The sequence below is a fragment of the Oerskovia sp. Root22 genome, from assembly GCF_001429135.1.
GTDB classification, from domain to species: domain Bacteria; phylum Actinomycetota; class Actinomycetes; order Actinomycetales; family Cellulomonadaceae; genus Oerskovia; species Oerskovia enterophila.
Genome location: NZ_LMIL01000008.1, coordinates 114,133 through 170,833, shown reverse-complemented (window position 1 = coordinate 170,833; position 56,701 = coordinate 114,133). Strand labels below are relative to the sequence as shown.

Annotated in this window: 49 protein-coding genes and 1 tRNA gene (1 of these 50 cut by a window edge); 19 read left to right on the top strand and 31 right to left on the bottom strand. The window is 73.0% G+C overall.

Annotated features, from left to right (window positions below; all coding sequences use genetic code 11):
- The first annotated feature begins 98 nt into the window (after positions 1-98).
- From ASE15_RS09515 to ASE15_RS09495, 5 genes are all read left to right on the top strand, one after another.
- Positions 99-2,291 (top strand): heavy metal translocating P-type ATPase, encoded by a 2,193-nt coding sequence (locus tag ASE15_RS09515; RefSeq protein WP_056763029.1) that lies wholly within the window; start codon positions 99-101, stop codon positions 2,289-2,291.
- Between the two features lie 5 nt (positions 2,292-2,296).
- Positions 2,297-2,716, top strand: coding sequence for a DUF6153 family protein (locus ASE15_RS09510; protein WP_056763027.1), 420 nt, complete (start codon positions 2,297-2,299; stop codon positions 2,714-2,716).
- 81 nt (positions 2,717-2,797) lie between these two features.
- Positions 2,798-3,418 (top strand): DUF305 domain-containing protein, encoded by a 621-nt coding sequence (locus ASE15_RS09505; protein WP_056763026.1) that lies wholly within the window; start codon positions 2,798-2,800, stop codon positions 3,416-3,418.
- Between the two features lie 222 nt (positions 3,419-3,640).
- Positions 3,641-4,216: an alpha/beta family hydrolase gene (locus ASE15_RS09500; RefSeq protein ID WP_056763023.1), complete on the top strand. Its 576-nt coding sequence runs from the start codon at positions 3,641-3,643 to the stop codon at positions 4,214-4,216.
- Between the two features lie 352 nt (positions 4,217-4,568).
- A complete protein-coding gene (locus ASE15_RS09495; protein WP_056763021.1) occupies positions 4,569-5,342 on the top strand; it encodes a hypothetical protein in 774 nt (257 codons plus the stop codon).
- A 147-nt stretch (positions 5,343-5,489) separates the two neighbouring features.
- Here ASE15_RS09495 and def read toward each other — a convergent pair whose 3' ends face one another.
- On the bottom strand, positions 5,490-6,173 hold the full coding sequence (gene def / locus ASE15_RS09490) for a peptide deformylase (protein ID WP_056763018.1): 684 nt from the start codon (positions 6,171-6,173) through the stop codon (positions 5,490-5,492).
- Between the two features lie 185 nt (positions 6,174-6,358).
- On the opposite strand from def, the gene ASE15_RS09485 reads away from it, so the two are divergent.
- Positions 6,359-7,084, top strand: a complete 726-nt coding sequence (locus ASE15_RS09485) for a hypothetical protein (RefSeq protein WP_157277193.1) — start codon at positions 6,359-6,361, stop codon at positions 7,082-7,084.
- 63 nt (positions 7,085-7,147) lie between these two features.
- On the opposite strand, the gene ASE15_RS09480 is transcribed toward ASE15_RS09485, so the two are convergent.
- From ASE15_RS09480 to ASE15_RS09465, 4 genes are all read right to left on the bottom strand, one after another.
- Positions 7,148-7,220 (bottom strand) — tRNA-Thr (locus tag ASE15_RS09480).
- Positions 7,221-7,419: 199 nt separating this feature from the next.
- Positions 7,420-8,958, bottom strand: coding sequence for an alpha/beta hydrolase (locus tag ASE15_RS09475; protein WP_056763013.1), 1,539 nt, complete (start codon positions 8,956-8,958; stop codon positions 7,420-7,422).
- A 117-nt stretch (positions 8,959-9,075) separates the two neighbouring features.
- Positions 9,076-9,630: a hypothetical protein gene (locus ASE15_RS09470; protein WP_056763011.1), complete on the bottom strand. Its 555-nt coding sequence runs from the start codon at positions 9,628-9,630 to the stop codon at positions 9,076-9,078.
- A 168-nt stretch (positions 9,631-9,798) separates the two neighbouring features.
- Positions 9,799-10,767, bottom strand: a complete 969-nt coding sequence (locus ASE15_RS09465) for a LysR family transcriptional regulator (protein ID WP_082618343.1) — start codon at positions 10,765-10,767, stop codon at positions 9,799-9,801.
- Positions 10,768-10,838: 71 nt separating this feature from the next.
- On the opposite strand from ASE15_RS09465, the gene ASE15_RS09460 reads away from it, so the two are divergent.
- Entirely contained in the window at positions 10,839-12,065 is a 1,227-nt protein-coding gene (locus tag ASE15_RS09460; RefSeq protein ID WP_157277192.1) for an MFS transporter, read from the top strand.
- Between the two features lie 61 nt (positions 12,066-12,126).
- Here ASE15_RS09460 and ASE15_RS09455 read toward each other — a convergent pair whose 3' ends face one another.
- Together ASE15_RS09455 and ASE15_RS09450 are read right to left on the bottom strand one after the other, a co-directional pair.
- The gene (locus ASE15_RS09455; RefSeq protein WP_157277191.1) at positions 12,127-12,618 is read right to left on the bottom strand and encodes a hypothetical protein; all 492 of its coding nucleotides are present in this window, start codon (positions 12,616-12,618) and stop codon (positions 12,127-12,129) included.
- Between the two features lie 23 nt (positions 12,619-12,641).
- Positions 12,642-13,286, bottom strand: a complete 645-nt coding sequence (locus tag ASE15_RS09450) for a LysE family translocator (protein ID WP_056763005.1) — start codon at positions 13,284-13,286, stop codon at positions 12,642-12,644.
- 152 nt (positions 13,287-13,438) lie between these two features.
- On the opposite strand from ASE15_RS09450, the gene ASE15_RS09445 reads away from it, so the two are divergent.
- Complete coding sequence (locus ASE15_RS09445; RefSeq protein WP_056763002.1) at positions 13,439-13,810, top strand: nuclear transport factor 2 family protein; 372 nt, start codon at positions 13,439-13,441, stop codon at positions 13,808-13,810.
- Positions 13,811-13,850: 40 nt separating this feature from the next.
- Complete coding sequence (locus ASE15_RS09440; protein ID WP_056763000.1) at positions 13,851-15,095, top strand: low temperature requirement protein A; 1,245 nt, start codon at positions 13,851-13,853, stop codon at positions 15,093-15,095.
- Here ASE15_RS09440 and ASE15_RS09435 read toward each other — a convergent pair.
- Positions 15,010-15,777: a PAS and ANTAR domain-containing protein gene (locus ASE15_RS09435; RefSeq protein ID WP_082608779.1), complete on the bottom strand. Its 768-nt coding sequence runs from the start codon at positions 15,775-15,777 to the stop codon at positions 15,010-15,012. The two genes, ASE15_RS09440 and ASE15_RS09435, sit on opposite strands and share 86 nt — an antisense overlap.
- A 305-nt stretch (positions 15,778-16,082) precedes the next feature.
- On the opposite strand from ASE15_RS09435, the gene ASE15_RS09430 reads away from it, so the two are divergent.
- Complete coding sequence (locus ASE15_RS09430; protein ID WP_331709588.1) at positions 16,083-16,271, top strand: helix-turn-helix domain-containing protein; 189 nt, start codon at positions 16,083-16,085, stop codon at positions 16,269-16,271.
- Positions 16,272-16,313: 42 nt separating this feature from the next.
- On the opposite strand, the gene ASE15_RS09425 is transcribed toward ASE15_RS09430, so the two are convergent.
- From ASE15_RS09425 to ASE15_RS09415, 3 genes are all read right to left on the bottom strand, one after another.
- Positions 16,314-16,976 (bottom strand): histidine phosphatase family protein, encoded by a 663-nt coding sequence (locus ASE15_RS09425; RefSeq protein WP_056762998.1) that lies wholly within the window; start codon positions 16,974-16,976, stop codon positions 16,314-16,316.
- 127 nt (positions 16,977-17,103) lie between these two features.
- Positions 17,104-17,706, bottom strand: coding sequence for a hypothetical protein (locus ASE15_RS09420; protein WP_056762995.1), 603 nt, complete (start codon positions 17,704-17,706; stop codon positions 17,104-17,106).
- A gap of 80 nt (positions 17,707-17,786) precedes the next feature.
- Positions 17,787-18,698 (bottom strand): NAD-dependent epimerase/dehydratase family protein, encoded by a 912-nt coding sequence (locus ASE15_RS09415; RefSeq protein ID WP_056762991.1) that lies wholly within the window; start codon positions 18,696-18,698, stop codon positions 17,787-17,789.
- Between the two features lie 111 nt (positions 18,699-18,809).
- On the opposite strand from ASE15_RS09415, the gene ASE15_RS09410 reads away from it, so the two are divergent.
- Complete coding sequence (locus ASE15_RS09410) at positions 18,810-19,184, top strand: helix-turn-helix domain-containing protein (protein ID WP_056649391.1); 375 nt, start codon at positions 18,810-18,812, stop codon at positions 19,182-19,184.
- A 23-nt stretch (positions 19,185-19,207) separates the two neighbouring features.
- Here ASE15_RS09410 and ASE15_RS09405 read toward each other — a convergent pair whose 3' ends face one another.
- From ASE15_RS09405 to tmk, 3 genes are read right to left on the bottom strand one after another with little or no spacing between them, the layout of a single operon-like run.
- Entirely contained in the window at positions 19,208-19,942 is a 735-nt protein-coding gene (locus ASE15_RS09405; protein WP_056762988.1) for a hypothetical protein, read from the bottom strand.
- A 3-nt stretch (positions 19,943-19,945) separates the two neighbouring features.
- Positions 19,946-21,082 carry a DNA polymerase III subunit delta' gene (locus ASE15_RS09400; RefSeq protein ID WP_056762985.1) on the bottom strand — a complete coding sequence of 379 codons (1,137 nt, stop codon included), beginning with the start codon at positions 21,080-21,082 and terminating at the stop codon, positions 19,946-19,948.
- A complete protein-coding gene (gene tmk, locus ASE15_RS09395) occupies positions 21,079-21,864 on the bottom strand; it encodes a dTMP kinase (RefSeq protein ID WP_082608778.1) in 786 nt (261 codons plus the stop codon). The genes ASE15_RS09400 and tmk overlap by 4 nt, the downstream gene beginning before the upstream one ends.
- Before the next feature lie 66 nt (positions 21,865-21,930).
- Here tmk and ASE15_RS09390 point away from each other — a divergent pair, with 66 nt between their 5' ends.
- Entirely contained in the window at positions 21,931-22,662 is a 732-nt protein-coding gene (locus ASE15_RS09390; RefSeq protein WP_082618342.1) for an HAD-IA family hydrolase, read from the top strand.
- Between the two features lie 33 nt (positions 22,663-22,695).
- On the opposite strand, the gene ASE15_RS09385 is transcribed toward ASE15_RS09390, so the two are convergent.
- The gene (locus ASE15_RS09385) at positions 22,696-23,790 is read right to left on the bottom strand and encodes an aromatic acid exporter family protein (RefSeq protein WP_157257526.1); all 1,095 of its coding nucleotides are present in this window, start codon (positions 23,788-23,790) and stop codon (positions 22,696-22,698) included.
- Positions 23,791-23,877: 87 nt separating this feature from the next.
- The gene (locus tag ASE15_RS09380; RefSeq protein WP_056649379.1) at positions 23,878-24,372 is read right to left on the bottom strand and encodes a MarR family winged helix-turn-helix transcriptional regulator; all 495 of its coding nucleotides are present in this window, start codon (positions 24,370-24,372) and stop codon (positions 23,878-23,880) included.
- Positions 24,373-24,460: 88 nt separating this feature from the next.
- On the opposite strand from ASE15_RS09380, the gene ASE15_RS09375 reads away from it, so the two are divergent.
- Positions 24,461-24,685 carry a hypothetical protein gene (locus tag ASE15_RS09375; protein WP_056762982.1) on the top strand — a complete coding sequence of 75 codons (225 nt, stop codon included), beginning with the start codon at positions 24,461-24,463 and terminating at the stop codon, positions 24,683-24,685.
- A 108-nt stretch (positions 24,686-24,793) separates the two neighbouring features.
- On the opposite strand, the gene ASE15_RS09370 is transcribed toward ASE15_RS09375, so the two are convergent.
- Positions 24,794-25,888 (bottom strand): Gfo/Idh/MocA family protein, encoded by a 1,095-nt coding sequence (locus ASE15_RS09370; protein WP_082618341.1) that lies wholly within the window; start codon positions 25,886-25,888, stop codon positions 24,794-24,796.
- Positions 25,889-26,114: 226 nt separating this feature from the next.
- Positions 26,115-27,149 (bottom strand): Gfo/Idh/MocA family protein, encoded by a 1,035-nt coding sequence (locus ASE15_RS09365; RefSeq protein WP_056762979.1) that lies wholly within the window; start codon positions 27,147-27,149, stop codon positions 26,115-26,117.
- Positions 27,150-27,324: 175 nt separating this feature from the next.
- On the opposite strand from ASE15_RS09365, the gene ASE15_RS09360 reads away from it, so the two are divergent.
- Both ASE15_RS09360 and ASE15_RS09355 read left to right on the top strand, forming a co-directional pair.
- The gene (locus tag ASE15_RS09360) at positions 27,325-28,137 is read left to right on the top strand and encodes an ABC transporter ATP-binding protein (protein ID WP_235534312.1); all 813 of its coding nucleotides are present in this window, start codon (positions 27,325-27,327) and stop codon (positions 28,135-28,137) included.
- On the top strand, positions 28,137-30,719 hold the full coding sequence (locus tag ASE15_RS09355) for an ABC transporter permease (protein WP_056762977.1): 2,583 nt from the start codon (positions 28,137-28,139) through the stop codon (positions 30,717-30,719). Before ASE15_RS09360 ends, ASE15_RS09355 begins: the two co-directional genes overlap by 1 nt.
- A gap of 76 nt (positions 30,720-30,795) precedes the next feature.
- On the opposite strand, the gene ASE15_RS09350 is transcribed toward ASE15_RS09355, so the two are convergent.
- A complete protein-coding gene (locus ASE15_RS09350) occupies positions 30,796-32,148 on the bottom strand; it encodes an MFS transporter (protein WP_056762974.1) in 1,353 nt (450 codons plus the stop codon).
- A gap of 1 nt (position 32,149) precedes the next feature.
- Positions 32,150-32,677 (bottom strand): MarR family winged helix-turn-helix transcriptional regulator, encoded by a 528-nt coding sequence (locus ASE15_RS09345; RefSeq protein WP_056649361.1) that lies wholly within the window; start codon positions 32,675-32,677, stop codon positions 32,150-32,152.
- Between the two features lie 156 nt (positions 32,678-32,833).
- On the opposite strand from ASE15_RS09345, the gene ASE15_RS09340 reads away from it, so the two are divergent.
- The gene (locus ASE15_RS09340) at positions 32,834-33,979 is read left to right on the top strand and encodes a glycerol dehydrogenase (RefSeq protein WP_056649357.1); all 1,146 of its coding nucleotides are present in this window, start codon (positions 32,834-32,836) and stop codon (positions 33,977-33,979) included.
- Positions 33,980-34,226: 247 nt separating this feature from the next.
- Here ASE15_RS09340 and topA read toward each other — a convergent pair whose 3' ends face one another.
- The 8 genes from topA to ASE15_RS09300 all read right to left on the bottom strand — a co-directional run bounded on the left by topA (position 34,227) and on the right by ASE15_RS09300 (position 47,603).
- Positions 34,227-37,031: a type I DNA topoisomerase gene (topA, locus tag ASE15_RS09335; protein WP_056762971.1), complete on the bottom strand. Its 2,805-nt coding sequence runs from the start codon at positions 37,029-37,031 to the stop codon at positions 34,227-34,229.
- A gap of 216 nt (positions 37,032-37,247) precedes the next feature.
- Entirely contained in the window at positions 37,248-38,225 is a 978-nt protein-coding gene (locus tag ASE15_RS09330) for a phosphatase PAP2 family protein (protein WP_082618340.1), read from the bottom strand.
- Positions 38,226-38,432: 207 nt separating this feature from the next.
- Positions 38,433-39,521: an ABC transporter ATP-binding protein gene (locus ASE15_RS09325; protein ID WP_056762968.1), complete on the bottom strand. Its 1,089-nt coding sequence runs from the start codon at positions 39,519-39,521 to the stop codon at positions 38,433-38,435.
- Positions 39,518-40,801 carry an ABC transporter permease gene (locus ASE15_RS09320; protein WP_082608774.1) on the bottom strand — a complete coding sequence of 428 codons (1,284 nt, stop codon included), beginning with the start codon at positions 40,799-40,801 and terminating at the stop codon, positions 39,518-39,520. The genes ASE15_RS09325 and ASE15_RS09320 overlap by 4 nt, the downstream gene beginning before the upstream one ends.
- Positions 40,802-40,804: 3 nt before the next feature.
- Positions 40,805-41,785: an ABC transporter permease gene (locus ASE15_RS09315; RefSeq protein ID WP_056649350.1), complete on the bottom strand. Its 981-nt coding sequence runs from the start codon at positions 41,783-41,785 to the stop codon at positions 40,805-40,807.
- Positions 41,782-42,861 carry an ABC transporter ATP-binding protein gene (locus tag ASE15_RS09310; RefSeq protein ID WP_056762965.1) on the bottom strand — a complete coding sequence of 360 codons (1,080 nt, stop codon included), beginning with the start codon at positions 42,859-42,861 and terminating at the stop codon, positions 41,782-41,784. Before ASE15_RS09310 ends, ASE15_RS09315 begins: the two co-directional genes overlap by 4 nt.
- A gap of 170 nt (positions 42,862-43,031) precedes the next feature.
- Complete coding sequence (locus ASE15_RS09305) at positions 43,032-44,702, bottom strand: ABC transporter substrate-binding protein (RefSeq protein WP_056649344.1); 1,671 nt, start codon at positions 44,700-44,702, stop codon at positions 43,032-43,034.
- Between the two features lie 174 nt (positions 44,703-44,876).
- Positions 44,877-47,603 carry a beta-glucosidase gene (locus tag ASE15_RS09300; RefSeq protein WP_235534311.1) on the bottom strand — a complete coding sequence of 909 codons (2,727 nt, stop codon included), beginning with the start codon at positions 47,601-47,603 and terminating at the stop codon, positions 44,877-44,879.
- 98 nt (positions 47,604-47,701) lie between these two features.
- On the opposite strand from ASE15_RS09300, the gene ASE15_RS09295 reads away from it, so the two are divergent.
- From ASE15_RS09295 to ASE15_RS21485, 3 genes are all read left to right on the top strand, one after another.
- Complete coding sequence (locus tag ASE15_RS09295) at positions 47,702-48,382, top strand: TetR/AcrR family transcriptional regulator (protein WP_157257524.1); 681 nt, start codon at positions 47,702-47,704, stop codon at positions 48,380-48,382.
- 71 nt (positions 48,383-48,453) lie between these two features.
- Positions 48,454-49,311, top strand: coding sequence for a response regulator transcription factor (locus tag ASE15_RS09290; protein WP_082618339.1), 858 nt, complete (start codon positions 48,454-48,456; stop codon positions 49,309-49,311).
- Between the two features lie 3 nt (positions 49,312-49,314).
- On the top strand, positions 49,315-51,141 hold the full coding sequence (locus ASE15_RS21485) for a cell wall metabolism sensor histidine kinase WalK (protein WP_235534310.1): 1,827 nt from the start codon (positions 49,315-49,317) through the stop codon (positions 51,139-51,141).
- Between the two features lie 105 nt (positions 51,142-51,246).
- On the opposite strand, the gene ASE15_RS09280 is transcribed toward ASE15_RS21485, so the two are convergent.
- The 3 genes in view from ASE15_RS09280 to ASE15_RS09270 are tightly spaced (each overlapping or abutting the next) and all read right to left on the bottom strand, a layout consistent with a single transcriptional unit that may run on beyond the window.
- The gene (locus ASE15_RS09280; RefSeq protein WP_056762960.1) at positions 51,247-54,735 is read right to left on the bottom strand and encodes an ATP-binding protein; all 3,489 of its coding nucleotides are present in this window, start codon (positions 54,733-54,735) and stop codon (positions 51,247-51,249) included.
- On the bottom strand, positions 54,735-55,541 hold the full coding sequence (locus ASE15_RS09275) for a DUF4194 domain-containing protein (protein ID WP_082618338.1): 807 nt from the start codon (positions 55,539-55,541) through the stop codon (positions 54,735-54,737). The genes ASE15_RS09280 and ASE15_RS09275 overlap by 1 nt, the downstream gene beginning before the upstream one ends.
- Positions 55,538-56,701, bottom strand: the 3' portion of a protein-coding gene (locus tag ASE15_RS09270; RefSeq protein ID WP_056762958.1) for a DUF3375 domain-containing protein. 744 nt of this gene lie beyond the right edge of the window; the window shows 1,164 of its 1,908 coding nt (coding positions 745-1,908); its start codon lies beyond the right edge, outside the window; it ends in the stop codon at positions 55,538-55,540. Before ASE15_RS09270 ends, ASE15_RS09275 begins: the two co-directional genes overlap by 4 nt.

Sequence of the window (56,701 nt, the reverse complement as noted above, 5' to 3'; positions counted from 1 at the left end):
TCCTCTTGACGCGCTGGTCACGCTGGGGCATTATCGGAAGTCGGAGATACCCCTAGGGGGTATAACGCTCGAGGATCCCGACACAGGAGGGGACGACGATGGCGCCCACGGACCACGACGCGCACGAAGACCACAGACCCGGTGGTCACTCGCACGCGACCGACGGGCACGCGGGGCGCACGCACGACGCCTCGCCCGAGGCGCACGAACAGCACGCGGGTCACGCCGGCCACGACATGGCCGCGATGCCCGGCATGGACCACTCGGCCCACGCGGGACACGGCGGCCACTCGGGCCACGTCGCGATGTTCCGCCGCCTGTTCTGGATCATGCTGGCCCTCGCGGTCCCCACGGTCCTCGCGAGCGAGATGTTCGCGTCGATCATCGGCTACTCGCTGCCCGACGTCCCGGGCATCGCCTGGGTCTCGCCGGTCCTCGGCACGATCATGTTCGTCTGGGGCGGCCGACCGTTCCTCACGGGCGCAGTCGACGAGCTCAGGGCCCGCAAGCCCGGGATGATGCTGCTCATCGCGCTCGCGATCACGGTCGCGTTCGTGTCGTCGTGGGGCGCGAGCCTGGGGATCCTGTCGCACGAGCTCGACTTCTGGTGGGAGCTCGCGCTCCTGGTCGTCATCATGCTGCTGGGCCACTGGATCGAGATGCGCTCGCTCGCGCAGTCGTCCTCGGCCCTCGAGTCGCTCGCGGCCCTGCTGCCCGACGAGGCCGAGCGCGTGGGCGACGACGGCCAGGTGACCACGGTGTCCCCGACGGACCTCGTGGTGGGGGACGTCGTCGTCGTGCGCCCTGGCGGGCGCGTGCCCGCCGACGGCGTGGTCTCCGACGGCACCGCGGACGTGGACGAGTCCATGATCACGGGCGAGTCGCGCCCGGTGCGCCGCACGGTCGGCGACCACGTCGTGGCCGGGACGGTCGCGACCGACCAGGCGCTGCGCGTCACGGTCGACGCGGTCGGCGACGACACGGCCCTCGCGGGCATCCAGCGCCTCGTGGCCGAGGCTCAGGCCTCGTCGTCGCACGCCCAGCGCCTCGCCGACCGTGCCGCGGGCTGGCTCTTCTGGTTCGCGCTGGGCGCCGCGGTCCTGACCCTGGTCGCGTGGAGCATCTGGGGCACACCGGAGGACGCCCTGATCCGGACCATCACGGTCCTGGTCATCGCATGCCCCCACGCGCTGGGTCTCGCGATCCCGCTCGTCGTGTCGATCTCGACCGAGCGCGCGGCCAAGGCCGGCGTGCTCGTCAAGGACCGCATGGCGCTCGAGCAGATGCGCACGGTCGACGCCGTCCTGTTCGACAAGACCGGCACCCTGACCAAGGGCGAGCCTGTCGTGACGCACCTGACCGTGGCGTCGGGCACCGAGGACGAGCTCCTCGCGCTGGCCGCGGCCGTCGAGGCCGACTCGCAGCACCCGTTGGCGCGCGCGATCGTGGGCGCTGCCGCGGACAGGGGCGTGCGGGTCCCGCGCGCCGAGGACTTCCGGTCCTCGACGGCCGTGGGCGTCTCGGGTCTCGTGGACGGCCGCCGGGTCGCGGTGGGCGGCCCGTCGCTCCTGCGCGAGCACGGCGTGTCTCCCCTGCCCGACGCCGCCACGTGGGAGAGCGAGGGCGCGACGGTCCTGCACGCGCTCGCCCTCTCGGACGAGGCAGCCGGCGGGCCCGCGGGCAGCGCCGTGATCCTCGGCGCGTTCGCCCTGGCCGACGAGATCCGGCCCGAGTCCCGCGAGGCGATCGATGCCCTGCACCGTCGCGGCATCCGCGTCGTCATGATCACGGGTGACGCCCAGGCCGTGGCGCAGTCGGTCGCGGACGAGCTCGGCATCGACGAGGTCTTCGCCGGTGTGCGTCCGAGAGACAAGGGCGACAAAGTCTCCGAGCTCCAGGCCCGTGGGCACAAGGTCGCGATGGTCGGCGACGGCGTCAACGACGCCCCGGCCCTCGCCCAGGCGGACGTGGGCATCGCGATCGGCGCGGGCACCGACGTCGCCATCGCATCGGCCGGTGTCATCCTCGCGAGCGACGACCCGCGCTCGGTCCTGTCCGTGATCGAGCTGTCCCGGGCGAGCTACCGCAAGATGCAGCAGAACCTGTGGTGGGCCGCCGGGTACAACCTGGTGTCCGTGCCGCTCGCGGCGGGCGTCCTGGCCCCGGTCGGGTTCGTCATGCCCATGGCCGTGGGCGCGCTCCTCATGTCCCTGTCGACCGTGATCGTGGCCCTCAACGCGCAGCTCCTGCGCCGGCTGGACCTCGACCCGGCTCGCGTGGCGGCGTCCTGAGCCCCGTGCCCGGCCTGTCGTCCGCACTGCGGCCCCCGCGAACCTCCGGCCTCGTCCGGCGGTTCGCGGTGCTGCTCGGGATGCTGGTGCTGCTCGGCGGGTTCGTCGGGATGCACCAGATGTCGGGCAGCCCCGTGACGCACGGCACGACGCACACGGCCGCCGCAGGCACGACGAGCCCGGCGAGCCACACGGCGGGCGACGTCGACGCGGAGGAGGTGGCGCCGTCGGGCACGGGGCACGGCGAGCTCGAGGCGATGTGCCTCATGGTGCTCGTCGCGCTCGTGTCGCTCGCGGGCCCGGCGCTGTGGCGTCGCCTGCCCGACGGCGTCACGCACCTCGCGCGCATCGTCGCACCCTGGTCGCGGCCCGGGTGGGCGCTGCGTCCGCCGTCTCTCGTCGCGCTCGGGATCAGTCGGAGATAGGAGCTCGGCCCGGACGGGGCCGCAGCACGCCATCACCGCCGCGAGGGCTCGCGGCACACCGACACACCTGAAGGACCACTGATGAACAAGCACACCCTGACCAGGGCCACGATCGGTCTGACGCTCGGCTCGACGCTGCTCCTCGCGGGCTGCGCCGACGGGGGCGACGGCGCAACGGGAGACATGGAGGGCCACGACATGGGCGAGAACACCTCGCAGGGCACGCCGGACGCAGGAGCCGACGCCTCGGCGAACGACGCGGACGTGATGTTCGCGCAGATGATGATCCCGCACCACGAGCAGGCGCTCGTGATGTCACGGATCGTGCTCGACACCAACGGTGTCGACCCAGCGGTCGTCGACCTCGCAACCCGCATCGAGGGTGCACAGGCGCCGGAGATCGAGCGCATGAACGGGTTCCTCGAGGAGTGGGGAGCCGGGTCGACGGGCGACCACTCGGGGCACTCCATGGACGGGATGCTCACCGACGAGGAGATCCAGGCGCTCGAGGACGCGGACGCCACGACGGTCTCGCGACTGTTCCTCGAGGGCATGATCGCGCACCACCAGGGTGCCGTGGACATGGCCGAGGCCGAGCTCGCCGACGGCGAGAACCCCGAGGCGCGCGAGCTGGCGCAGGCCATCATCGACGCGCAGGAGGCCGAGATCGCGGAGATGCAGGAGCTGCTCGCGGGGCTCTAGGCGCTGGGTGCCGAGCACGAGGTTGCGGTCGATATGAGCACGTCCGCGACCGCAACCTCGTGCTCGACCGCACGGAACCTCGTGCTCGACGGCAGCCCCGCCCTTCTGGCCGAGCATGCGGTTGTCGTCCGGAATCCCCAGGAGACGGACGACAACCGCATGCTCGAGGAACGGCGACCGCATGCTCGGCACCGACCAGCCCGCCGCTGCAACACTGGACCCATGACGCGATCCCCAGCTCCAGCGGTCGGCGGGCTCCTCCTCACCCCGGGCGCCGGGGCCGGGCGCGACCACCCGACGCTCGTCGCGGTCGAGGAGGCCGTGGAGCCGCTGCCCGTGCGGCGGGTCGACTTCCCGTACCGGATCGCGGGCAGGCGTATGCCCGACCGTGCGCCGGTCGCCGTCGCGCACCTCGTCGAGGAGGCCGGGCGCTTCGCGGCCGAGGAGGGCTTCGCGCCGGACCGGCTCGTGCTCGGCGGACGGTCGTACGGCGGGCGCATGTGCTCGATCGCCGTGGCCGAGGGGCTGCCCGCAGCCGGGCTCGTGCTACTGAGCTACCCCCTGCACCCGCCGGGCAAGCCCGACAAGCTGCGCGTCGACCACTTCCCGCAGCTCGCGGTCCCCGTGCTGTTCGTGTCGGGCACGACCGACCCGTTCGGCTCGCCCGAGGAGTTCGACGAGCACGTCGCAGCGATCCCCGGCCCCGTCACGCAGGTTCGCCTGCCCGGGGCACACGACGTCCGGAACGACCACGCGGCGGTGAGCGACGCCGTCGTGCAGTGGTTGGCGACGCTCTGAGCCGTCCCGCTCGGGGGTGACCGGTCGGTCGCCGCGGCCTGACTGCCCGGAGCATCTGGAGCCCCTGCCCGACGACGCAGCGGAGGTTTCGCACGAGGCGCACCTCGGCCTGGGGGACCTCCGCACCGAGGGCCGAGAGGCCCGGAACCGGAAGGACTGCCAACAGTTTGGCAGCGCTTCCACATTCACCCGGGTAACGGTACGTTTAGCGCTCACATGTCCGGTTTGGGTGGTGGAGACAGGCATGTCGGGAGAGTACGGTGAACTGAACAACCGTCCAGTTCACTATCTGGCCAGCCCCGCTCGCACCCCTGAGCCGAGGGCACCCCTCCCCCCGGAAAGGTCCTCCTTGATGCGCGCAGTACCCGTCGCCCTCCTGACGACAGCGATCCTCGCGGCCACCCCCGCGATCGCGTTCGCCGGCGGCTCCGACGACCCGACCCCGTACACCGTGACCGCCGGGGGCGTGACCCTGCCGACGGGCACCGCCTACGTCGACGGCGGCCACGTGAACTACCGCGCGACCGCGCTCGACGGGACCGGGTCCCAGAGCTTCGGCACCCACTTCGAGTCGCTCAACAACCAGCCGTCCGGCAAGTACATCGGCACGAGCTTCTACGACTTCAGCGGTGCCGCTGCCGCGTTCCCCGACGGCTACTGCGTGACCTGGGTCCAGGTCGCCGAGTACAACGAGCACTTCGGCGAGGGCGGGCAGAAGCCCGTGTGCACGCCGACGACGCCGCCCGAGCCCCCGACCCCGCTGACCCCCGTGGTCCCGGGAGCCGAGCTCCCCACCGACGAGGAGACCCCCGCAGTCCCCGGGACTCCCCAGGGACCGGACGAGGTCACCACGCCTCCGGCAAGCGGCGACGACGCCGAGAACCCGACGACCGTGGTGCCCGATACGACGCCGACGACCACGGTCCCCGAGGGCGCCGAGAGTCCTGCGGGCACCGATCCCGTGACCGTCGACGGCGCTGTCCCCGTCTCGAACACCGTCGCCGCCGAGAAGGACGGCCTGGCCGCCACCGGCTCGAACGCGATGCTCATCGCCGCCGGGGCCGCAGCCCTGCTCGCCGCCGGCGTCGGCGCGGTGCTCGTCAGCCGTCGCGCGCAGCGCGGCTGACCTCGAACGTACGAAGGCCCCCGCCCGGGAGCCGTCCGCAGAGCACCTGCTGCGGCTCCCGGGCGGGGCTCTCGTGTGTTCGGGTCCAGGGCGGGGTGGGCCGGTCGGGCCGGGCCCGCTGTGCAGGGCCCACCCGGAGGACTGGTCTCAGCGCAGGGGCTCGGCCGGGTACTCGGCGGGCGCCTTGCCCAGCGCGTCGGACAGCTCGCGGCGCTCCTCCAGGATGCCGGGGCGTTCCTGGTGCATCTCGGCGATCACGGCCTCCTGGGCCGCGGGCGCCAGGTGGTCGAAGTAGAGGGTGCCGTCGAGGTGCTGGGCCTCGTGCTGGAGGGCACGGCCGAAGAAGTGCGTGCCCGTGAGCTCGACGGGGTTGCCGTGCTGGTCGAACCCGCGGACGGTCGCCTTCACGGGGCGAGCCAGCGGCGAGTAGGCGCCGGGGATCGAGAGGCAGCCCTCGTCGCTCTCCTCGATCTCGTCGCCCGGTCCGTCGAAGACCTCGAGCACGGGGTTGACGACGTGCCCGACGTGGCGGTCCTCGTTCTCGTCCTCGACGTCGTACACGAAGATCCGCAGGTCCACGCCGACCTGCGGCCCCGCGAGGCCCACGCCCTCCGCGACGAACATCGTGGTGAACATGTCGTCGACGAGCTGCGCGAGCTCGGGCGTGCCGAACTCGGTCACCTCACGGCACGGGGTGTGCAGGACCGGCTCGCCGATCTCTGTGATGCGCAGGATGTTGCCCCGCTCGACCTGGGGAGCGATCTCCGGGAAGCTCTTGACCGGCTGGCCCAGGACGTAGGTGACGGGGCGACGACGGCCGAAGGTGAACATGGGACAAGCCTAGGTGGTGGCTCACGGGGGTCGGTCCGGGACTCCGCTCCTACCGAGGATGCCGAGCACGACCACGGGAGCTGGAGCCCCTCGCGCTCCGCCCGAGGTTGCGTTCGTGCATCGTTCCGCTTCACGGCCGAGCGCTGCGCGTACGCTGAACGTGGAAGCGTCAAGGGTGGTACGACATGAGATTTCGCGGTCGAGCTCTCGTCAGCGCGGCGGTCGTTGCCCTGGCGCTCGCTGGTTGCGCGAGCCCCACCCCGGCAGAAGACCCCTCGTCGAGCGCCCCGTCCCAGAGCGCCACCACGCCGCGCGACGTGACCCCCACACCGTCCGCGGAAGCCCCGAAGAGCGCCGATCCCCCGTCGACCGAGGCACCCGCTGCCGAGCCACTTCCTGCGTTCGAGGACCTCATCATCAGCACCGCGGGCCTCGGCCCTCTCGCGATCGGGGTCCCTCCGGAGTCGAACCCCGGGGCTGCGATGATCCGGTGGTCGCCCGACGAGTGCGCGGACATGGGCGACGGAGACCCCGGCCGATGGGTCACGACCTACCCCGGGGCCGACGGCGGGTATCCGACGGCCGTCGAGGTCACCGATTCCGGGGTCGTCTGGATCGACGTCCTCCAGGCTGGACCGCGCACCGCCGAGGGCGTCGGCATCGGCACGGACCTGGCGACGCTGCAGGCCACCTACCCGAACCTGGTCGCGGGGAACCCTGGTCCGGTGTCGAACGTCTGGTGGCTCTCCGGCCCCGACGGCCACCTGGTCTTCGAGACCCAGGGCGACAAGGACGGGCTGCAGCCGGCCGGGACTCCCGAGCAGGTCATCCTCATGCGGGTCCTGTCCCCCACGGCCGACCCCGACTTCGCGACCGCGAACTCCGACTGGGTAGCGGGCGGCTGCCTGTAGTCCGGCAGGCCCCGGACAACGCAGAAGGCCCGGAACCGTCGAGGTTCCGGGCCTTCCTGTCTGAGCCGCCTAACAGAATCGAACTGTTGACCTTCTCATTACGAGTGAGACGCTCTACCGACTGAGCTAAGGCGGCGCGTACCGGACGTCTCGCCTTGCGGCGCTCCGTTTCAGCAAGCGTCGCTACTGTACCCAACGCGAGGGCGTCGAGACAAACCGACCTCCGCGACGGCGTCGGGCAAGCTCCTCACGGAGCCCGTCAGAGCCCGCCGGAGCCCGCCGCCCACCCGATCCACCCCGAGCCGGCCGCACCCGCCGCCGGACGCGGCCGGCGCTCAGCAGACCTTCCCGTCCTCGGGGACCTTCCCGTCGACCAGGTACGCGTCCACGGCGTCCTCGAGGCACGCGTTCGAGCGACCGTAGGCCGTGTGACCCTCGCCCTCCCACGTGAGCAGCACGCCCGAGTCGAGCGCCTTGGCCAGGCCCTCGGCCCAGACGTACGGAGTCGCGGGGTCGTTCGTGGTCCCGATCACGACGATGGGCGCGGCGCCCTCGGCGTGCAGGTCGAACTCCTGGTCCGCGACCGGGTAGGCCCAGTCGACGCACGCCATGCCGCCGTAGGTGAAGAACGAGCCCATGGTCGGGGCGGCCTCCTCGATCTGGGCGGCCTGCTCCTTCATGAACTCGGGGTCGGGGTTGCCGCGCGCGTCGAGGCAGTTGACGGCCCGGAAGGCCTCGGCCGAGTTGTCGCTGAAGGTCCCGTCGGCGTTGCGGCTGTTGTAGAGGTCCGCGAAGCTCAGCAGCATGGTGCCGTCGTTGCCGTTCATCGCGGCGTCGAGTGCCGCCGTCAGGGCGTACCAGTTCTCGTTGTTGTAGAGCGGCAGCGCGATCCCGTAGAACGCGAGCGTCTGCGTCAGGCGACGGTCGCTGCTCGTCCTGAGGGGCCGCTCGCCCACCTGGTCCAGGAACGCCCGGATCTGCGCCATGCCCTCGTCGACGGTCCCCGTGAGCGGGCAGTCCTTGCCGCCCTGGCAGTCCTCGACGTAGGCGCGCAGGGCGTTCTCGAAGCCGACGGCCTGCTGCGCCCCGATCTCGTCGGAGGAAAGCGTGGTGTCGATCGCGCCGTCGAGCACCATGCGCCCGACCTTCTCCGGGTACAGGCCCGCGTACGTGGCGCCGAGCTGGGTGCCGTAGGAGAAGCCGAGGTAGTTGAGCGTCGAGTCGCCCAGGACCGCGCGCAGCATGTCCATGTCGCGTGCGGCGCTCTGGGTGTCGACGTTGCCCAGGAGGTCCCCGGTGTTCTGGGCGCACGCATCGGCCCACGCCTCGAGGTCGGCGGCCATCGCCGCGCGCCCCTCGTCGCTGTCCTCGAACGAGCGCGAGAGCGACTCGTCCTTGGCCGCGTCGTCGAGGCAGACCACGGGGGTCGAGGAGCCGACGCCGCGCGGGTCGAACCCGATGAGGTCGTAGGCCTCGCGCACGGGCTCCCCGATCCCGGCGGCGGCGCTCGTGATGTACTCGACGCCCGACCCGCCCGGCCCTCCGGGGTTCGTCAGCAGGGAGCCGATCTTCTCGCCCTCGGCCGGAAGCCGCTTGAGCGCGAGCTCGATCGTGCCCTGCGCGGGGTCCTTCCAGCTCAGCGGTGCGATGGCGGTCGTGCACTCGAACCCGCCGCCGCAGTCCTCCCACTGGAGGGTCTGGCCGTAGAACTCGGCGAGCTCGGCCGGCACCTCCTCACCGGTTCCCGTCGAACCCGACGACGCAGTCTGCGCTGGGCTCTGCACCTTGGGCGAGGGGGCGCACGCGCCGAGCAGCAGGGCGAGGGCGAGCGTCGCAGCGGACAGCGCTGACGTGCGGCGGGAGGGCGTCTTCACCCGGCAACGGTAACGGGTCGGGCTGGGCCGGGACCTCGTTCGAGGTCTCCGGGCCCAGCCCTTTCACGCGAACTTCACGGGCGGCGCCCCGTGCCGCCGCCCAGCGCTGTCAGGAGGTCAGGACTGCTCGACCCACGCGGCCTCGCCGACCTGGCCCGCGGCCGCACGCGGGGTCAGGACGACCGAGCCCGCCTCGTCCAGCTTCACGGTCACGTCGGCCGACTCGTCGACGCCCTCGGGCGCCTTGACGACCGTGGTCCAGCCGCGCATGTCCATGGTGCAGGGCTTGTTGTCCTCGACCTTCTCGAAGGTCACGACGACGTCGCTCCCCTCGAGGGTCGCCTCACCCTCGGCGACGGTCGGGCACGTGCTCGACCCGAACGTCACGACGTACAGGTAGCCGTCCTCGGCGGTCCAGGCCGCCCCCGTGCCACCGTTCGAGGGCGGGTCGATCCCGTCGGGCAGGTCGATCCCGTTGGCCCCCGCCTCGATCGGCAGGTCGGCGGCGTTGAGCGGGGCCTCGGGCGTGTCCTCGGCCGGCGTGGTCTCCTCGGCGCTGCTGCTCTCCTCGGTGGGCGAGGCGCCGCCCGAGTCGGTGTCGGTGCCGCACGCGGTGAGCGCCAGGAGCGCGACGAGCGAGACGGCGGGGGCGAGGCGGCGCAGGGAAGTCATGAGCGGTACTCCTTCGAGGCATCGTCGCGGGCCCGCGGTGGCGTCACCCGTCACCCTCATCATGTCGCGCGGCCCGTCGTTCTTGCCCTGCGACACCGAGAGCGACGCGCATCACACCCGGCAGTTCACCCGGGCGCGGCCCTCGCGACCGATGACCGGGACGCAGGCTCAGCGGACGGACGCTCCGCCGTCGGGCACCCCACCGGCCCGCGCTCCCACGGCCTGCGCCCCCGCGACCGACGTCCCCGCACGGAGCATTACGACGAACGCGGCCAGCGTGGGCGACGTGTTCTGCGGGGACCACGCCGCGCCGATGTCGCGCGTCGTGACGGGCTCGTCGAGACGGAGCTCGACACCCTCGTGCACGGGGTGACGCGCGGGCGGCAGGACGCTCACGCCCAGGCCCGCGGCCACGAGCCCCCGGACGGTGTGCAGGTCCTCGCCCTCGAACCCGATGGTCGGGCGCACACCCGCCGCGGCGCACAGCGCGTCGACCGTCCCGCGCAGACCGTACCCGTGCTTGAGCGTGATGAAGGTCGAGCGCACCGCGTCGCGCAGCGTGGCGCCCGTCCTCCCCGCGAGCTCGTGCCCCGCCGGGACCATGAGGACCAGCGGCTCCTGGAAGAGCGTGAGGGTGTCGAGCCCGGCCGGGGCCGGCACGAGACGCGAGACCAGGGCGATGTCCGCCTCGCCCGCGGCGAGCGCGTCGAGGCACGTCCGGCGCGCGCCCTGCGTCATGGTGAAGCGGACTGCGGGGTGCCCCGCGAGGAACTCCTTGATGAGCGCAGGGACCACGGACTCGCCCAGGGACGTCTGGAACGCGACCGACAGGGTGCCGCGCGCGAGCGCCTCGGCCGAGCGGACCGCGTCGACGCCCGCGCCCAGCGCCGCGAGCGCCTGGCGAGCGTGGGGCAGCAGGGCGCGGCCCGCGTCGGTCAGGCGGATGCCGCGTCCGTGCCGTTCGACGACCGGGACGCCGAGCACCTCCCCGACCCGGGCGACGGCCCGGGACACGGTCGGTTGCGGGGCCCGCAGCATCGCGGCGGCGAGCGTCACCTGCTCGACCTCGGCGACCGCGACGAACGCGGGCAGCAGGGGCAGGAGGCGGCGGGTCTGCTCGTCGAGGGTGACATCCATGCGCCGAGCGTATGCGTCGACAGTCAAACATGCATTGGACGCAAGAGTCGGTGATTCCTAGCGTCGAGCGCATGACCACGACCCTGGTGCCCGCTCCCCTCCCACCCGCGGCGTGGACGGGCCACCGGCGCGGCTCCCGGGGATACCGCCGGACGGTCGTCGCGCTCGTGTGCGCAGGGGTCGCGACGTTCGCGCAGCTCTACTCACCTCAGGGGATCCTCCCGGTCGTCGCGGCCGACCTCGGGGTCTCGGCCCCGACCGCGTCCCTGACGGTCTCGGCCGCGACGCTCGGCCTCGCGCTCGCGGTCCTCCCCTGGTCCGTGGTCGCCGATCGCGTCGGGCGCGTGCGCGCCATGCGGGCCGCGCTCGTGGCCGCGAGCGCCCTGGGCGTCCTGGTGCCGTTCGCGCCCACGACCGAGCTGCTCGTCGCGGGCCGCTTCCTCGAGGGGGCCGCGCTCGGCGGGGTGCCGGCGCTCGCCGTCACGCTGCTGCACGAGGAGGTGCACGCCGCGCACACGGCCGTGGTCGCGGGGCTGTTCGTGGGCGGGGCGTCGGTGGGCGGGCTCGCGGGCCGGGTGCTCGCAGCGCCGGTCGCCGAGCTCGCGGGGTGGCGCGTGGGCCTCGCGACGGTGTCGGCGCTGTGCGCGGTCGCGACCCTGGCGTTCGTGCTGCTGGTTCCCCGCGCACGGGGCTTCTCTCCGGGCGGCGCGCGGCTGCGCGAGGTGGGCGCGCTGGTGACCGCCAACCTGCGCGACCGCGGCCTGCTCGTCCTGTACGCCAACGGCGCCCTGGTCATCGGCGGGTTCGTGACCATCTACAACTACCTGGGCTTTCGCCTCGAGGCCCCGCCCTACCTGCTGTCGCCCGCGGTCACGTCGCTCGTGTTCTTCGCCTACCTGGGCGGGACGGTCTCGTCGAGGCTCGCGGGCAGCCTCACGGTCCGGTGGGGGCGCCGCCGCGTCCTGGCGGCGGCGGGGGCCGCGATGAGCGCGGGGGCGCTCCTGACGCTCGCCCCGCAGCTGCCCGTGATCCTGCTGGGTCTTGTGGTCCTGACGGCGGCGTTCTTCGGGGCGCACGCGGTCGCGTCGGGGTGGGTGGGGCACCGGGCGGTCGTGGGTCGGGCGCAGGCGACGTCGCTCTACAACGTCTTCTACTACGCGGCGTCGAGCCTGCTCGGCTGGCTCGGGGGCGTCGCGTGGGTCCACGCGGGGTGGTCGGGCGTCGCTCTCTTCGTCGCCGGGGCGACGCTCGTGGCACCGCTGCTCGCGCTGGGGGCGCGGTCCCTGCGGACCGTGTGAGGAGGACCTCCTGCCCGACGGCGGAGCGCACCACCCGCACGTCGCCACTCCTCTCCCCTGGTCAGGACCCGGGTGAGGCCGACCCGTGCGGTGAGCGGCGCCGTCGGGCCTCGCGGCGGGCGGCACGACGACGCGCGTGCCACTCCGCGAGGGGGACCAACCGGTCCCTGCCGACGACCCGCTCGACCTGGGCGAGCCGCTCCCCGGTCGCCCGGACGCCCACCGACGTCGCCTCGTCGGCGAGCGAGACGACCGGCGCGCCGCCCTGCGGGCCGTAGAGGTCCGCGGAGTACGAGGACGGGGCGACGGCCAGGAGTGCGGCCCAGACCTCGTCGTCGACCGGCGCGCGGTCGAACGTCCAGTACCCCGGGTCCTCGACGGGACCTCCGGCCCGGTGACGCAAGAGTTTCGCAGCTTCCGCGAAGCCCGGCGGGATCGGCCCGTCCGGTGTCACGACGTCGAACGCCACCTCGGCCACGTCGGACGCGAACAGGGCGAGGACCTCGCGCGTCGTGCGGACCCGCTCCTCGTCGGAGAGACCGTCGGTATCCACGACCCACTCGTCGCGGCGCGTCCTCACGCCGCCGCCGGGGCCGGGGCGTCCATCGCGAGCTTGACCCCCACCGCGCCCAGCAGCGTGCCGGTCGCGCGCCGCTGCCAGCGCATCCACGTGGGGCGCGAGCGCAGGAACACCGCGATGCTGCCCGCGGCCAGCACGATCCCCGCGTTGACGAGCACGCTCACCCCGATCTGCACGCCGCCCAGCACGAACCCCTGCCCCATGACGCTGCCCGCGGTCGGGTCGATGAACTGCGGGATGAGCGCGAGGTACATGATCGCGGCCTTGGGGTTGAGCAGGTTGGTGAGCAGGCCCATGCGGAAGAGGGTCGCGCGCGAGTCGCGCGGGAGGTCCTGCGCCTCGAACGGGGAGCGCCCACCCGGTCGCAGCGTCCTCCACGCGAGATAGAGGAGGTAGCACGCGCCCGCGACCTTCAGGCCGACGTACAGCCACGGCACCACGACGAAGACCGCTGCGAGACCCACGTTCGCCAGGGTCATGTAGACCACGAACCCGGCCGCGGTCCCCGCGAGCGAGACCATGCCCGCCTGCCACCCCTGGCTGATGCTGCGCGAGACCAGGTAGACCATGTTGGGTCCGGGGGTCAGGACCATGCCCAGGGCGACCGCCGTCATGCCCAGGACCGCTGCCGTGCCGACCATGCCGGGCCTCCTTGTCGTCGGATGGCGTGCGCGTGTCGCGACGATCGTGCCCGCCGAGAGTCATTGTGCCGGGGGCGGAGCCCGCACGACCAGGCGAATGCGGGCGCGCGCGGCCCGGACTACGGTCGAGGGACCGACGAGCGGAGGCACGCATGGACCACGAGGCCGTCATGACCTGGGTCGCCGCGTACGAGGCGGCCTGGCGCGAGGAGGACCTGCGCGCCGTCGAGACCCTGTTCACCGAGGACGCCCGCTACGCCCGCTCGCCCTACGACGATCCCCTGCACGGCCACGGCGAGATCCGGGACTTCTGGCTCGTCGACTCCGGGGAGACGTTCACCCTGCGGGCCGCGCCCGTCGCGGTCGAGGGCACGACGGCCGTGGTGCGGCTCGAGGTCCGTTACGGCGGCCCCGAACCTCAGGAGTACCGGGACCTGTGGATCTTGCGCTTCGCGGACGACGGCCGCGTCGCGGACTTCGAGGAGTGGGCCTACTGGCCCGGCAAGGCGTTCACCGTGGAGTGAGCGCGCGCTGCCACCCACGCGGCGTGCGAGGATCGCGCCCATGAGCGCTCCCCCGACCGACCAGCCCGCGGCCCGCACGCCGGGCACGTGGGGCATGCGCACCGACGTCCTGCGCCACGGGCACGGGCACGACTCGGACAAGGTCGGCTACATCGAGCTGTTCTTCGACCTCGTGTTCGTGTTCGCGGTCACCCAGCTCTCGCACTCGCTCATCGCCCACCCCGACGGCACCACCCTGGTCCAGACGCTCATCCTGGGGGCCGCGGTCTGGTACCTGTGGATCGACACCACGTGGGTCACCAACTGGCTCGACCCCGAGCGCCTGCCCGTGCGGACCCTGCTCCTCGTGCTCATGCTGCTGGGCCTGCTCATGTCGAGCGCGATCCCCGAGGCGTTCGGTGAGAAGGCCCTGCTGTTCGCGGGGACGTTCGTCGCCATCCAGGTGGGGCGCTCGGCCTGGACCACGTACGCGCTCCACCGGCACTGGCCCGAGAACGGCACGAACTTCGTGCGCATCACGATCTGGCAGGTCACCTCGGGGATCTTCTGGGTCGCGGGCGCCCTGGTGCCCGACGACTCGTGGCGCCTGATCCTGTGGATCGTCGCGGTGCTCGTCGACTACGCCGGACCCCGAGCGCTCTTCCGGGTGCCCGTGCTGGGACCCACGGACCCCTCGACGTGGGTCGTGCGCGGCGAGCACATGGCCGAGCGCGTCGGCCTCTTCATCATCATCAGCCTGGGCGAGTCGATCATCGTCACGGGCACCGCGTTCGGCGACCTCGAGCTGAGCGCGACCGTGGTCCTCGCGTTCCTCGCGGCGTTCGCCTCGACCGTGCTCATGTGGCTGCTGTACTTCGACCGTTCCGAACGGCGCGCGACCGCGTACTTCGCCGGCTCGGCCTCGACGGGCATGATCGCCCAGACCGCCTACACGTACGTCCCATACCTGCTCGTGGTCGGGATCGTGCTCACGGCCGTGGCCGACGAGCTCGTGCTGCTGCACCCGCTCGGCCACGAGGGCTCAGGGCACGCCGACCCGTGGACCGCAGGGCTGATCTGCGGCGCGGGCATGGTCTACCTGGCGGGCAACACCCTGTTCCGTCGCGCGACCGGCGGATCCTGGTCGTTGCCCCACGTCGCTGGCGTCGGGGCCCTCGGGCTGCTCTACGCGACCTACCCGGTGCTGTCCCCGCTCGCGATCAACTGGATCTCGAACGGTGTCCTGCTCGCCGTGATCCTCGGTGACGTGGCGCGCTCCCGGCGAGCGGCGCCGTCGGGAGCCTGAGATCGGCAGGGAGCGTCGGGGTCGGCGGCGCGAAGAACGCGTCGAGGTCCTCCCGCGTCGCGGTGCTCCCCCCGAGATCCGTCATGCTCGCGATCAGTCGAGCAGCGATCGACCGCACGGGCTCGTTCGTGATGCTCGAGTGGTCGCGCAGCAGCGCGAACGCCTCGTCCTCGCTCAGGCCGTAGAGGACCATGACCGCGCCCTTGGCCTGCTCGATCGCGGCCCGGTGCGAGGCCGACGCCCTGATCTCCGCCGAGGCCTCCTCCCGGACGCGCGCGCCGTGCGTCTCCGTCAGGTCCATGAAGTACCCCGTGACCCGCGTAACGACCCCCGTCTCGTCGTCGAGGTCCCCCTGCCCCACCACACCCAGGGTCCTGGTGCGGCCGTGGGCGTCGATGATCCGGTGGGTGCAGCTGAACGGCGTCCCACGGCTGGTCACCTCGGCGAGCACCCCCTGCACGCGCGACAGGTCGTCGGGGTGCTTGTGCGCGAGCATGAGCTCGGTCGTCGGGACGACCTCGCCCGGGACGAACCCGTGCATCGCGAACAGCTCGTCCGACCACCACCACTTCCCCGTCGGGACGTCGAGCACGTAGCGACCGACGGGCTGTGGTCCGTCGCCGCGCAGGACGGCGTCGAGCACCGCCTCGAGATCTCCGTCGGTCTCGTTCCTTGTCGTCACAGCACCACTCCCCCAGTGCGTCGCGATGAGCCGAATACTCCAGGGTGCCACGAGGCGCTGGATCCGACCGACTGCGCGCGAGCACTTCACCCGGCTACTCAGGCCTTCGGCGGAGCCTGCTGAGCACCCCGTGATTCCGCCGTGGCCCTACTCACCCGAACGGACCCTGGCACGTGAGTGGACCCGTGGTGCACCAGCATCGGGGAGAAATGGGTCGCCGACCTGCGGCCCGACCGAGCGGGCACGCGACGCGCGCCAGGAACCTGGGAGACACGATGGACCGGCCGGAACGACCCCACCAGCTCATGACCCCCGCAGAGGTCGCGCTCGTCTTCCGTGTCGGCCCTCAGACCGTGAGCCGGTGGGAGTCGCGCGGGCGGCTCTCCGCGATCCGGACGCTGGGTGGGCAGCGCCGGTACTACCGCGCCGAGATCGAGGCGATCGTCGGCGGGCCGGTGGTCGTGCCGGACCCGACCCCGCCCGCAGCAGCCTGACGCGCCGTGACGCGCCGCGTGCCGGCCGGGCGGGCGCGGGCCTCAGGCCGAGACGGGTGCGGGCCGCGCCGCGACAGCGCCGTGCCCCGCGACGTCGACGCCCACGGCCACGACGCGCGCGACACCGTCCGTGACCTCGACGGTCGAGACCGAGGCGTTCGGCAGCGCCGCGAGCCCCGACGGGGCGATCGTCGCGAGGTAGGCACCGAGCGTCAGCCCGTGCCCGACGACGAGCACGTTCCGGTCGCGGCCCGCCCCCGGCCCCGAGGCGTCGTCGTGCGCGGCCACGATGCGCCCGAACACCCCGCGCACCCGGGCCATGAACTCGGCCCCCGGCTCGCCCCCGCCGACCCCGGGGTGCGTGCCCGCGAGCACCGCGGGCACGAGCACCGACCACGGCACGACCGCGTCGAGCTCGCGCTCGGGACGTCGCTCGAACGAACCGAACGACAGCTCGCGCAGGTCGGTGTCGACCGTGATGGGCAGGTCGGGGTGGTGGCGCAGGATCTCCATGGCTGTGAGGACCGCGCGGCCCTGGGGCGAGGAGTACGCGGTGCTGAAGTCGTGCCGCGCAAGGTGCTGCGCGGTCACGCGCACCCCGGCGCGACCCGTGCGGGTCAGCGGGGAGTCGCACGCCCCCTGGAGGTGGCGGCGCGCGTTGAGGACGGTCTGCCCGTGGCGGACGAGCGTGAGCGTGAGGGTCATCGTCGAAGTGCCCTTCCGGTGGTCCGGTGTCTTGTCGCTCGCGACGCTAGCGCCGCCGCGCCACGCGTCGACGACCGCTGCGGGCCGTCCGTCCGACGATCAGGTGAACGTCGAGTGCCACCAGCGCTCAGTCCCGACGCCGCCGCACCGCCCTCTGCAGGGCCGGTACCACGACGACGAGTCCGAGCCCTGCGACGATCCACCCCCAGCCGAGTTCCGGGTCGACGGGGGCGAGGACCTCCTCGAGCCCGGCGTCCGCGAGCCGAGCGAGGGATCCCTGCTGCTGGGCGAGCGCGGGCACGACGCCTACCGCGACCAGCACGATCCCGAGCCAGCGGGACGTCGACGAGCCGTCCAGGACGGCCTGCGCTCCGCGTGCCCCGCGGCGGGCCAGCAGGTACCCGAGGAAGCATGCCGTCCCGACGAGCGCGAAGAACAGGATCAGGTCGATCTTGTCGAGCGGGCGGTGGAGATAGACGTCCGTCCATGGCATCGAGGTGCCCTCGACCGCGCTCACGGACATGCTCTCGCGCTCCTGCGCGCCACCGGAAGGGGAGATCGACCGCACATCGATGATCCCGAGCGGCCGGGTGAAGCCGTTGACCAGATGGATCAGGGCGACGCCCCAGGCGATCACGGCGCCCGTCAGCGCAAGAGCGCCGCCCTTCTCGCCGTGACGCCGGTCGGCTCCCCGTCGGTCGGTCGTCCGGGTGGAACCGTTGTCGGCCATTGCTTCGCTCTCGTCGCGGGGCAGGTCGCCACATCCTCCCGGAAGGCCGGGGTGAAGTCCATCGCCCCGGCCGTCGGGTCTCAGTGCGCAGACACGGCAGGCGCGTAGCTCCCGGTCTCGAGCTCCTCGACGAGCGAGGGGCGGCGCGGGCTCCAGCCCAGGGCGCGCGCACGCGTCACGGGCGCGACCCGCTGGTCGAGGAGCAGCGCGTCGGCGAAGGGCGCGCCGAGGCGCTCGCGCGTCGCGCCCTCGTCCTCTGGCCCGACGGCGCCACCCAGCCCCGCGGCACGGCTCGCCGCACGCGTCAGGTCGATGACGGAAGCAGACCCGTCGGCCGTGCCGAGGAGGCGGCCGGTCAGGCCCTGCTCGACCGCGAGCACGTAGAGCTCGGCGAGGTCGTCGACGTGGACCGTCGCCCAGCGCTGGGTGCCGCTGCCCACGAGGGCGAGGGATGCGCCGTCGGGCCCCTCGCTGCGCGGCGCACCCGCGACGATCCCCGGGATGCCCGCACCATGGCCGTAGACGACGCCGGGGACCACGACCGACCCGGCCACGCGCCCCTGGGCTGTGGCCGCGAGGAGCCGCTCCTCGATCGGGAGGCGCCACGCGACGATCGCGGGCGGGTCCAGGGGCGAGTCCTCGTCGATCGCGTCCCCGTTCCCGTAGACCCAGATGCCGCTCGTGTGGACGAACGGCCGGGCCGTGCCGTCGAACGTCGCGAGGACCGCGTCGACGACCGAGGCGTCGATCGTGGGGCTCGAGCCGTCGCTCGCGGCTGCGGCGTGGACCGCGGCGTCGGCGTCCGCGAGGAGCGTGGCGACCGCCGTGGTGTCCGTGAGGTCGACGACGGCCGGTGTCGCTCCCGCGACCTCGACCGTGCGCGCAGACCCCTCGCTGCGGACCAGGGCCGTCACCTCGTGACCGCGAGCCACGAGCGCGGCGAGCACCGCGGACCCGATGTATCCCGTGCCGCCCGTCAGCAGAACCTTCATGTCAGCCTCCTCGTACCCGCCCCGACGGGGCGCCGACGACGCCCGGTGCGTCGCGATGGACCTGACGGTATCCAACGGGTACCAATGACTTCAACGTGCCATTATTACCTGATGGATACTGTTGGATCGGTCGACGAGGTCCCCGACGTCTTCTCCCCGACCTGCCCCTCGCGGCTCGTGGTCGAGCGTCTCGGGGACAAGTGGACGCTGCTCGTCCTCATGGCGCTGCGGACCGGCGTGCTGCGGTTCGGGGAGCTGCGCGAGAAGATCGGCGCCGTGACCCCCAAGGTCCTCACGCAGACGCTGCGCTCTCTCGAGCGCGACGGGATCGTGACGCGGACCGTCTACGCCGAGGTCCCCCCGCGCGTCGAGTACTCGCTCACGGGCCTGGGCCGCTCGCTCCTGGGCCCGGTCGACGCGATCCGCGCCTGGTCAGAGGCCAACGGCGAGCGGATCGTCGCCGCGCGCGAGGCATCGACGGTCTGAGCGGTGGGCTGAGCGGCTCGCGCTCAGCGGCGCGTGAGCCAGGCGTCGGACCCGAACAGGTCCGCAGGCGCCACCCACGGCGTCGCGGAGGGCGCCCACCCGGTCCGTTCCGTCAGGAACGCCAGCAACCCCGCCACGTCACGGACCGGGTCCGCGGCGTTCGCGCCGGCGACGGCCGAAAGGACCAGCATCACGCTCGAGACCGCTGGCTCGGGCGGTTCGGCCCCGGCGAAGCGCACGCGCGCGAGCACGTCGAGGAGCGCGAGGACGTCGATCTCGACGGCCGGGTCGTCCGCCTCGCTCGCTGCGACGCAGAGTGCGTGGAGCCGACCGAGCCCCACGCACAGATGCCGGCGCCCCTCGTCGTCGGGAGCGGGCGTGGCGCCGTCGGGCCACATCAGCAGATCCAGGGGTTCCTCGGCGAAGAGATGCGGGACCCCCTCTCGAGACGTCGCAGCGACCCCGACGGGGAAGAGCGTCGCCGGATCCTGGACGGCCTCGCCGACCGGGATCGGACGGGTCACAGCAGCTGTCGCCCGGTCCGAGGCATACCGGACGTCCAGGAGCGAGGCGAGGCCCGCCTGGACCAGGTCCACGACCAGGGCGCCCACGGCACGGGCCCGGCGGGGGTGCTCCTGATCACGCGGCCACGCTGCTGACACCAGCGGTGTGGGCACGCCGTCCACCGAGTACGGGCCGCCGACGAGAAGAGCGAGCGCGAGCCGATCGACCCCCTCGGTGGACGGCGGCCCGTTCATCGCTCAGCCCTGCGGGCGCAGGGCGATCGCCATGGCCTCGAGCGCGAGCAGCGGCGCCACGTTGCCGTCGAGGCGCTCCCGAGCCACCCCGATCGCGTCCATGCGGCGCACGGTCTGCTCGGGGGTCGAGTCCTCGGCAAGGGCCTGCACGCTCTCCGCGAGCTCGGTGTTCACGAGGTCCACGTGAGCCCCGAGCTGGACCACGAGCACGTCGCGGTAGAGCGAGAGCAGGTCCAGCATCGCGCGGTCCAGGACGTCGCGCTGGTGGCGGGTCGCACGGCGCTTCTGGTCCTTCTCGAGGTCTGTGAGCTGAGAGCGCAGCTTGGGCGGCATGACGCCCCCGGCCTCGACCCCCAGGGCGCGCAGGAGCTCGGCCTTCTCGACCGCGTCGCGCTCCTCGGTCGCGGCCTTGGCCTCGGCCTGGGCGACCTCGACCAGCTCGCCCGCGGCGACCACGGCATCCCCGACGCCACGGATGCGACGCGCGATCGACAGGACCGAGGAGCGGCGCTCGCGCGCCTTGCCGTCCCGGGCCAGCCGGCGCGCCAGGCCGATGTGGCTCTGGGCGGCGCGCGCAGCGGCCTCGGCCACGACGGGGTCCACGCCGTCACGGGCGACGAGCAGACGGGCGACGGCCTCGACCGGCGGCACCCGCAGCGCCACGCCGCGGCACCGTGAACGGATCGTCACCAGGACGTCCTGCGGGCTGGGCGCGCACAGGATCCAGACCGTGCGGGGCGGCGGCTCCTCGATGGCCTTGAGGAGGACGTTGGTGGTGCGCTCGGCCATGCGGTCGGCGTCCTCCACGATGATGACGCGCCAGCGCCCCTGCGAGGGTCGGCGGCTGGCGACGCCCACCAGGTCACGCACCTCGCTGATCGCGATGGTCACCTTCTCGGTCGCGACGATCGTCACGTCCGCGTGGGTGCCCGCGAGGGTCGTGGTGCACGCCTGGCACACCCCGCACCCGCCCTGCTCGCACTGCAGCGCGGCCGCGAAGGCCCGTGCGGCGTTCGACCGGCCCGAGCCGGGCGGTCCCGTCAGGAGCCAGCCGTGCGTCATGGCCGCGGGGTCGGTCGCCGCGGCCGAGAGCAGCTCGACCGCGTGCTCCTGCCCCACGACGTCGTCCCAGACGGTCACGGGGCGCTCGTCCGCTCGGCCGGCCCCGGGGCGGGGTGCGTCACGGGGGACGTGACCGGCAGGTCCGCGAGGTCCGGGGCGTAGCCGATCGCGGAGTCGGAGTCGTCGAACCCGTCGTCGGGCAGCGCCTCGACCGTGTCCTCGGCCTCCTCGACCACGGGCGTGAGCTCGAGCCGGACCGCGAGGTCCACCCGGATCTGGGCCTGGATGTCCTCGATCGAGGCGGTCGCGTCGATCACGACCCACCGCTCGGGGTCCGCGGCAGCGCGCGACAGGAACGCCTCGCGCGTGCGCCGGTGGAAGTCGAGACCGGCGCTCTCGAGACGGTCCGGCTTCCCCTGGAGACGCTCGGCCGCGACGGCCGGGTCCAGGTCCAGCAGGACGGTCACGTGGGGCATGAGCCCCTGGACGGCCCACAGCGAGATGAGCTCGACCTCGTCGACACCGAGCTCCCGCCCGCCCGCCTGGTAGGCGACCGACGAGTCGAGGTAGCGGTCCGTCACGACGACCGCGCCGCGCTCGAGCGCGGGGCGGACCAGGTGGGCGACGTGGTGCGCGCGGTCCGCGGCGTAGATGAGGGCCTCGGTGCGAGCGTCCATGTCCCGGCCGTGCAGCACGGCCTGGCGCAGCTCGACACCCAGCTCCGTGCCCCCGGGCTCGCGCGTCAGCACGACCTCGCGGCCGGTCAGCTCGCCCAGCCACTCCCCCAGGAGGCGGGACTGGGTGGACTTGCCGACGGCGTCGCCGCCCTCGAACGAGATGAAGTAACCGGGTGTGCTCACGCGCCCACGATAGTCGGGCCGCCTGACACCCGTCGGGCAGCCCGGCACGGCCGGTAGCCTCGGGGCATGTCCGTCCTCCCCGTACCCAGCCCCGACCTCCCTGAGCCTCCCCCGCTCCCGACGCCGGGCGCCGCGTTCGCCGGGCGCACGTTCGACGCGATCCTGTTCGACATGGACGGCACCCTGATCGACTCGGTGCCCGCGGTCGACCGGAACTGGCGCCGCTGGGCGCACGAGTACGGCCTGCCGGACGCCGACTCGTTCCAGATCGAGCACGGCACCCCCGCCCGCACCTTCATCGCGCGGCTCCTGCCGGCCGACCAGGTCGAGGAGGCGTACGAGCGGATCCACGACCTCGAGCTCAACGACAACGAGGGCGTGCGGATCCTGCCCGGCACGGTCGACGCGTTCGCGTCCCTGCCGGCCACGCGCCAGGCGATCGTCACGTCGTGCACGCGGCCGCTCGCCGCGGCGCGCATCGGGGCGTCCGGCCTCGTCCCGCCCGCGGTCGTCGTCACGGCCGACGACGTCACGCACGGCAAGCCCGACCCCGACCCGTTCCTGCTGGGCGCCGAGCGCCTGGGCGTCGACCCGTCGCGGTGCCTCGTGGTCGAGGACGCGCCCGCCGGGGTCGCGGCCGGACGGGCGGCCGGGTGCGCGGTGCTCGTCGTCGAGGGCACGCACTCGCTCGAGCAGCTCGTCGGCGCCGCCGTGGCCCCCGACGCGGGGGCGAGCGGGCTCGACCAGGTGCGCTTCGCCGTCGGGCAGGACGGGTCGATCAGCGTGACCGACGCCTGACGCTCGCTCACGGTGCGCCGGGCGACGAGCCCGCTACTCCTCGAGCGCCGCGACCCCGCGCCGGACCGCCAGCACGGTCGCCCCCGCGACGAAGTAGTCCTCGTCCGAGCCGCTGCGCACCTCGCGCACTGCCCGCCGCAGCCGCTCGGTCGCGTCCCGGACGCGGTCGAGGGCCTCCGGGTCCGCGAGCGCCCCGGCCGTGGACCGCACGGCTCCCGCGTACGCGCGCAGGGCGTCGCGCACGAGGGGCCTCAGGGACTGGCCGAACGCGAGGTCGTCGAGGTCCTGCCGCTCCCACCCGGTGACGAGCCGGGTCAGGTCCCCGACGACCGACGACGTCACCCCCAGCGCGCTCGCCTGGGAGCCTTGGGCTCGGGTCGCCTCCGCGTACCGGCGGGCGCGGCGGTTGATGCGTGCCGCCTCGCGCGCCTGCTCGGCCGACCGCTGCGACCGGTCGACCACGGGCCCGAGGAGCAGTCGCCGGTCGTCCCACTCCTCGGGGGAGGGTGCGACGTCGCTGTCGAGCCCGTCCGCGAGGTGGTCGAGCTGGTCTGCGAGCGCGCTCCTGAGACGGTCGAGCTCGACGTCGGAGGCCGCGAGCGGCAACGGCGGGAACAGCAGGTTGATCCCGATCCCGACCAGCGCACCGACCAGGACGAGCCCGATGTACGCCCCCATGTACCCCACCTTGTCCGCGTTCCCGATGATGAGGACGAACAGCGCCGAGGTCACGGCCCACGACCCCATGTCCCCCAGGAGCCCCCACCCCGCGACGAGGATCGAGACGGCGACGACGAGCGCGATCGACAGTGCGCTGGGCGCGAGCACGAGGTCCGCACCGCGGGCCACGAGCGCCCCGACGACGATCGCCCCGACCGCCTGGAAGGACTCCCGGACGGACCTGGCCACGGTGCTCGTGGTCGCGACGACGGCGCCGAGCGGCGCGTAGTACGGATAGTCGGAGAAGGGCTCGGGCAGCACGATCCCGACGACCCACGCGACCGCGGCGGCCACGGCGCCGCGCAGCGCCATGGCCCACCGGGGGTGCAGGTGCCACTGCCGGAGCGTGGCGGCAGCCAGTCCGCGCGCACGGGCCGTTCGCGGGTGGGAGGCGGTGGGAGTACTCATCGCGCCACCCTAGGCACGGCTGGGGCGCGTCTGCGTGCTTCGCGGTGATGTGGGCGGCCGCGGGCAAACGACCTGCGCAGCGCCGGGCTAGATCACACCCGCCCGCAGGGCCGCGGCCACGACCTTCGAGGCCGCCGCGTGGACCTCGACGAGCTCGTCGAGGGTCAGGCCCGTCGCGGCGGTGATCGCGGGCGGGACGTGCTCGGCCTGGTCGCGCAGCTCGCGACCGGCCGGGGTCAGCGTGACGTCGACGACCCGGCCGTCGTGCTCGTTGCGCGACCGGGTGAGGTACCCCGTGGTCTCCAGACGGCGGACGAGCGGCGAGAGCGTGCCGGGGTCCAGGTGGAGCCGGTCCGCGAGCGACGTGGCCGTGGTGCGCTCACCGGCCGCCGCGTCCTGCCACAGGGCCAGCATCACGAGGTACTGCGGGTGGGTCAGGCGCAAGGGCTCGAGCAGCGGCTTGTACATGGCGACCATGGCACGCGCCCCCGCGGACAGCGCGAAGCAGACCTGCGACTCGAGAGCGAGGGGGTCGTAGCCGCTGCGGGCGGGCGTTGCGGGGCTCTCGGTCGAGGTGGTCATGTCGCCATGGTAGCCAGATCTCGCCTATGCTTGGTACACCAATCATTGGTGCACCATGCAGTTGCACCGTTCTCGTGAGGAGAGGCGCATGGCCGACAAGCAGCGACGACGCCCCCTGGGCCTGCGCATGACCGAGACGTTCCTGCCGATCTTCGGCCCCGCCCAGGTCGGGAAGCAGGGCTCTCCCGGGCGTGGCGTCTCCGCGGCCGAGGCCGAGCGCGACCGCGAGCTCAAGACGCGCTTCGAGTACGTGACGGGTCCGGACGGCCGCAGCTACGTCGTCGAGCACACGGACGAGCCGACCGCGGGCTGAGCCCCGCGCCCGGCGAGTACGGGGTTGTGGTCGTCCTGCTCGTCAGGACGACCACGACCCCGTACTCGGCACCCCGGGCGAGCGCGGCACCCCTTCACGCGACCCGGCTCACTCGCCCGGGTAGACCACGCCCGTCTGGCGGCGGACCTCGTCCATGGTCCGCATGACGTCGAGCGTGTCCTGCCACGTCATGCGCGGGCTCTCGGTCAGGCCTGCCTCGACGCATCGCGCGACCTCGGCCGCCTGGTACTGCTTGCCCTCGCCCCGGAAGCCCTCGTAGCGCCACTCGGCGCCGTCGTGACGGACCACGCGGAACGACGTCGGGGCGTAGAACGTGCCCTCGACCTCGATGCGCCCCGCGGTCCCGGAGATCGACGCCACGTTGGGCGTCTGCGACCACAGGGTCGTCGACAGCGTGGCCATGGCCCGGCCGTACCCGAGCGTGATGCCGAGCTGGCCGTCGACCCCTGTCTCGGTCAGCGCACCGACCGCGGTGACCGACGACGGCGCCCCCAGCACGTCGTGCGCGAACGACACGGGGTACACGCCCAGGTCGAGCAGCGCACCGCCCGCGAGCTCGGGCGCGTAGAGCCGGTGCTCGGGGTCGAACGGGAAGAACTGGCCGTGGTCGGCGGTCACGTTGACGATCTCGCCGATCTCACCGCGCGCGATCACCCCGCGCAGCGCCGCGACGTGCGGCAGGAAGCGCGTCCACATGGCCTCCATGACGAACACGCCCGCGGCCCGGGCGGCGTCGAGGATCTCGCGCGCCTCGGCCTCGTTGCGCGTGAACGCCTTCTCGACCAGGACGTGCTTGCCCGCGGCGATGGCCAGCAGCGCGTGGTCCCTGTGGTGCGAGTGGGGCGTGGCGACGTACACGACGTCGACCTGAGGGTCCTCAACGAGCTCGGTGTAGTCGGCGTGGGTCGTGTGGATGCCGTGCTCGGTCGCGAAGCGCTCGGCCCGGACGCGGTCGCGCGAGCCCACGGCCACGACGCGCGCCCGGGTGTGGTCGCGCACGGCCTCGGCGAACGACCCGGCGATGTTCCCGGCCCCGAGGATCCCCCAGCGGACCGTGGGCGCGGTCCGGGGATCGGGCACGACGCCGGAGATCACCTCGGGGAGGTCGGCGGCGGTCGCAGCGAGGTGAGGCAGGGAGGTGGGCTGGTCGGTCGGTGCCGCGGTGCGGGCGTCGTTGCTCATGGGTTCACGCTAACCCCGTGAGAACGCTGCCACGGGTGATTGCCCGAGGTGTGGTCGTACAGCGCCCAGGCCGTCGCGGACGAGCACGAGGTTGCGTGCGGTCGAACCCAGCGATCGAGTTCGTCCTGGCCGTCAGGACGACCACGACCTCGTTCTCGGCACCGACGCCCGGCACCGACGCCCGGCACCCGGCACCCGGCACCCGGCACCCCAGGCCCGGCATCCCTTACTCCCCCGGGTACACGACCCCCAGCTGGGCGCGCGCCCGGTCCATGACCTGCAGGAGGTCGAGCGTGTCCTGCCACGTCATGCGCGGGCTCTCGGTGAGCCCCGCCGCGAGGCAGCGCGCGACCTCGGCCGCCTCGTACTGCTTGGCCCCCGGCGCGTACCCGTCGTAGTCGCGGCGCGCGCCGTCGGCCCAGACCACGCTGAAGGCCGTGGGCACCATGAAGCGGTCGACGACCTCGATCCGCCCGCCCGACCCCGCGATCACGAGCGACGTCGCCGACTGCGCCAGGACCGACGAGGCGAGCGTCGCCGTCGCGCGGTCCCCGTACCGCAGCACCACGGTCGACTGGGCGTCCACCCCGGTGGGAGCCGCGAGACCGACGGCCGTGACGTCGTCGGGCATGCCCAGGAGGTCCGTCGCGAACGCGAGCGGGTAGATCCCGATGTCGAGCAGCGCACCCCCCGCGAGCTCGGGCGCGAAGAGCCGGCCCGCCGGGTCGTACGCGGCGTTCGACCCGTAGCTGGCCGTGACCGACCGGACCTCGCCGATCTCACCCTGCGCGATCAGCGCGCGGATCGCGGCGACGTGCGGCAGGTGCCGCGTGAGCATGGCCTCCATGACGAACACGCCCGCGGCCCGCGCGGCGTCGAGCACCTCGCGACCCTCCGCCTCGTTGCGCGTGAACGCCTTCTCCATGAGCACGGGCTTGCCCGCCGCGATCGCGAGCAGCCCGTGGTCGCGGTGGTGCGAGTGCGGGGTCGCGACGTACACGACGTCCACGTCGGGGTCCGCGACGAGCGCCTCGTACGAGCCGTGGACGGTCGCCGAGGGCGCGTGCCGCTGCGCGAAGTCCCGTGCCCGGTGCTCGTCGCGCGAGCCCACGGCCGCCACGTGGCCCTGCGTGAACGTCCGCACCTCGTCGGCGAACGAGCCCGCGATGTTCCCCGCGCCGAGGATCCCCCAGCGCACGGGTGGGGCAGCGCCCGGGTCGGGGACGGCGTCGAGCACGTTGACCACTGCGTGGGAGACCATGCCTCCACGCTACTGCGGCCCCGGGGGCGACCGGTCGACGGACCGGACACCCCGTGGCCGCTGCCCCCAGGACGGGTTCCGGACGATCGGAGGACCAGACGCGAGAACCGCCGATGTGTCGCACGTCACCCCGGGTCGGGACACGATGGATCCACCCGAGCGAACGGAGACCCCGATGGCGCACCCGACTCCCCCGCAGTCCCCGGCGAGCCCCTCCCCGCGGGGCGCCGTGCCCGGCGCCTCCGGAAGCACCGCCGTGCCGGGGAGCGCCGCCAGTGCCCGCGGCCTGGTCAAGACCTACGGCCAGGGCGAGACGACGGTCCGCGCCCTCGACGGCGTCGACGTCGACTTCCGCGCGGCCGAGCTCACGGCCATCATGGGCCCCTCGGGCTCGGGCAAGTCGACGCTCATGCACTGCATGGCCGGCCTGGACACCCCGACGTCGGGCAGCGTCGTGATCGACGGGACCGAGGTCAGCCGCCTCTCGCAGCGGCGCCTGACGGCGCTGCGGCGGACCCGGATCGGGTTCGTGTTCCAGTCGTACAACCTGGTCCCGACGCTCACCGCCGCGGAGAACATCACGCTCCCGCTCGACATCGCGCGCGCCCCCGTGGATCGCGCGTGGTTCGACGAGGTCGTGGCCGCGGTGGGCCTGGGCGACCGGCTGCACCACCGGCCGTCCGAGCTCTCGGGCGGGCAGCAGCAGCGGGTCGCGTGCGCGCGGGCCCTGGTGTCGCGGCCGTCGGTGGTGTTCGCCGACGAGCCCACGGGCAACCTGGACTCGCGCTCGTCCGCGGAGGTGCTGGGCTTCCTGCGGCGGTCGGTCGACGAGCTGGGGCAGACGGTCGTCATGGTCACGCACGACCCGCGCGCGGCCTCGTACGCGCACCGGGTCCTGTTCCTGACCGACGGGCGGATCACGGCCGACCTCGCGGCCCCGACCCGCCGCGACATCCTCGACGCGCTCGGGCAGGCGGAGGAGGACTGATGCTGCGGGTCGCGCTGCGCGGGGTCCGGGCCCACCTGGTCCGCTTCCTGCTGTCGACGCTCGCCGTGATGCTCGGGGTCGCGTTCGTCGTGGGGACGTTCACGTTCCGCGCGATGCTGTCGTCGACGTTCGACGAGATCATCGCGACGACCCTCGTCGCCGACGTGTACGTGCGCGGCGCCGAGGAGATCGACGCCACGACGAGCGCGGGCAGCTCGTTCGGCACACCGCACGCGCCCGTCCCGGTCGCGCTCGCCGACACGGTCGCGGGGGTCGACGGCGTCGCGCGCGCCGTGCCCGACGCGTCGGGTCCGATCGTCCTGGTCGCGGCCGACGGCACGGCCGTCACGACGTCAGGGCCCCCGAGCATCGGGATCGCGGTAGGACCGGACGAGCCGACCGTGACCCTCGCGAGCGGCACCTGGCCCGTGGGCGGCACGCAGATCGCGCTCGAGGAGAGCGCGGCCTCGGCCGCAGGTCTCACCACGGGCGACGCGACGACCGTGGTCCTCGCAGGCGCCCCGCAGCCCGTCACGGTCACGGGGGTCTTCGCGATCGAGGCCGCCGCGGCGGGCACCATCCTGGTGGGGCTCGACCCCGCGACCGCGCTCGCGACCTACGCGCCCGACGGGACCGTCCCCACGATCTCCGTCTACGCCGCGGGCGACGTGTCCGAGCAGGTGCTCTCCGACCGCGTGGCCGAGGTCCTGCCCGAGGGGGCCGAGTCGCTCACGGGCGAGGCGATGCGCGACGAGGCCCGTAAGGGCGTCGAGCAGATCCTCGGCTTCATCGAGACGTTCCTGCTGGTCTTCGCGGCCATCGCGCTGTTCGTGGGGGCGTTCATCATCGCCAACACGTTCGCGATGTCGGTGCGCGAGCGCCAGCGCGAGTTCGCGCTGCTGCGCGCGCTCGGGGCCTCGCCCGCTCAGGTCTTCGCGTCGATCCTCGCGCAGGCGGTCGCGGTCGGGCTCCTGGGAGCGGCCGCGGGCGTGGTCCTGGGCCGGGTCCTGGTCAGCGGCTTGCGCGCCGCGTTCGGCTCGACCGGCATGGAGCTCTCGGGTCGCGTGCCGCTGAGCGTCACGTCGGTCGTGGTCGCGATCTCGCTGGGGGTCCTGGTGAGCGTGGTCGCGGCCGCGGTCCCGGGCCGCCACGCGGCCCTCACCCCTCCGGTCCAGGCCATGCACGACGACGTCGCACCGGACCGCGGGACCGGCACCCGCGCGGTGGTCGGGCTGGTGCTCACGCTGGTCGGTGCCGGGCTCCTGGTGCTCGCCTCGCGCCTCGGGAGCTCGGCGTCGGCCGACCCGACCGGGTGGGCGCTGGTCGACGACCTCAACCCGCGGGTCCTGCTCGCGGTGGGCGCGAGCGCGGCCCTCGTGGGCGTCCTGGTCCTGTCCCCCGCGATCGCCGGCGCCGTCATCACGGTGCTCGCCGTCCCGGCTGTGGCCGCGATCCGGCCGCTCGGTCGGCTGGCCCGCGGCAACGTCACGCGCAGCCCCCGCCGCACCTCGAACACGGCCGGCGCGCTCCTGATCGGGATGGCCCTCGTGAGCGCGACCGGAGTCATCGCGGCCTCGACGCAGGCCTCGGTCCGGTCGATCGTCGACGAGCAGGTGCGGGCCGACTACGTGGTCCAGGCCGCCGCCGCCACGGGTGCGCTCCCCCCGGGTGTCACCGACGCCATGACCGGGCTCCCCGCCGTCGGGCAGGCGCTCTCGCTGCGGCTCGGGACGCTCGACGTGGACGGCGAGCCCAGCGGCGCCACGGTCGTGCCGCCCGGGTTCTTCACCGAGGCGCTCGACGCCCCCGTGGTCGAGGGAGACCCCGACCGGGCGCTCGCCGACGGCGAGGCGGTGGTCAGCCGGACCGCGGCGCGGGACGACGCGTGGGCGGTCGGCGACACCCTGACCCTGACGAGCGACGACGGCGCCCGTACCCAGGACGTGCGCGTGGGGGCGATCATCGACACCCAGGTCATCTCGTCCGACGTGGTCCTCGCCGACGCGACCTACGCGAGCGTGGGCGCCCCCGAGATCCCGACCTACGCGGTGTACGTGACCGCGGCCCCCGGGACCACGACCGCGGAGCTGCGCGATGCGCTCACCGCGGCCGTCAAGCCTTTCCTCGTGGTCTCGGTCCTGGACCGCGAGGAGCTCGCCAGCGCGGCCGCGGCGCAGGTGGACCAGGTCCTCGTGATCCTCTACGCGCTGCTCGGGCTGTCGATCGTCATCGCGCTGCTGGGCATCGTCAACACGCTCGCGCTGTCGATCATCGAGCGCACGCGCGAGATCGGGCTGCTGCGCGCGGTGGGCCTCGGGCGCCTCCAGCTCGCGGGCATCATCACGATCGAGTCCGTCCTGACCGCGGTCTACGGGACCGTGCTGGGTGTGATCACGGGCATCGCGATCGCCGCGGCGCTGCCCGGGGTGCTCGCCGAGCAGGGGCTCACGAGCCTCGCGGTCCCCTGGGGGCAGGTGCTCGCGGTCCTGGGGCTCGCGGTCGTGATCGGGCTGGTCGCGAGCGTGTGGCCGGGCATCCGGGCCTCGCGCCTGCCGGTGCTGGAGGCCGTCACGGTCGACTGACTCGTCGTGTCGACGCCCTCCGTGCCGGCCTCACCGCACGCGTCGAGCCGTCGGCCGCCGAGGGAGGACGACGCACCTACGTCGTCTCGGCGGGCACCCCCCTCGCCGTCGCCGTCGTCGCGGCCGGGGTCCGGTAGCGACGCAGAGGCGCGTTGCGCCAGGCGACCAGCCCGACGACGGCGCTCGCTGCGAGCCCGCCCGCCACCAGGGCGACGGGGGCCGAGGTCAACGACGCGAGGACCCCGCCGCGGAAGTTGCCCACCTCCGGGCCCGCGACCCCCACGACGTGCTCGACCGACGACACGCGGCCCCGGAACTCGTCGGGCGTCTCGAGCTGGACGAGCGCTCCGCGCGTCACGACCGACACCGTGTCCGCCGCCCCCGCGACCGCGAGGCACGCGAGCGCGAGCCACAGCGGCCCGGCCAGCCCGAAGCCCGCGAGGGCGAGCCCCCACGTCGCCGCCGCGGCGAGCTGCAGCGCGCCCGACCGCGGCGCGCGCGTGACCGCGCCGGACAGCAGTCCCGCGCCGATCCCGCCCACCGCGACCGCCGAGAGGAACAGCCCGAGGGTGCGCGGGTCGCCGTCGAACCGGATCTCGTTGACGAGCGGGAACAAGGAGACGGGCATCGCGAGCACGGTCGCCGCGACGTCCGTCGCGAACGAGCCCCGCAGGGTCGGCCGCTTCCAGACGATCGACCAGCCGCCCGCCGCGGCCCGACGGCGCACGGGTCGTCCGTGGTCCGGCACCGGTCCACCGTCCGGCACCTGCACGGGCCCGGTCACGGGTGCGGGGCCGCCGTCCGAAGCCGGCACCACGGCAGGCGTCGGCACCGGCGGGAGCGGCGGCAGCCGCACCAGCCCGAGCAGGGCGACCACGGCCGCCGCCACCTGCACGCCGTAGGCGGCCGCGAGGTCCCAGCGCGCGACGACGAGGCCGGCGAGCACCGGCCCGACGAGCATCGCGACCTGGAACGCGAGGTTCTGCAGCGCGAGCCCGGCCGCGACCTGGTCGGCGGGCAGGAGGCGCGGCGGCACCGTCCGGCGCGCGGGCGAGCCCAGCGCGTTGCACGCCGCACCGAGGCTCACGAGACCGAGCAGCACCCACACGGACCGGTTGCCCGCGAGCGCCTGCGCGGCGAGGCCCACTGCGGAGATCACCTGGCCGGCCGACGCGAGGCGCATGATCGTGCGGCGGTCGTGCACGTCGGCGAGGTGCCCGCCGACGAGGCCGAGGGCGAGGAGGGGTACAGCGGTCGCGAGGCCGATCGCACCGGTCCACACAGGGCTGTGCGTGAGCTCCCACACCTGGAGCAGCACCGCGACCGTGGCCACCTGGAAGCCGAGGCCACCGACGGCCGAGCCTGCCCACAGGTCGCGATAGGCGGCACTGGTGCGCAGCGGGCGCAGGTCGAGGACGTTGTCCCGCACGTCAGGGCGTCTCGGGTGCGGGCGTGCCGGGCGTCTGCGCCGGGTGTCCCGCGGCGTCGAGCCGCTCGACGAGCCGGGAGCGCAGGGACCTGCTCGCGAGGACGCGTTCGAGGTCGGTGACGACGGCGCTCAGCGCGTACGGCAGCTCGTCGTCGATCTCGGCGATCGACTCCTCGGTCGCGCGCCACTCGGCCTCGAGGAGGGGGACGAGCGCGCGGGCCTTGTCGGTGAGCGCGACGCGGCGTGTGCGGGCGTCCTCGCCGGACTCGGTCTGCACGAGTCCTTCGCTGCGCATCGCGGTCACGGTCTGGCTCATGGCCGAGTGCGTGCGGCCGAGCGACGCGGCGAGCTGGCGGATGGTCAGCGGCCCGGTGTGGGCGAGACGGATGAGCGGGTAGACGAAGCGCGGTCGCACGCCGTCGACCCCGCGGTCGGTGTAGACGGTGCCGATCTCGTCGTCGAGCCGGCGCAGCAGGGTATGGAGGGAGTCCCAGCGTCCGGGGACGGCGGTCGGGTCGATGGATGTCACAGCACTGTTATAACAGCACTCATACAAGCGTGTCGAGCCAGTGCTCCGACAGGCGGTGGACCGCTCCCCGACATAGCGTCGAGGTGCCGGCGGTCCGCAGGAGCAATCCTCCACGTGCGGCCGCGCGGTTCCCTGTCCCCACCCGAGGAGGTCCACATGTCCGAGGTCCCGATCCGCACGCTCATCAGCCCGCTGCGGTACGTGCAGTCGCGCGGCGCGCTGTCGCGGCTCGGCGAGTTCGTCGCTCCGATCGGCACCAAGCCGTTGCTGGTCGCCGACGACGTCGTCTGGGAGATCGTCCAGGACACCGTCGCCGAGTCGTTCCAGGCCGCGAACCTGCCGCGCGAGCGCGAGGGCTTCGGCACGTACGCGACCGCCGCGGAGGTCGACCGGCTGGCCCGGCGCATCCGGGAGACCGGCTCGGACGTGATCGTGGGGATCGGTGGTGGCAGCACGATCGACGCCGTCAAGGCAGCCGGGCACCTCGAAGGGATCCGCTGGGTCTCGGTGCCGACCGTGGCCTCGACCGACGCCCCGTGCTCCGCGCTGTCCGTGATCTACACCGAGGAGGGGGCGTTCGAGGAGTACCGGTTCTTCCCGCACAACCCGGACCTGGTCCTGGTCGACACCCAGCTCGTGGCCAACGCCCCGGTGAAGTTCCTCGTCGCAGGCATCGGCGACGCGCTCGCGACGTGGATCGAGGCCCGTGCCGTGGCCAAGGCCAACGCGACGACCATGGCGGGCGGGCTGCCGCTCATCACCGGGACCGCGCTCGCCGAGCTCTCGTGGAAGATCCTGTGGGAGAACTCGCTCGCCGCGATCGAGGCCGTCAAGGAGCACCTCGTCACGCCCGCGGTCGACGCCGTGGTCGAGGCCAACACCCTGCTCTCGGGGCTCGGGTTCGAGTCGGGCGGCCTCGCGGCGGCCCACGCGATCCACAACGGGCTCACGGCCGCCCCGCAGACCCACGGGCTCACGCACGGGCAGAAGGTCAACATCGGCTCGCTCACCCAGCTCGTGCTGGAAGGAGCCCCGTCGCAGGAGATCCGCGACTTCGTCGAGTTCACGACACGCGTCGGGCTGCCCAACACGCTGACCGAGATCGGGCTCACGACGGCCGACGTGGGCGACCTGCGCCGCGTGGCCGAGGCCGCGACGGCACCGGGCGAGACCATCCACGCGATGCCGTTCGAGGTCCGCGTGCCCGAGCTGGTCGACGCGCTGCGCTCGATCGAGGGTCTGTCGCGCGCGATCCGTGCGGACGCGGGCCTGCCCGAGCCCGTGAGGTACACGGGGCACTGAGGTGATCGGCTGGCCGGCCACCCGCGGCCCTCCGGCCGGCCTCCAGCTGGCGAAGTATCCAACGAGGTAGAACGTGCTGTGCGAGGTAGTGCGCGCCGCGTTCTACCTCGCGCAGCACGTTCTACCTCGGCGGCCCGGCCCGCACGAACGAAGGCCCCGGCCCGCTCCCTCATGGGGGCAGGTCCGGGGCCTTCGTCGTGCGCGGAGCCGGCTCGGCGGCCGGCAGCCGCTCGCTGAGCCGGGACGCCTACTTCTTCTCGGCGGGCGCCTTCTTGGCCGGGGCCTTCTTCGCGGCCGGCTTCTTGGCGGGAGCCTTCTTGGCCGGCGCCTTCTTCTTGGCCGGGCCCGCCGCGCGCTTCTCGGCGAGGAGCTCGATGGCCCGCTCGGGCGTGATGGACTCGGGCGTCACGTCGCGCGGCAGCGTCCGGTTGGTCTCGCCGTCGGTCACGTAGGCGCCGAAGCGGCCGTCCTTGACCACGATCGGCTTGCCCGACGTCGGGTCGTCGCCGAGCTCGCGCAACGGCGGGGTGGCCGTGGCTCCGCGACCGCGCTTGGGCTGCTTGTAGAGCTCGAGCGCCTCCTCGAGCGTGACCGTGAACATGGCCTCCTCCGAGGGGAGGGTGCGCGAGTCCGTGCCCTTCTTGAGGTACGGGCCGTAGCGGCCGTTCTGCGCGGTGATCTCGACGCCCGTCTCCGGGTCCGTGCCCACGACGCGCGGCAGCGACAGCAGCCGGAGCGCGTCCTCGAGCGTCACGGTGTCGAGGCTCATGTCCTTGAGGAGCGACGCCGTGCGCGGCTTGGGCAGCGCGGCCTTGGCCTTCTTGAGCGCGGCCGCGGACAGGCCCTCGTCGAACGTGGGCTCGGGGAGCTGCTCGGTCACGTACGGCCCGTAGCGCCCTGCGCGCGCCACGATCGGGTTCCCGGACTGGGGGTCGGCACCGAGGATCCGGCCGTCGTCGGCGCCCGCGGCGAGAAGCTCGCGCGCCTTCTCGACCGTGAGCTCGTCGGGAGCCAGGTCGTCGGGCACCGAGGCGCGCGGCGGGGTCTGACCATCTGCGACAGGTCCGCTGAGATCTTCCACGTAGGGCCCGTACCGACCGACGCGCAGCTGGATGCCCTCGCCGATCGGGACCGAGTTGATGTCGCGGGCGTCGATCTCACCCAGGTCGTCGACGAGCTGACGCAGCCCCTCGCCCTCCTCGCGCCCCGTGCCGTCCCCGAAGTAGAAGCGGGTCAGCCACGCCACGCGGTCCTTGTCGCCGGCCGCGATCGCGTCGAGGTCGGCCTCCATCTCCGCGGTGAAGTCGTAGTCGATGAGCCACTCGAAGTGCTCCTCGAGCAGGCGGATCACGGCGAACGCGAGCCAGCTGGGCACCAGGGCCTGGCCGCGCGGCAGCACGTAGCCGCGGTCCTGGACCGTGGAGATGGTCGACGCGTACGTGGACGGTCGGCCGATGCCGCGCTCCTCGAGGGCCTTGATGAGGCTCGCCTCGGTGTACCGCGGGGGTGCGGACGTCGAGTGCCCGTCGGCCGTGAGGTCGCGCCCGTCGAGCCGGTCGCCCTCAGCCATCTGCGGCAGGCGCGCGTCCTCGTCGCCCCGGCGGCCGGACTTCGCCGCGGCGCCGTCGGCCGTCTCCCTGGCGTCGTCCGTGCCCTCCTCGTATGCCGCGAGGAAGCCGCGGAAGCTGATGACCGTGCCGGAGGCCGCGAACACGGCCTCCTTGCCGGCGACCTGGGCATCCGTGCCCGCGACGGGCGCGGCCAGTCGCACCGACGCCGTCGAGCCCTTGGCGTCGGCCATCTGCGAGGCGACCGTGCGCTTCCAGATGAGCTCGTACAGCTTGAACTGGTCGCCGCTGATCTCGCGCGCCACCTGCGCCGGGGTGCGGAACGAGTCACCGGCAGGGCGGATGGCCTCGTGGGCCTCCTGGGCCCCCTTGGCCTTCGACGCGTAGGCGCGCGGCGAGCCGGGCACGAACTCGGGGCCGTACAGCTCGGCGGCCTGACGGCGGGCCGCGTCGGTGGCCTCGGCCGACAGCGACGGGGAGTCCGTACGCATGTAGGTGATGTAGCCGTTCTCGTACAGCGCCTGCGCGGTGCGCATGGTCTGCCGCGAGTTGAAGCGGAGCTTGCGGCTCGCCTCCTGCTGGAGCGTCGAGGTCGTGAACGGCGCGGCCGGACGGCGCGTGTAGGGCTTGGTCTCGAGGCTGCGGACCGCGAAGTCTGCGTCCGCGAGCCCGCCGACCACGAGCGAGGCGGCCTGCTCGCCGAGCTGGACCACGCCGTCGCGTGCCGAGGCGGGCTTGAGCTGCCCGCGGTCGTCGAAGTCGCGGCCCGACGCGACGCGCGCGCCGCCGAGCTGCACCAGGCGCGCGTCGAAGTTCTTGTCCGCGTCTGCGGCGTCCTTGTCCGCGAGCGCGAAGGTCCCCGAGACGTCCCAGTACTCGGCCGCGACGAACGCCATGCGCTCGCGCTCGCGCTCGACGACCAGGCGCGTGGCCACGGACTGCACGCGGCCCGCGGACAGCCCCTGACGGACCTTGCGCCACAGGACCGGTGAGACCTCGTAGCCGTACAGGCGGTCGAGGATGCGGCGCGTCTCCTGCGCGTCGACGAGGTGCACGTCGAGGTCGCGCGTGTTCTCCAGCGCGCGCTCGATCGCCTCGCGGGTGATCTCGTGGAACACCATGCGGTGCACGGGCACCTTGGGCTTGAGCTCCTCGAGCAGGTGCCACGCGATGGCCTCGCCCTCGCGGTCCTCGTCGGTCGCGAGGTAGAGCTCGTCGGCGTTCTTGAGCGCCCGCTTGAGCTCCGCGACCTTCTTCTTCTTGTCCGCGTAGACCTCGTAGTACGGCTCGAACCCGTCGTCGACGTTGACCGCGAACTTGCCGAACGGCCCCTTCTTCATGTCGGCGGGCAGCTCGGAGGGCTGCGGGAGGTCGCGGATGTGCCCGACGCTCGACTCCACCTCGAAGTCGTCACCGAGGTAGCCCTGGATCTTGCGTGCCTTCGTGGGGGACTCCACGATGACGAGCTTGCGACCTGAGGACATCCGTTCCTGCTTTCCGTAGCTGCTGATCGAGGCCCACGCCTGGAGCGATCTCCAGGTGAGCCGACGTGCGGGGTGAGCGACGCAGTCCGGCACGTCTCGTGTGCCCGATCCGCTGCGCGGCTCCCACCCGGCAGCCTATGACGTTACGCCACCGGCGCCAGGCGGCACCTTATCGACTGTGGACCACCGTCGGGGCCACGTCCTGTGGACGGGCGCTCAGGGCCAGGCCGGGCGCGACGTCGCCTGCCGGAGCAGGAGGAGCACCGCGAAGGCACCCGCGGTGGCGGACACCACCCCGAACGCTCCCCCGACATAGGCCGTGGTCTCCGCGAGGTCCGTCATGTCCCAGCTCGCCGGGGCGACCTCGCGCAGGCACCAGGCCGCGGCGACGGCCGAGAACGCAGCCCCCACCAGCATGAGCACCGCCACCACGACCGACCCGGGGTAGGAGCTGCTGCGTCCCGGCGGCACGCGGTCGAGCGCGCTCGACGGGGTGAACGCGAGCGCGAGCGCCGTCCAGGCCGTCACGACGAGCACCGCCGCGACGACGTCGCTCGGGCGGTGCCAGTGGCCGATGAGGGTCGAGACCCCCGTCGCCGCCGTGTACGTCGCGCCGAGGATCGCGACCAGGGGCCGCGCCGCCCGGGGGACGACCAGGAGCAGCGCGACCGCGACAGAGGCCGCGACCGTGGTGTGCCCGCTCGGCAGCGTGTTGCCCACGCCCCAGCCGCCGATCAGGTTGGGTCGCTCGAGCAGCACCTTCTTGAGGAGCTGGGTGGAGATGTTGGCGCCGATCACGACGAACGCCACCTGGACGGCCAGTCCCCACCGCCGGCGCAGCAGCGCGATCCCCATGGCCGTACCGAGACCCAGCACCACGAAGCTCACCGAGACCACGTCGAGCACGGGCTCGCCGAGCGCCCAGAGACGCCCGCGACCGTAGTCCGAGCCCCGCAGGGCCGCCTGGTCGAGGTGCTGACCCGCGGCCGACAGGACGAAGTAGCGCCAGACCACGGCATAAGCGACGACCGCCGCGACCGCGACCAGACCTGCCGCAGCCCGCGCCCCGACGTTGGTCGCTCCCGACCGCGGCGCACGGGCGGGGTTCGGCGCGACGGCCCGCGACGGAGCGGGCCGCGGGGGGTACCTCGGGGCGGGGTGGGGCCGGGACGGCGTCGGGTAGGGGGAAGTCACCCGTCAACGGTAGGTCACCGGGTGTGGGGATCTGGCGAAGAGAAGGGGCAGGTCACGGCAGGTCGGGCCCGACGACGAGCGGAGCCGCAGCACGGTCCGCCCAGGACGACCGAGAGCCGGCCGGCACCCGCCGCGGGGTACCGACCGGCTCTGCTCACGGGGACGACTGGGCGCCCCGCGGCCAGGGGATCATCGACCCTGGCGGCTTCAGACCCGCAGCTCGGCGGGCAGCTCGCCCTGCCCCTCGTGCAGCAGGCAGGCGACCGAGCGGCCCGGCTCTCCGACACCGGGCAGCCCCAGCGACGTGGGGCCCAGGGAGGGGTGGACGTCGGCGCACGCGTCCATGGCGTGCGCGCAGCGGGGCCGGAAGGGGCACCCGCTCGGGAGCGCCTGGAGGTCGGGCGGCGACCCAGGGATCCCGACGAGCGGGCGCTTGGGGCCGTGCAGGGGCGGGAAGGAGTTGAGCAGCCCGTGCGTGTAGGGATGGCGCGGGCGCCGGTAGACGTCGCTCGCGGAGGCCTGCTCGACGATCTCGCCCGCGTACATGATCGCGATCCGGTCGGCGACCTCGATGAGCAGCGAGACGTCGTGCGTGATGAACACGACCGAGAAGCCCAGGCGGTCGCGCAGCTCGATGATCTGCTCGACGATCTGGCGCTGCATGACGACGTCGAGCGCCGTCGTGGGCTCGTCCATGATGAGCACCTTGGGCTCGAGCGCGAGCGCCATCGCGATCATGACGCGCTGGCGCATGCCGCCCGAGAGCTGGTGCGGGTACGCCGAGATGCGGTCCTTCGCGATCCCGACCATGGACAGCAGCTCGCCGGCCCGCTCGTTGCGGTCGTAGCGCGACATCCCGGGGCGGTGCGCCGCGATCGCGTCGGTGAGCTGCTTGCCGACCCGGTAGACCGGGTTGAGCGAGTTCATCGCGCCCTGGAACACGATGGCCGTGTCCTGCCAGCGTGAGCGCCGCAGCTCCTTGTCGCTCATGCGCAGGATGTCGACGGGCTCGTCGCCCGTGACCCCCGTGCCTCCGTGGAACAGCACCTCGCCGCCCGTGATGAGGCCGGGAGGGGGAAGGAGGCGGGTCGCGGCGTAGACGAGCGTCGACTTGCCGCAGCCCGACTCGCCCGCGATCCCGAGCACCTCGCCCTCGTGCAGCGTGAGGTCGACGCCGCGCAGGGCGCGCACGGGTTCGGGGCCGTAGCCGTAGGCGACGTGCAGGTCGCGGATCTCGAGCACGGGCTTGCCGGTCCCGGTGGGGGCGCCGGCGGGGGGAAGGGCGGTGACCGTCATCGGACGCTCTCCTTGCGTGTGGTCGTGCCGTCGTTGTCGCGGTCGTCGCGCGCGTCGCGTGCGGCCTCGCGACGCGACCCGGTCGGGCCCTCGGCCCGGTTCTCGCTCGAGCCGCCCGGGTCGCCCGGTCCAGCCGGACCGTCCGGGGTGCCGGGCGCGCCCTTCCCCGTGCCCTTCTCCGTGCCCGACGGCGTCGCACCGGTCGAGGCGGGCGACGCACCCGGGCGCGTGGCGCCGTCGGGCCTGCTGGTGGTCGTGGCGTTCGCTGCCGGCGCCCCCTCGCGGACCACGGCCGTGAAGCCGATGCGCGGCGAGATGCGGCGCTTGCGCAGGGCGCGCGGGCTCGCACCCGTCGAGCGCAGGCGCGGGTTGACGAACTCGTCGATGCCGAAGTTGATGAGGGTCAGCGCCATGCCGAGCATCGCGATGCACAGGCCCGCCGGGACGAACCACCACCACGCGCCGCGCGAGAGGGCCTGCTGCTGCTCGGCCCAGAAGAGGATCGTGCCCCAGTTCCAGTCGGAGATCGACGTCACGCCGATGAAGGCGAGCGTCGTCTGCATCAGGATCGCGAACGTCACGGTGCCCACGAAGCTCGACGCCATGATGGCCGTGAGGTTCGGCAGCGTCTCGAACCACACGATGCGCCACGTCGACTCGCCGTTGGCGCGCGCGGCCTCGACGAAGTCGCGTCGACGCAACGACAGGGTCTGCGCACGCAGGATGCGCGCGCCCCACGCCCAGCTCGTCGCCGCCAGGATGAGCGCGACCGTCAGGCCGCCCGCGTCGGGGAGCTGCCCCGCGACGATGATGATGAGGGGCAGCGCCGGGATGACCAGGAAGATGTTGGACAGCGACGAGAGCAGCTCGTCGCTCACGCCACCCAGGAAGCCTGCGCTCACGCCGACGAGGATCGACAGGAGCGTCGCGCCGATGCCCGCGATGAAGCCGACGATCATGACGCCGCGCGTGCCCACGAGGATCTGGGAGAACACGTCCTGGCCCACGTGCGTGGTGCCGAGCCAGTGCGCGCCGCTCGGCGGCTGGAGGATGTCCGAGGACATCGCGCTCGGGTCGTAGGGCGCGATCCACGGGCCGATCACCGCGAGGATCGCGAAGAAGCCCAGGATCGCGAGCCCCGTGAAGGACTTGCCGTTGCGCAGGAACAGGAGCTTCTGCTTCTTGGGAGAGCCCTTGCGGCGCTGGGGCACCTCGGGGGCGAGAGGCTCTGCCCCGTTGTCGAGCTGGGCGTGGTCCATCTGGACGGGGATGCCGGTCATCGGTCAGCCCTCCTGTCGGGTGCGCGGGTCGAGGACCACGTACGCGAGGTCGGCGAGGATGTTCGCCACGAGGACGGACAGCGTGATCATGAGGAAGATGCCCTGCATGAGGGGGTAGTCGTGCGCGCCGATCGCCTGCAGGAGCGTGAAGCCCACGCCCTGGTAGGAGAAGACCTTCTCCATGACGAGCGTGCCGGACACGATGAAGCCGAGCGACAGCGCGAAGCCCGAGACCTGCGGCAGGATCGCGTTCCGGGCCGCGTAGCCGAACATCACGCGGCGCTCCGACAGGCCCTTGGCCTGGGCGACCGTGACGTAGTCCTCCGAGGTGACCGTGACGGTCATGTTCCGCATGCCGAGGATCCAGCCCGCGACCGAGGACAGCACGATCGTGATCGCCGGCAGCGTGCCGTGCTCGATCACGGAGCTGATGAACTCCCAGTTCCACCCGGGCACCAGTCCCGGCTGGTAGGCGCCCGACGACGGGAAGACCGACCACGTCACCGAGAAGAGCATGATCGCTACCAGGCCCAGCCAGAAGTACGGCACCGACGAGAAGAAGGTCGTGATCGGGAGGAGGCCGTCGGCCCACGAGCCGCGACGCCAGCCGATGACGACGCCCAGGAACGAGCCGAGCAGGAAGCTGATGACCGTCGCGATGCCGACCAGACCGATGGTCCACGGCAGCGCCTGGGCGATGACCTCGCTCACGGTGCTCGGGAAGAGCATGATCGAGAGCCCCAGGTCGCCCGAGAACAGCATCTTCCAGTAGTCGACGTACTGCTCCCAGAGCGAGGCCCCGCTGTCGAGACCGAAGAGGACGTAGAGCGACTCGCGGGCCTCGGAGCTGATGCGGCCCTGGTTCTTGTTGATGAAGGACGACACCGGGTCGCCGTCCATCATGCGCGGGATGAAGAAGTTGATCGTGATGGCCGCCCACGCGGTGATCACGTAGAAGACGATGCGTCGCAGGAAGTACTTCATGCCGACACCCCCACTCGTGCGGAGCCGAGCGCGGGGATCAGGTCCCGCTCGGCAGGTTCGACGTCGGACGCTTCCACGTAGCCCCAGCAGGCGACCTTGCGGCCGTCGCCCACGTCCACGAGGTCCGGGACCTTGCTCCGGCACAGGTCCGTCGCGAACGGGCAGCGCGGGCTGAAGCGGCAGCCCTCGGGCGGGCGGACCATCGACGGGGGCTCGCCGTTCGCGCCCGTGCGGTCCTGCGCGGCGAGGTTCTCCGGGTCCGGGGCCGAGCGCACCAGGAGCTGGGTGTAGGGGTGGGCGGGCTCCTGCGTCACGAGCTCGCTCTCGCCGTGCTCGACGATGCGGCCCGCGTACATGACCCGGGTCTCGTCGGCGAAGTACCGGGCCGAGGCGATGTCGTGCGTGATGTAGAGGATCGCGATGCCGAGGCGGTCGCGCAGGTCCTTGAGCAGGTTGAGGATGCCGATGCGGATCGACACGTCGAGCATCGAGATGGGCTCGTCGGCGAGCAGGACCTCGGGGTCCGCGGCCAGGGCGCGGGCGATCGCGACACGCTGGCGCTGGCCGCCCGAGAGCTCGTGCGGGTACTTGTCGACGTACCGCTCGGGCTGGAGCTGCACCCTGTTGAGCAGCGCCGCCAGGGCGTCCTCGAGGGCCTGCCCGCGCAGCCGGGGCTGGTGGATCCGCAGCGAGCGCGTGAGCGTGTAGCGGATCGTGTGGACCGGGTTGAGCGACCCGAACGGGTCCTGGAAGATCATCTGCACGCGTCGGCAGTACCGGCGGAAGGCCCGGCCGCGGTGCGCGGTCACGGGCTCGCCGTGCAGCAGGATCTCGCCCGACGTCTGCGTGTACAGGCGGGCCAGGAGGCGGGCGATGGTCGACTTGCCGGACCCGGACTCCCCGACGAGCGCGACGACCTGGCCGCTGCGCAGCGAGACGTCCACGCCGTCGACTGCGTGCACCACGGCGTTCGAGCGCAGGCCCCGGACGGGGAAGTGCTTGGTGAGCCCGCGGGCCTCGAGGACGGGCGCGTCGGGCGGGGGCGCGGCCGGGGCGGTGTGCGTGTCGGAACTCATGGTGAACCTGACTGCTGGGGGGAACGGGGTGGAGTCAGCGCTGACCAGCTGCTCGTGAGGGGGCGGGGCCGCCGCCGGGCCGTGGTCGGGCCTGGCGGGAGGCCGAGGAACGAGGCCGGATGGTGGGTCCGGCGACGGCCCCGCCCCCTCACTCACGAGCAGCCACGCGATCAGGAAGCCGGCTTCAGCTTCGTGAGGATGAGCGACGCGTTGGCCGTCGTCGGCTGCGGGTTCGCGTACGGGTCCTCGTCCGAGGGCCAGCCCACGAAGTTCTTGGTCGAGTACTGGGCCGCGGCCGGGCGTCCGAGGAGCGCGATGGTCGGGACCTCGTCGACGAAGACCTGCTGGACGGTCTCGAGCGCGGCCGTGCGGGCTGCCTCGTCCGTGGCGTTGGCGTACGTGGCCAGGGCTGCGGTCGCCTCGTCGTTCTTGAAGCGGCCGAAGTTCCAGTTGGCACGCTCACCGAGCGGCATGTACTGGGCGCCGTCCATCTGGTTGGAGTACGTGTCCCAGGGGGTCGCGCCGCCGTCGGTCCAGTGCATCGAGGCCTGGAAGTCGCCCTCGGCGATCGCGGTGAACCAGGCGTCGGCGTTCTGGCCCTCGACCGTGGCCGTGATGCCCAGGGGCTTGACGGCGTCGGCGACCATCTGGAGCTCGGTCAGGTAGTCCGACCAGCCCGTGGGGTTGGTCAGGGTGAACGTCACGGCGTTGCCCTCGGGGTCCTTGAGCGTCGTGCCGTCGAGGGTGTAGCCCGCGTCGGCGAGGACCTTCTTGGCGCCCGCCTCGTCGACCGTGTACTCCTTGCCCTGGAAGGGCGCGGTGATGAAGTCCGTGCCCGCGGGCTCGGGGAGCCCGGTCACGTTGGTCAGGGGCGGGAAGACGCCCGAGGACGCGAGCTCGGAGATCTGCTTGCGGTCGAGCACGAGCTGCACGGCCTTGCGGACGGCGACGTCGTCGAACGGCGCGGTCTCGGTGTTGAGGAACAGCGCGTCGACGCCCAGGCCCGTGGGGGCCCACTGGTTGTTCACGTCGGGGTTGGCGTCGATGTAGACCTTCTCGTAGTCGGGGATGAAGGTCCATCCCCACTGCGCCTCGCCCGAGACCAGGGCGTTGGTGAGCGCGTTGTTGTCGTTGTAGGAGCTGTAGCGCAGCTCCTTGACGCCGAGCTCGCCGCCCCAGTAGTCGTCACGGGCCGTGAGGGTCGCGGCCTGCGCGGTCCAGGACTTGAGGGTGTACGGCCCCGTGCCGACAGGCTCCTCGTTGGTCCAGGTCGTGGGGTCCTCGACGTCCTTCCAGACGTGCTCGGGCACCACGAAGAGCTGGAGGATCTGGCCCTGCTTGACGAACTGGCCCGAGGTGAACGAGACCGTCACCTTGTTGCCGTCGACCGCGATGTCGCCGAACGGCAGCGCGAACGTGTTGAGGCCCTCGTTGTCCTTGCGGATCTGGAACGAGTAGGCGATGTCCTCGGCCGTGAAGTCCTCGCCGTCCGACCACTTGACGCCGTCACGGGCCGTGAGGGTCAGCTGGGTGTAGTCGGCGTTCCACTCCCACTCGCTCGCGAGCCAGGGAACGGGGTCCTCGGACGGACGCACCGTGTTGACCTGGGCCAGCGGCTCGTAGATCGCGAACGCGTAGCCCAGCGACATCGCCGAGGACGTGTTGGCGAAGGGGTTGGAGTTGTCGGTCTGGGGACCGTTGGGCATCCCGATGGTCAGGACGCTCGAGCCTCCTGCCGACGAGGAGCTTCCCTCTCCGCTGCCGCCGCCGCTGCATGCGGTGGCGATGAGGGCGAGCGATGTGAGTCCGACGATCGCCGTGCTGATCCTGCGCTTGTTCATGAGTGCCTCCTTGCACTGAAAATCTGAACGAACCGTACGTGCGGTCCGCGGTGAACCTGACATCTGCTGGGTGGGGCTGGGTCGTGCGCGGTGCTGCGGGGCCGAGCGGGTCGAGCGGGTGGTTCGGTGGTGCTGTCGGGGAGCTGCGGCGGGGGAACGCCGCCGCTCCCCGGGTCAGGCGGGCAGAGGAGCCCGGAGCCGGAGGTCGCGGATCGACCGCCCGGCTCGCAGGACGTGCCCGCCGGCAGCGGTGACCCACTGCTGCGAAGGGACGTCCCAGATCTGGAGGGCGCGCGCGGGGATGCGCACGCGCGCCGTGGTGAGCTCGCCCGGGGCGGCGTCGACGACGGCGAAGCCGCCGAGCCAGCGCACGGGGCGACGAGGAGCATCGGGTGTGCCGGACGACACGTCGGGCTCGACGTAGACCTGGACGACCTCGCGGCTCGCGCGCTCGCCCGTGTTGCGGACGACCACGTCGAGCTGCACGTCGGCGGTCGGGGCACCGTCAGTCCTGGCGGGGTGCTCGACGACCGTCGCGCCCACGTACTCCCACGTGGACCAGCCGAGGCCGTGCCCGAACGGGGCCGCGGGCGTGGCGCCCGTGCGCTCCCAGGCGCGGTAGCCGACGTCGAGCCCCTCGGTGTACTCGACGACCCCGTCCTGCGGGATCGCGTGCGGTACCGGGACGTCCTCGAAGCGTGCGGGCAGGGTCCAGGGCAGCCGGCCCGAGGGCTCGGTCACGCCGAGCAGCGCGTCCGCGAGTCCCGAACCGGCCTCCTGGCCGCCGAGCCACGCCCACAGGATGGCCGGGGCGTCGTCGAACCAGGGCAGCAGGACCGGGGCGCCCGCGTTGACGACCACGACCGTGCGGGGGTTGGCCGCCAGGACGAGCTCGGCCAGCCGGTTCTGGTTGCCCGGGAGATCGAGGTCGGGGCGGTCGTAACCCTCGGACTCGACCTCCTCGGTCGTGCCGACGACGAGGACCACGACGTCGGCCTCGGTCGCCGCGGCGACGGCCTCGTCGAGCATCTCCTGGGCGCTCGCGCCGGGGAGCCGGTGGACCAGCTCGCCCCGGACGAACGACGCGTACCCGACGGCGTGGACCACCTGGAGGGTCGCGTCGAGCCGCGCGGTGCGCGGCTCGGTGACCTCGACGTCCACGGTGCGGGCGACCGGGTGGTTGTGCCCCGAGCTCAGGACGACGTCCTCGTTGACGACGACGTCGCCCGTCGAGACGAGCCGGCCGTCGACCGTCACCGTGTGGACGCCGACCGTTCCGATGCCGAGCTCGTGCGTGCCGGGCTCCTCGAGGTCCACGTCCGCGCGGACCCGCACGGCCACGGCGTCGGCCCGGACGTCCTGGAGCCATCCGTCCCACGTCGCGGCCGTGCGGGAGTCGAGGACCTCGCCGCGCGCGTCGAGGAGCTCGACACGGGCACCGGGCGCGCCCGTGACCGGGTCGCTGCACCGGCCCGCCACGTCCAGGGCGGGCGGGTTGGAGCGTGAGCGGGCGCCGTCGTGGACCAGGATGCGGGTGCCCTCGGGCAGCCCTGCGCGGAGCTCCTCCTCGGGCGTGGTCACGCGGTCGGGGACCACGAACGACGAGCCGCCGCCCTGGAGGAACGGGGTCGTCGCGGCGGGGCCGAGGAGCGCGACCGTCAGGGGACGGCCGGCGGGAGCGAGGACCGCTGGGTCGAGGGGCACGAGCCCGGAGGACGCGCAGCGGGCGCCGTCCGTCCCGTCCGCGCCCTCGGCGGAGAGGGCCCCGTCCGCCTCGTTCTTGAGCACGACGATCGAACGTGCGACGAGCTCACGGAGGAACGCGGCCGACGCCTCCTGGCCCGTGAGCCCGTCGCGGGCCGACGACGCGGAGGAGGGTGCGTCGTCGGGCTGGAACCCGGTCACCTGCGCGGTGCCGGGAGCGTGAGGTGCCCCGAGGTCGAGCGCGCCGACCCGGTGGGCCAGGCGCAGGAGGCGCACGACCTTGTCGTCGAGCTCGCTCTCGGCGACCTCTCCCGAGCGGACAGCGGCGAGCAGGCCGTCGCCCCAGGGGCCGTCGGGGCCCGGCATCTGCAGGTCGAGGCCTCCCTCGACCGCGCCGCGGATCGTCTTGGTGGCGACCCAGTCGCTCACGACGACGCCGTCGAAGCCCCACTCGTCCTTGAGGACACCGGTGAGGAGCGGGCGGTGCTCGAGCACGGGGGCCGCGGTCTCGCCGTCGTCGACGCCCGAGTAGGCACCCATGACGCTCCAGGCCTGGGCCTCGTGCACGACGCGCTCGAAAGGCGGGAGGTAGACCTCGCGCAGCGTGCGCTCGTCGAGGCGCGCGAGGTAGCGCGTGCGCTCGGTCTCGGAGTCGTTCGCGACGTAGTGCTTGACGCTCATGCCGACGCCGTGTGCCTGCGAGGAGCGCACGAGCTCGACCGCGATCTCGGCGGTCAGGTGCGGGTCCTCGGAGTAGCACTCGAAGTGGCGGCCGCCCACGGGCGTGCGCTGGAGGTTGATCTGCGGGGCGAGAACCACGTCGACGCCGTGGCGGCGCGCCTCGGACGCGAACAGGGCGCCTGCGCGGGCCGCCAGGTCACGGTCCCAGGTCGCGGAGAGCGCGCTGGGGGCGGGGAACATCGCGGAGGTCTGCGCGGTCACCGCGGAGCCGTCGGCCAGGGTGGACTCGCCTCCCGTGCCGCGGACGCCCACGGGGCCGTCGGACATCGCGACGGCCCGCAGGCCGATGCGCTCGATCGGGGTCGTGGTCCACATGCCTGCGCCGACGAGGAGGGAGACCTTCTCCTCGACCGTGAGGTCTGCGGCGAGGCGCGCGAGGCGTTCCTCGGTCCCGTCGACGTCGGCGACGACGTCGGGGGTGACGTCGGTCGTGACGTCGTGGGTCTTCAGTGACACCAGGTGCTCCGTTCGGACGGCGTTGTCTGCTGGCCGATATACAACCACACTTACTGACTAGTCAGTAAGTCAACGAAGATCACAGTATGGTTGCGGTCATGACAGAGGCCACCACACCGGCGCGCACGCGCCGACCGCGCAAGGGCACCGCCGCCCGGCGCGAAGAGATCCTGCGCGCAGCCATGCGCGTCTTCGGGTCCAAGGGGTACCACCAGGGCTCGCTCGCCGAGGTCGCCGAGCAGGTCGGGATCACCCACGCCGGGGTGCTCCACCACTTCGGCTCCAAGAACCAGCTCCTCATCGAGGTCCTCGAGTTCCGAGACGTCGTCGACGTCGAGCACCTCGAGGGCAAGCACATCCCCGGCGGGCTCGACCTGTTCCGCCACCTCGTCACGACGGCCCGCATGAACGCCGAACGCCCCGGCATCGTGCAGGCCTACACCGTCCTGACGGGCGAGTCCGTGACCGACCAGCACCCCGCCCGCGACTGGGCCGCGCGCCGTTTCGCGGGCCTGCGCGGGGACATCACGAGCGCGCTCGACACCGTGATCGCCGAACGCCGCGAGGCCGGGCTCCTGACGCCCGAGGACGACGTCGAGCTCGACCCCGTCGCCCTCGACCGCGCCGCGAGCACGATCATCGCCGTCATGGACGGCCTCCAGACCCAGTGGCTGCTGGACCCCGAGGCAGTCGACCTCGCGGGCGCCACGGCCTTCGCGATCGAGGCGATCCTGTCCTCGACGCTCGCCGCCTCACACAGGGAGCGGCCGCTCGACTGAGGGCTCCCGCTCACAGTCGATTCATAGGAACACCACAGGCGTCGCCGAGACACCACGCGCACCATGGACGCATGACCACGACGCCCGCGCCCACGGAACCCCTCGTCTCGCCTCGCGCCCCCGAGCGCCTGACCCGGGCCGACGGCTCGCCCGTGCGCGTCCTCGTGGTCGACGACGAGCCCAACCTCGCCGAGCTCCTCACCTCGGCGCTGCGCTACGAGGGGTGGGACGTCTCGACCGCGCTCGACGGGCAGGCCGCGATCCGCACGGCCCGCGAGGTCGGCCCCGACGTGATCGTGCTCGACGTCATGCTCCCCGACCTCGACGGGCTCTCGGTGCTGCGCCGCATCCGCGCGACCTCGCCCGACGTCCCGGTCCTGTTCCTCACGGCCCGCGACACGGTCGAGGACCGCGTCGCGGGGCTCACCGCGGGCGGCGACGACTACGTGACCAAGCCCTTCAGCCTCGAGGAGGTCGTGGCCCGCCTGCGCGGCCTCATGCGCCGCGGCGGGGCGACGGCCGCCCGCGAGGACTCGACCGTCGTCGTGGGCGACCTGGTCCTCGACGAGGACTCGCACGAGGTGTTCCGCGGCGGCGACCCCATCCACCTGTCGGCGACCGAGTTCGAGCTCCTGCGCTACCTCATGCGCAACGCGCGCCGCGTCATGTCCAAGCCGCAGATCCTCGACCGCGTGTGGAACTACGACTTCCGCGGGCAGGCCAACATCGTCGAGCTCTACATCTCCTACCTGCGCCGCAAGATCGACAAGGGCCGCGAGCCCATGATCCACACGCTGCGCGGGGTCGGGTACGTCATCAAGCCGGCTGAGGGCAGCACGGGCACAGCGGGCAGCGGCGGCTCTGGGGGCACAGCGGGCGGCGCGGGCGCCCCTGCGAGCACAGCGCCCGACGGCGCCGCGAAGGCCTGACGCGTGACCTCACCCCGGGCGTCGCGCACCGCCCGACCACGCACCCTGCGCCGACAGCTCGTCGTGGTCCTCGTGGCGATCCTGCTCGTCCTGGGCGTCGCGCTCGCCGCGAGCTCGACGCTCGCGCTGCGCCAGAGCCTGGTCGACCGGCTCGACCAGGAGCTGGTCCAGGCGAGCCAGCGCGCCGAGCGCGGCCCGTTCGACCGGTTCGGCGCCGATGCGCCTCCCCCCGACGGCGCGGCCGGCACGACCGGCACCACCGGCACGGACGACGGCTCGACGGGGAGCGGGACGACCGGCTCTCCCGAGGGGTCTGACGGCTCGACGAGCGGTTCGACCGTCCCCGCCGACCCGGGTGCGACGTCGGGCGCCCCGGCCGAGGACCCGGGCGCCGGGACGCTGCCGGGCGAGGCTCCGTCGTCGGGCACGGGGAACCAGAGCCCCCTGCCCCCCGGGCAGGGAGCCGGGACCATCAACGTCGTCTACGAGAACGAGGCGGTGCGTTTCGCGGGGTACATCGACGCGTCGGGCACCCTCCAGCAGCTCACGGACGAACAGGTCGCCGACCTCGCGACCGTGCCCGCCGACGACCGTCCCCACACGGTCGAGGTGAGCGACCTCGGCTCGTTCCGCGCCGTCGCGACCACGACCCAGCGGGGCGAGCCCAGCATCACCGCGATGAGCACCGCCGGGGTGACCGAGACCCTCGAGGGCTACCTGCTCGTCGAGGCCGGGCTCGTGGCCGCAGGGATCGTGCTCGCGTCGGTGCTCGGGACGTGGCTCGTCCGCCGCTCGCTGCGGCCCCTCGACTCGCTCGCCGACGCGGCCGTGCACGTGTCCGAGCTGCCCCTCGACCGCGGTGAGGTCGAGGAGATCCCGCGCGTCGACGAGCAGTTCACCGACGAGCGGACCGAGGTCGGGCAGGTCGGCGCGGCGCTCAACCGGATGCTCGACCACGTCGAGGCCTCCCTGACCGCGCGGCACGAGTCCGAGACCCAGGTCCGGCAGTTCGTCGCCGACGCGAGCCACGAGCTGCGCACGCCGCTCGCCTCCATCCGCGGGTACTCCGAGCTCGTCCGCCGCTCCCCCGACCAGGTCCCGCCCGACACGCTGCGCGCGCTCGACCGCATCGAGTCCGAGGCCGTGCGCATGGGCGACCTGGTCGAGGACCTGCTGCTCCTCGCACGGCTCGACGCGGGCCGCCCGCTCGACCGAGAGCCCGTCGACCTCGCGGCCCTCGCGATCGATGCCGTGGCCGACGCGCACGCCGCGAGCCGCGACCACGTGTGGGAGCTCGACCTGCCGCTCGCGGGGGGCGAGGGGCCGGTGATCGAAGGCGACCAGGACTCCGCCGAGGGCGACCGCCCCCGCGCCGAGGGCGACACGCTGACGCTCGACGGCGACGGGATCCTCGCCGAGGGCGACGCCCTCTGGGCCGACGGCGACGACACGTTCGACGTCCCCGACGTGACGGTCGTGGGCGACGAGCCGCGCCTGCGGCAGGTCTTCACCAACCTGCTCGGCAACGCCCGCGTCCACACGCCGCCCGGCACGCGCGTCGTCGTGGGCATCCGGCCCGACGGCGAGGACCACGTGGTCCTGACCGTGACCGACGACGGCCCCGGCATCCCGCCGACGCTGCTGCCGTCGCTGTTCCAGCGGTTCAGCCGCGGCGACTCGGCACGCAACCGGGTCGGCGGCTCGACCGGGCTGGGTCTCGCGATCGCCCAGGCCGTGGTCCAGGCGCACGGCGGCGAGATCACGGTGCGCGGCGCGGGCCCGGCTCCGTCGTCGGGCACGACGTTCGAGGTCCGCCTGCCACGCGGCTGACCTTCCTCGGCGAACATGCGGTTGGCGTCCGCCGAACATGTGGTTGGCGTCCGGAAAGGGACGAAACCGAACGCCAACCGCATGCTCGGCACCCGAGCGAACGGCTCAGAGCGCCGCGTGCGCCTCCTTCTCGGCCTGGTACTCCTCGATCGTCAGCGTCCGCAGCCGCGAGTTGCGGCCCGTCGGGTTGTCGACGTACCCCACGGCCGAGATGTACGGCTCGATCACGTGGATCTTCTGCAGCGGCGTCACGATGAGCAGCTGGAGGCCCAGGCTCTTGAAGAGCTCGAGCGCGAACCGCGTCGACTCGTCCGACCCGCGACCGAACGCCTCGTCGATCACGACGAAGCGGAACGCCTTGGACCGCACCGCGCCCCAGTCGAGCTTGAACTGGTACGCGAGCGAGGCCGCGAGGATCGTGTAGGCGAGCTTCTCCTTCTGGCCACCGGACTTTCCGCCCGAGTCGGAGTAGTGCTCGTGCTCGACGTCGTCCTCGCGCGACCGCTCCGACGCCGAGAGCACGAACCAGCTCCGCACGTCGGTCACGCGACGCTTCCACGCCTCGTCGGCCTCGGTCTGGCCCTCGCGCCCACGGAACCGCTCGACGATCGCCTTGACCCGCAGGAACCGCTCCTCCGAGTAGTACGCGACGGTCTCCTCGCCCGTGTCCTCGTCGCGCCTCCCCTCGAGGTCGAGCCCCAGGACCCCGTCGGTGCACGCCCGCAGGTCCGCCCGGAACTCGCGCACCTCGGTGTTGGGCGTGGGCGCCATCTCGAGGCGGATGTACCGGCCGGGGTTGTAGTCGATCGCGCGCAGCGAGTCGTTGATGATCTCGACACGCTCGCGGATGAGGTCGGCCTGCTTGGACAGCTCGGCGTGGAAGCCCGCGATGTCGCGGATCGTGTTGGTGTTCAGGTAGGTCTTGAAGTCGCCCTCGAAGCGCGGCAGGTCGTCGCGCGTGAGGCGCTCGTGCAGCGCCCGGTACTCGGGCGCCGAGCGCACGTCGTTGTCGAGCTCCGTGGTCTCGACCGGGTACGCGGCCCGGAACGCCGTCATCTGGGCGGCGATGCGCGTGCCGAGCTGCCCCTGCCGGGTCTGGGCCTCCTCGACCTGGCTCGTGAGCCGGGTCCGCAGGGCGGCCTCGACCGCGTCGGGGTCCACGTCGCTGCGCGAGCCGGCCTGCGTGCCGGCCTGCTCGCCGGCCTGTGCTGCGGTCTCGGCGTCGAAGAGCCCGGCGAGCTCCTCGGCCAGCCCCGCATCGGCGGGCCCCTGCTCGGCCAGCACCCGGGCCGAGCGCTCCCGCTGGTCGCGTGCCGTCGCCAGCGCGTGCTGGTCCGCCCCGGCGGCCGAGAGCAGCGCGTCGCGGTCGCTCGCGAGTCCCGCGGCCCGGCGCGACAGGTCGCGGAGCTGGTCGGCGATGCGGCTCAGCTCGGTCGACGCGCCCTCGATGCGCCGCTTCTCGTCGTGCAGCTCGGCGATGGCCCGGACGGGCTCCTCCCAGTCGAGCTCGCGCCACTCGCGGAACACGTCGAGCCGGTTGAGCGCGCCCGAGCGCGAGATCGCGGCGCTCTTCTCGCGCCCGACCTCGTCACGCCGCTCCTCGAGCACCGCGCGACGTCCGGCGACGTCGGTCGCCTGCTCGAGCAGCGCGTCGATCTTGGCCTGGTTGCTCCAGCCGAGCACGTAGCCGCTGCGGTCGCGGACGGAACGCCGGTCGTCCTTCTCGTGGTGGCTGGCCGAGTGCTTGACCTGCCCCTCGCGCGTCACGGCGCGGGGCACGCGCTGGAAGTCGGCGAGCGTCGCGGCGCACACGTAGTCCGCGCGACGTTCGAGCTCGTCGGTCAGCCAGGCGGCGAGGTCGCCGTCCTTGACCTCGAGGAGGTCAGCGAGCAGCGGCCCGTCCTCGCGGCTCGCGGGCGGGGTCCCGACGCCGCCGCGCACCTTCCGCGTGCGGCCCGCGGCGGGCGCGGGCACGCGGTGGTAGACGAGCCGGGTGCCCAGGTCCTGCGCGTTGATCCAGGCCGAGACCGCGTCGTAGTGCTGGGCGGGCACGAGCAGCGAGAGCGCGAAGCCGCGCAGCACACGCTCGGCCGCGCCCTCCCACTCGGCGTGCTCGGCGCGCACGCCGAGCAGCTCGCCCGCGAAGGGCAGGTCGGCGTCCGTGAGCCCGACGTCGGAGCACAGGCGGGTGCGCAGGTCCAGGCTCGTGCGGGGCAGGTTGGACTCGCGGTCGGCGAGCGAGCGGAGCTCGGCGTTGATCTCGCGGGCCTCCGCCTCGACCGCGCGCAGCTCGGCCGCGACCTCCCCCGCGCGGCCCTCGATCTCCCCCAGGGTGTCCTGCGCGTCCGACTGCAGCGCGGCCGTGCGCTCGCGCAGCGCCGCGAACTCGTCGCGCGACGCGACCGGCTCGAGGCCCGCCGCGGCCAGGTAGCGCGCGTACTCGTCGGCCTTGGCCCGACGCTCGGCGCGCTCGACCTCGCGGCGCGCGACCTCGCCCTCGATCTGCGCGAGGCGGTCGCCGCCGTGCCCGGCCCGCTCGACCTCGAGGCGCTGGCGCTCCGCGTCGAGCAGCGCGAGCTCCTCCTTGAGGCGGTCCAGGCCGTCGGCGCGTGCCGTGATCGACGCCTCGAGCTCTCCGATGCGTGCGTCGAGCGCCTCGACGCGCCGGCCCGCGGTGAACCCGCGCAACGCCTCGCGCTGGGCGACGAGCCCGCGGGCCCGCTCCCCCACGGCGTCGTACGCGTCGGCATCGGCCAGCAGGGGCGCGAGCTGGTCGATCTGCGCGCGGGCCTTGACCACGGCGTCGTGCGCGCTCGTGAGGTCGTCGAAGTGCGCGACGAGCTTCTCGGTCCAGCGGGCCGCGTCGAACGGTTCGAGCATGTGCTCGCGCACGAACTCGTTGAGGTCGCCCACCGACTTCATGGACACCGTCTGGTGGAAGAGCTCCATGGCCTGCTCGGACTCGATGCCCAGCAGGCGCCGGAAGTCGCGCCCGTACTCCGGGAAGTGGTCGCGGATCTGCGCGCCGGACTCGCGCAGTCGACGGCGCAGGACGTTGATGTCCCCGTCGAAGCCCGCGAAGTCGTCGGCGATCGTCATGGGCGAGGTGCTCGTGACGTAGAAGCGCTCGGGCTGCCCCTGCGCGCCGTCCTTGAGCCAGAACACCTGGGCCAGCACGGCGCGCGAGTCGAACCCGCGGTTGGCGAACTCGCCCAGGATGACCGAGTAGGTGTGGCCGCGGCGCAGTCCCACGTGCCGCGAGGCGCCCGTGACCTCGTTGCGCTCGGACTTGTAGTGCCCCGCGACGTAGGAGCGCAGCGTGCGCTCGCGCGTGTCGGCGCCCGCCGCCTTGTTGTAGCTGATGCGGTTCGCAGGGAGCAGGAGCGTCGTGATGGCGTCGACGATGGTCGACTTGCCCGAGCCGATGTCCCCCGTCAGGAGCGCGTTACGCCCCTCGAGCTCGAAGCTCCACGCGTACTTGTCGAACGTCCCCCAGTTGAGGACCTCGAGCCGGTCGAGGCGATACCCCGACCGCTGGTCCAGGTCCGCTGCCGCGTCGTGCAGCTCGACCGCGCTGAACAGTGCCTCGGCCATCAGGCCTCCTCGTGGGTCGGGCGCTCGGTGCCGAGCATGCGGTTGTCGTCCGATTCAGGCCCGTTCTCGACGCCAACCGCATGCTCGTCGGACGTCAACCGCATGGTCGGCGCAGCCCCCGTGCCAGCACCCGCCGCAGCCTGTCCGCCCGCGGGTGCTCCGCCGTCGGGCACGAGCGCTCCCCCGTCGCGCGACGCGAGCTCGGCCGCGTAATCCGCGAGGCGCGCGTCGAAGTCCGCGAGCCACTGGCCGTCGACGAACGCCTTGAGGATGCGGCGCACCTCGTACGTGTCCGGGGTGTCCGGCACGGGGCGCAGGAAGCCCAGCTCGACCACGCGACGCACGTTGGCCTCGACGCGGTCGCGCGCGCGGGCCTCGTTGCTCGACTCGGGCAGGAACACGCGGACCAGGTCCACGATCTCGTCGCGCGTCAGGACCAGGCGGGTGTCACCGCCCTCGGAGTCGAACTGCGCGAGCCGCTTGCGCAGCAGCGCGAGCAGCAGGCTCACGTCGAACGACAGCTCGCGCCGCGCGACGAGGCGCGGGATGAACGTGCCATCGCCCTCGTCCTCGGGCTGCGCACGCAGGTACGCGTACCCCTCGGACTCGTCGATCACGACCTCGAGGCCGAGCGTCGCGACGAAGTCCCGCGCCTGCGCCTCGAGCGCGAGCAGGTCGCGCCACGTGCGCGTGCCGGCCTCGCGGTAGACCACGCCCTTGACGAGCGAGGTCACGACGAGCGACAGCTCGGGGCTCTGGCCGCCGGTCTGCCCGGGGCGTTCGGTCCGGACGGGCTGCTGGCTCACGGGGTTCCCTCCTGGGGAGACGGCTGGATGGTCGGTGCGGGTGGGTCCTGCGCGAGCGACCGGGCGACGGCCCCCGCGAGGTCCTTGGCCCCTGTGCGAGCGAAGGTCACACGTGGCACGCGCGCGACCCGGACGCGCGGGCCGGCGGGTCGGGGATGGGTCGCGGGCTCGGCGTGCGGCCCCCGGGCGTCATGTACCGGTCCCTCGTCCCGGGTGGGCGCCGCGCCCGGTTCCGCCGTCGGGTCCGCCGTCGGGCCCCCGTCCTCGACGACGTCGACGACCTCGACGCTGCTCGCCGTCGGCAGGTCCGGCACGTGGTCGTCGACGACCCACCGCACCTCGTCCGTGTGCGCCGGGTCGTGCACCACGTCGAAGCGCGGGTCGTCGAGCGACAGGTACGTCACGAGCTCCGCGAGGCCCTGCTCGAGCGGGTTCTCCTCGACGAGCTGCGCGAGCGAGACCTGGCCCCGACGGCGCAGCGCGTCCCGGACCGTGCGGCTCAGACGCTCGGGATCCACGTGGACCTGCGTGAACAGGGCCGACGCGTCGAAGTCCGCGACCCCCGCGGTCACGCCCTCGCTCGCGAGGGGCTCCTGGTGCTGGGGCCGGTAGAGCGGGCGCTCGGTCGGCAGGTGCACGTCGACCGAGGTCGAGTCCATGGTCGTCGCGAGCGGCCCGGTGTCCGCAGCGCCCAGGCGCAGCCGGTCGGGGGCGTCGCGCAGCGCGAGGGCGCGCGACTCGATGCTGCGCAGGATGTCGATCACGCGACGGTTCTCGAGCCACACCTGGTCGTCGAGGAACCGGCGCAGCTGCTCGGACAGTACGCGCACGGTCGACTGCGTGCGCTCGCCCGCGTCGAGCCAGTCGTAGTGGATGCGGCGCAGACGTCGCCCGGCCGCGCGGCCCGTGATGCCGGGGGCCGCCTCGTCGTCGTCCCCGACCTGCTCCTCGAGCGCAGGCAGGGCCTGGACCTTCTCGACGAGCTCGGCGAACTCCTCCTGACGCTGGCGGTCCAGGAGGAAGTCGTAGAACGCGTGGAAGCTACGGCCCTGGTCCGAGTCCGCGATCGCCGAGCGGCTCCCGACGACCGCGTCCAGCAGGTCACCCTTGGCGCCGTCCCAGCCCGTGATGCGCTCGCGCATCTCGCGGTCGAGCGTGCG

What these genes read in the sequence shown, in the direction of transcription:
- ASE15_RS09355 (WP_056762977.1), top strand. Translation starts at nt 28,137, where the DNA reads ATGCTGCGGGTCGCGCTGCGCGGGGTCCGGGCCCACCTGGTCCGCTTC.
- ASE15_RS09310 (WP_056762965.1), bottom strand. Translation starts at nt 42,861, where the DNA reads ATGAGTTCCGACACGCACACCGCCCCGGCCGCGCCCCCGCCCGACGCG.
- ASE15_RS09515 (WP_056763029.1), top strand. Translation starts at nt 99, where the DNA reads ATGGCGCCCACGGACCACGACGCGCACGAAGACCACAGACCCGGTGGT.
- ASE15_RS09500 (WP_056763023.1), top strand. Translation starts at nt 3,641, where the DNA reads ATGACGCGATCCCCAGCTCCAGCGGTCGGCGGGCTCCTCCTCACCCCG.
- ASE15_RS09505 (WP_056763026.1), top strand. Translation starts at nt 2,798, where the DNA reads ATGAACAAGCACACCCTGACCAGGGCCACGATCGGTCTGACGCTCGGC.
- ASE15_RS09410 (WP_056649391.1), top strand. Translation starts at nt 18,810, where the DNA reads ATGGATACTGTTGGATCGGTCGACGAGGTCCCCGACGTCTTCTCCCCG.
- ASE15_RS09380 (WP_056649379.1), bottom strand. Translation starts at nt 24,372, where the DNA reads ATGACCACCTCGACCGAGAGCCCCGCAACGCCCGCCCGCAGCGGCTAC.
- ASE15_RS09370 (WP_082618341.1), bottom strand. Translation starts at nt 25,888, where the DNA reads ATGAGCAACGACGCCCGCACCGCGGCACCGACCGACCAGCCCACCTCC.
- ASE15_RS09460 (WP_157277192.1), top strand. Translation starts at nt 10,839, where the DNA reads ATGACCACGACCCTGGTGCCCGCTCCCCTCCCACCCGCGGCGTGGACG.
- ASE15_RS09325 (WP_056762968.1), bottom strand. Translation starts at nt 39,521, where the DNA reads ATGACGGTCACCGCCCTTCCCCCCGCCGGCGCCCCCACCGGGACCGGC.
- ASE15_RS09375 (WP_056762982.1), top strand. Translation starts at nt 24,461, where the DNA reads ATGGCCGACAAGCAGCGACGACGCCCCCTGGGCCTGCGCATGACCGAG.
- ASE15_RS09360 (WP_235534312.1), top strand. Translation starts at nt 27,325, where the DNA reads ATGGCGCACCCGACTCCCCCGCAGTCCCCGGCGAGCCCCTCCCCGCGG.
- ASE15_RS09440 (WP_056763000.1), top strand. Translation starts at nt 13,851, where the DNA reads ATGAGCGCTCCCCCGACCGACCAGCCCGCGGCCCGCACGCCGGGCACG.
- ASE15_RS09445 (WP_056763002.1), top strand. Translation starts at nt 13,439, where the DNA reads ATGGACCACGAGGCCGTCATGACCTGGGTCGCCGCGTACGAGGCGGCC.
- ASE15_RS09495 (WP_056763021.1), top strand. Translation starts at nt 4,569, where the DNA reads ATGCGCGCAGTACCCGTCGCCCTCCTGACGACAGCGATCCTCGCGGCC.
- ASE15_RS09365 (WP_056762979.1), bottom strand. Translation starts at nt 27,149, where the DNA reads ATGGTCTCCCACGCAGTGGTCAACGTGCTCGACGCCGTCCCCGACCCG.
- ASE15_RS09450 (WP_056763005.1), bottom strand. Translation starts at nt 13,286, where the DNA reads ATGGTCGGCACGGCAGCGGTCCTGGGCATGACGGCGGTCGCCCTGGGC.
- ASE15_RS09415 (WP_056762991.1), bottom strand. Translation starts at nt 18,698, where the DNA reads ATGAAGGTTCTGCTGACGGGCGGCACGGGATACATCGGGTCCGCGGTG.
- ASE15_RS09405 (WP_056762988.1), bottom strand. Translation starts at nt 19,942, where the DNA reads ATGAACGGGCCGCCGTCCACCGAGGGGGTCGATCGGCTCGCGCTCGCT.
- ASE15_RS09305 (WP_056649344.1), bottom strand. Translation starts at nt 44,702, where the DNA reads ATGAACAAGCGCAGGATCAGCACGGCGATCGTCGGACTCACATCGCTC.
- ASE15_RS09280 (WP_056762960.1), bottom strand. Translation starts at nt 54,735, where the DNA reads ATGGCCGAGGCACTGTTCAGCGCGGTCGAGCTGCACGACGCGGCAGCG.
- ASE15_RS09390 (WP_082618342.1), top strand. Translation starts at nt 21,931, where the DNA reads ATGTCCGTCCTCCCCGTACCCAGCCCCGACCTCCCTGAGCCTCCCCCG.
- topA (WP_056762971.1), bottom strand. Translation starts at nt 37,031, where the DNA reads ATGTCCTCAGGTCGCAAGCTCGTCATCGTGGAGTCCCCCACGAAGGCA.
- ASE15_RS09295 (WP_157257524.1), top strand. Translation starts at nt 47,702, where the DNA reads ATGACAGAGGCCACCACACCGGCGCGCACGCGCCGACCGCGCAAGGGC.
- ASE15_RS09290 (WP_082618339.1), top strand. Translation starts at nt 48,454, where the DNA reads ATGACCACGACGCCCGCGCCCACGGAACCCCTCGTCTCGCCTCGCGCC.
- ASE15_RS09315 (WP_056649350.1), bottom strand. Translation starts at nt 41,785, where the DNA reads ATGAAGTACTTCCTGCGACGCATCGTCTTCTACGTGATCACCGCGTGG.
- ASE15_RS09385 (WP_157257526.1), bottom strand. Translation starts at nt 23,790, where the DNA reads ATGAGTACTCCCACCGCCTCCCACCCGCGAACGGCCCGTGCGCGCGGA.
- def (WP_056763018.1), bottom strand. Translation starts at nt 6,173, where the DNA reads ATGTTCACCTTCGGCCGTCGTCGCCCCGTCACCTACGTCCTGGGCCAG.
- ASE15_RS09485 (WP_157277193.1), top strand. Translation starts at nt 6,359, where the DNA reads ATGAGATTTCGCGGTCGAGCTCTCGTCAGCGCGGCGGTCGTTGCCCTG.
- ASE15_RS09470 (WP_056763011.1), bottom strand. Translation starts at nt 9,630, where the DNA reads ATGACTTCCCTGCGCCGCCTCGCCCCCGCCGTCTCGCTCGTCGCGCTC.
- ASE15_RS09320 (WP_082608774.1), bottom strand. Translation starts at nt 40,801, where the DNA reads ATGACCGGCATCCCCGTCCAGATGGACCACGCCCAGCTCGACAACGGG.
- ASE15_RS09430 (WP_331709588.1), top strand. Translation starts at nt 16,083, where the DNA reads ATGACCCCCGCAGAGGTCGCGCTCGTCTTCCGTGTCGGCCCTCAGACC.
- ASE15_RS09420 (WP_056762995.1), bottom strand. Translation starts at nt 17,706, where the DNA reads ATGGCCGACAACGGTTCCACCCGGACGACCGACCGACGGGGAGCCGAC.
- ASE15_RS09465 (WP_082618343.1), bottom strand. Translation starts at nt 10,767, where the DNA reads ATGGATGTCACCCTCGACGAGCAGACCCGCCGCCTCCTGCCCCTGCTG.
- ASE15_RS09425 (WP_056762998.1), bottom strand. Translation starts at nt 16,976, where the DNA reads ATGACCCTCACGCTCACGCTCGTCCGCCACGGGCAGACCGTCCTCAAC.
- ASE15_RS09340 (WP_056649357.1), top strand. Translation starts at nt 32,834, where the DNA reads ATGTCCGAGGTCCCGATCCGCACGCTCATCAGCCCGCTGCGGTACGTG.